General features: G+C 41.9%; 36 protein-coding genes and 1 tRNA gene. 14 read left to right on the forward strand and 23 right to left on the reverse strand.

The features are described 5' to 3' along the window. Positions 1-681: 681 nt before the first annotated feature. From AB4298_RS12855 to aroA, 9 genes are all read right to left on the reverse strand, one after another. On the reverse strand, positions 682-1,224 hold the full coding sequence (locus AB4298_RS12855; protein WP_249000798.1) for a DUF2058 domain-containing protein: 543 nt from the start codon (positions 1,222-1,224) through the stop codon (positions 682-684). A 39-nt stretch (positions 1,225-1,263) separates the two neighbouring features. Next, positions 1,264-2,070 carry an SDR family oxidoreductase gene (locus tag AB4298_RS12860; protein WP_371987034.1) on the reverse strand — a complete coding sequence of 269 codons (807 nt, stop codon included), beginning with the start codon at positions 2,068-2,070 and terminating at the stop codon, positions 1,264-1,266. A 74-nt stretch (positions 2,071-2,144) separates the two neighbouring features. Beyond that, the gene (pyrF, locus tag AB4298_RS12865; protein WP_249000796.1) at positions 2,145-2,840 is read right to left on the reverse strand and encodes an orotidine-5'-phosphate decarboxylase; all 696 of its coding nucleotides are present in this window, start codon (positions 2,838-2,840) and stop codon (positions 2,145-2,147) included. 61 nt (positions 2,841-2,901) lie between these two features. Beyond that, positions 2,902-4,062, reverse strand: a complete 1,161-nt coding sequence (lapB, locus tag AB4298_RS12870; RefSeq protein WP_371987035.1) for a lipopolysaccharide assembly protein LapB — start codon at positions 4,060-4,062, stop codon at positions 2,902-2,904. 1 nt (position 4,063) lies between these two features. Then, a complete protein-coding gene (locus AB4298_RS12875; protein ID WP_371987037.1) occupies positions 4,064-4,396 on the reverse strand; it encodes a LapA family protein in 333 nt (110 codons plus the stop codon). A 123-nt stretch (positions 4,397-4,519) separates the two neighbouring features. Beyond that, positions 4,520-4,807 carry an integration host factor subunit beta gene (gene ihfB, locus AB4298_RS12880; RefSeq protein ID WP_220782316.1) on the reverse strand — a complete coding sequence of 96 codons (288 nt, stop codon included), beginning with the start codon at positions 4,805-4,807 and terminating at the stop codon, positions 4,520-4,522. A gap of 73 nt (positions 4,808-4,880) precedes the next feature. Further along, positions 4,881-6,548: a 30S ribosomal protein S1 gene (gene rpsA / locus AB4298_RS12885; protein ID WP_249000793.1), complete on the reverse strand. Its 1,668-nt coding sequence runs from the start codon at positions 6,546-6,548 to the stop codon at positions 4,881-4,883. 96 nt (positions 6,549-6,644) lie between these two features. After that, positions 6,645-7,337: a (d)CMP kinase gene (cmk, locus tag AB4298_RS12890; protein ID WP_249000792.1), complete on the reverse strand. Its 693-nt coding sequence runs from the start codon at positions 7,335-7,337 to the stop codon at positions 6,645-6,647. Between the two features lie 179 nt (positions 7,338-7,516). Continuing rightward, a complete protein-coding gene (gene aroA / locus AB4298_RS12895) occupies positions 7,517-8,797 on the reverse strand; it encodes a 3-phosphoshikimate 1-carboxyvinyltransferase (protein ID WP_371987039.1) in 1,281 nt (426 codons plus the stop codon). Positions 8,798-9,230: 433 nt separating this feature from the next. Between aroA and AB4298_RS12900 the strand changes: the two genes are divergently transcribed. Then, positions 9,231-10,424, forward strand: coding sequence for an amino acid aminotransferase (locus tag AB4298_RS12900; protein ID WP_371987041.1), 1,194 nt, complete (start codon positions 9,231-9,233; stop codon positions 10,422-10,424). A gap of 114 nt (positions 10,425-10,538) precedes the next feature. Here the strand turns inward: AB4298_RS12900 and serC are convergent, their stop codons facing one another. Beyond that, positions 10,539-11,630, reverse strand: a complete 1,092-nt coding sequence (gene serC, locus AB4298_RS12905; protein ID WP_371987042.1) for a 3-phosphoserine/phosphohydroxythreonine transaminase — start codon at positions 11,628-11,630, stop codon at positions 10,539-10,541. 384 nt (positions 11,631-12,014) lie between these two features. Here serC and AB4298_RS12910 point away from each other — a divergent pair, with 384 nt between their 5' ends. Continuing rightward, positions 12,015-13,172 carry a serine hydrolase domain-containing protein gene (locus AB4298_RS12910; RefSeq protein ID WP_371987043.1) on the forward strand — a complete coding sequence of 386 codons (1,158 nt, stop codon included), beginning with the start codon at positions 12,015-12,017 and terminating at the stop codon, positions 13,170-13,172. A gap of 306 nt (positions 13,173-13,478) precedes the next feature. Here the strand turns inward: AB4298_RS12910 and gyrA are convergent, their stop codons facing one another. Continuing rightward, positions 13,479-16,196: a DNA gyrase subunit A gene (gene gyrA, locus AB4298_RS12915; protein WP_249000787.1), complete on the reverse strand. Its 2,718-nt coding sequence runs from the start codon at positions 16,194-16,196 to the stop codon at positions 13,479-13,481. Between the two features lie 291 nt (positions 16,197-16,487). Between gyrA and ubiG the strand changes: the two genes are divergently transcribed. The 5 genes from ubiG to yfaE all read left to right on the forward strand — a co-directional run bounded on the left by ubiG (position 16,488) and on the right by yfaE (position 22,247). Next, positions 16,488-17,198, forward strand: coding sequence for a bifunctional 2-polyprenyl-6-hydroxyphenol methylase/3-demethylubiquinol 3-O-methyltransferase UbiG (gene ubiG, locus AB4298_RS12920; RefSeq protein ID WP_371987044.1), 711 nt, complete (start codon positions 16,488-16,490; stop codon positions 17,196-17,198). After that, the gene (locus AB4298_RS12925; protein ID WP_371987059.1) at positions 17,194-17,862 is read left to right on the forward strand and encodes an HAD family hydrolase; all 669 of its coding nucleotides are present in this window, start codon (positions 17,194-17,196) and stop codon (positions 17,860-17,862) included. Before ubiG ends, AB4298_RS12925 begins: the two co-directional genes overlap by 5 nt. A gap of 514 nt (positions 17,863-18,376) precedes the next feature. Further along, positions 18,377-20,665: a class 1a ribonucleoside-diphosphate reductase subunit alpha gene (nrdA, locus tag AB4298_RS12930; protein WP_371987045.1), complete on the forward strand. Its 2,289-nt coding sequence runs from the start codon at positions 18,377-18,379 to the stop codon at positions 20,663-20,665. A 72-nt stretch (positions 20,666-20,737) separates the two neighbouring features. Then, the gene (gene nrdB, locus AB4298_RS12935; protein WP_249000784.1) at positions 20,738-21,868 is read left to right on the forward strand and encodes a class Ia ribonucleoside-diphosphate reductase subunit beta; all 1,131 of its coding nucleotides are present in this window, start codon (positions 20,738-20,740) and stop codon (positions 21,866-21,868) included. Beyond that, complete coding sequence (yfaE, locus tag AB4298_RS12940; protein WP_371987046.1) at positions 21,837-22,247, forward strand: class I ribonucleotide reductase maintenance protein YfaE; 411 nt, start codon at positions 21,837-21,839, stop codon at positions 22,245-22,247. Before nrdB ends, yfaE begins: the two co-directional genes overlap by 32 nt. Before the next feature lie 427 nt (positions 22,248-22,674). Here the strand turns inward: yfaE and AB4298_RS12945 are convergent, their stop codons facing one another. After that, complete coding sequence (locus AB4298_RS12945) at positions 22,675-23,037, reverse strand: YgiW/YdeI family stress tolerance OB fold protein (protein ID WP_371987047.1); 363 nt, start codon at positions 23,035-23,037, stop codon at positions 22,675-22,677. Between the two features lie 198 nt (positions 23,038-23,235). Further along, positions 23,236-25,251 carry an oxidoreductase gene (locus AB4298_RS12950; RefSeq protein WP_371987048.1) on the reverse strand — a complete coding sequence of 672 codons (2,016 nt, stop codon included), beginning with the start codon at positions 25,249-25,251 and terminating at the stop codon, positions 23,236-23,238. A 155-nt stretch (positions 25,252-25,406) separates the two neighbouring features. Here AB4298_RS12950 and sppA point away from each other — a divergent pair, with 155 nt between their 5' ends. Both sppA and ansA read left to right on the forward strand, forming a co-directional pair. Further along, on the forward strand, positions 25,407-27,248 hold the full coding sequence (sppA, locus tag AB4298_RS12955; RefSeq protein ID WP_371987049.1) for a signal peptide peptidase SppA: 1,842 nt from the start codon (positions 25,407-25,409) through the stop codon (positions 27,246-27,248). Positions 27,249-27,544: 296 nt separating this feature from the next. Then, positions 27,545-28,561: an asparaginase gene (gene ansA / locus AB4298_RS12960; protein WP_249000779.1), complete on the forward strand. Its 1,017-nt coding sequence runs from the start codon at positions 27,545-27,547 to the stop codon at positions 28,559-28,561. Positions 28,562-28,648: 87 nt separating this feature from the next. On the opposite strand, the gene AB4298_RS12965 is transcribed toward ansA, so the two are convergent. The 3 genes from AB4298_RS12965 to AB4298_RS12975 are packed head-to-tail and all read right to left on the reverse strand — an operon-like array spanning position 28,649 to position 30,400. After that, positions 28,649-28,930: a YeaC family protein gene (locus AB4298_RS12965; protein ID WP_249000778.1), complete on the reverse strand. Its 282-nt coding sequence runs from the start codon at positions 28,928-28,930 to the stop codon at positions 28,649-28,651. Further along, positions 28,927-29,244 carry a zinc ribbon domain-containing protein gene (locus AB4298_RS12970; protein ID WP_371987051.1) on the reverse strand — a complete coding sequence of 106 codons (318 nt, stop codon included), beginning with the start codon at positions 29,242-29,244 and terminating at the stop codon, positions 28,927-28,929. Before AB4298_RS12970 ends, AB4298_RS12965 begins: the two co-directional genes overlap by 4 nt. A 28-nt stretch (positions 29,245-29,272) precedes the next feature. Continuing rightward, positions 29,273-30,400 (reverse strand): M14 family metallopeptidase, encoded by a 1,128-nt coding sequence (locus tag AB4298_RS12975; RefSeq protein WP_371987053.1) that lies wholly within the window; start codon positions 30,398-30,400, stop codon positions 29,273-29,275. Between the two features lie 290 nt (positions 30,401-30,690). On the opposite strand from AB4298_RS12975, the gene trxB reads away from it, so the two are divergent. Then, positions 30,691-31,641 (forward strand): thioredoxin-disulfide reductase, encoded by a 951-nt coding sequence (gene trxB, locus AB4298_RS12980; RefSeq protein WP_249000775.1) that lies wholly within the window; start codon positions 30,691-30,693, stop codon positions 31,639-31,641. A 322-nt stretch (positions 31,642-31,963) separates the two neighbouring features. Here the strand turns inward: trxB and rplT are convergent, their stop codons facing one another. From rplT to thrS, 4 genes are all read right to left on the reverse strand, one after another. Beyond that, positions 31,964-32,323 carry a 50S ribosomal protein L20 gene (gene rplT, locus AB4298_RS12985; RefSeq protein WP_012155496.1) on the reverse strand — a complete coding sequence of 120 codons (360 nt, stop codon included), beginning with the start codon at positions 32,321-32,323 and terminating at the stop codon, positions 31,964-31,966. An 18-nt stretch (positions 32,324-32,341) separates the two neighbouring features. After that, positions 32,342-32,536, reverse strand: a complete 195-nt coding sequence (gene rpmI / locus AB4298_RS12990; protein ID WP_012155497.1) for a 50S ribosomal protein L35 — start codon at positions 32,534-32,536, stop codon at positions 32,342-32,344. Positions 32,537-32,623: 87 nt separating this feature from the next. After that, positions 32,624-33,166, reverse strand: a complete 543-nt coding sequence (gene infC / locus AB4298_RS12995) for a translation initiation factor IF-3 (protein WP_220764059.1) — start codon at positions 33,164-33,166, stop codon at positions 32,624-32,626. Positions 33,167-33,169: 3 nt separating this feature from the next. Beyond that, positions 33,170-35,098, reverse strand: a complete 1,929-nt coding sequence (thrS, locus tag AB4298_RS13000; RefSeq protein ID WP_371987055.1) for a threonine--tRNA ligase — start codon at positions 35,096-35,098, stop codon at positions 33,170-33,172. Positions 35,099-35,563: 465 nt separating this feature from the next. Here thrS and AB4298_RS13005 point away from each other — a divergent pair, with 465 nt between their 5' ends. After that, on the forward strand, positions 35,564-36,301 hold the full coding sequence (locus AB4298_RS13005; protein ID WP_371987056.1) for a pteridine reductase: 738 nt from the start codon (positions 35,564-35,566) through the stop codon (positions 36,299-36,301). A gap of 2 nt (positions 36,302-36,303) precedes the next feature. Continuing rightward, positions 36,304-36,504: a CPXCG motif-containing cysteine-rich protein gene (locus AB4298_RS13010; protein ID WP_012277111.1), complete on the forward strand. Its 201-nt coding sequence runs from the start codon at positions 36,304-36,306 to the stop codon at positions 36,502-36,504. 74 nt (positions 36,505-36,578) lie between these two features. On the opposite strand, the gene AB4298_RS13015 is transcribed toward AB4298_RS13010, so the two are convergent. Continuing rightward, complete coding sequence (locus AB4298_RS13015; RefSeq protein WP_249000772.1) at positions 36,579-37,193, reverse strand: riboflavin synthase subunit alpha; 615 nt, start codon at positions 37,191-37,193, stop codon at positions 36,579-36,581. 87 nt (positions 37,194-37,280) lie between these two features. Between AB4298_RS13015 and AB4298_RS13020 the strand changes: the two genes are divergently transcribed. Then, a complete protein-coding gene (locus AB4298_RS13020) occupies positions 37,281-38,588 on the forward strand; it encodes an MATE family efflux transporter (RefSeq protein WP_371987060.1) in 1,308 nt (435 codons plus the stop codon). Between the two features lie 100 nt (positions 38,589-38,688). On the opposite strand, the gene AB4298_RS13025 is transcribed toward AB4298_RS13020, so the two are convergent. Further along, on the reverse strand, positions 38,689-39,222 hold the full coding sequence (locus AB4298_RS13025; protein ID WP_371987057.1) for a MarR family winged helix-turn-helix transcriptional regulator: 534 nt from the start codon (positions 39,220-39,222) through the stop codon (positions 38,689-38,691). Positions 39,223-39,401: 179 nt separating this feature from the next. On the opposite strand from AB4298_RS13025, the gene AB4298_RS13030 reads away from it, so the two are divergent. Beyond that, positions 39,402-40,955, forward strand: coding sequence for an Ig-like domain-containing protein (locus tag AB4298_RS13030; RefSeq protein WP_371987058.1), 1,554 nt, complete (start codon positions 39,402-39,404; stop codon positions 40,953-40,955). A 568-nt stretch (positions 40,956-41,523) separates the two neighbouring features. Here AB4298_RS13030 and AB4298_RS13035 read toward each other — a convergent pair. Next, positions 41,524-41,600 (reverse strand) — tRNA-Met (locus AB4298_RS13035). Positions 41,601-41,645: the final 45 nt, after the last annotated feature.

The raw sequence follows: 41,645 nt of genomic DNA on the forward strand, positions 1-41,645 counted from the left end.
ACCTTCGACGAAGAGCCTTAAATATACAGTTAAAGTTTCTGTATCACCTATAATATATAGGCTCCGTGTTTTTTATGACACGATAACAGTATATTAGGCAGAATTCCGAATAAGAACGGTCTTAATAAGACCGTTTGCAAATACTTTAATCGCTCAAGATTAACAGTAAACTAGAGTATCAACAATGGGTTATAACATAGAAAGAATAGATTCCCAGTTTCTTTGCCTGAGTGAAACAAAGAACCTCCGAGATTGCATAAAGTGCAATGTTCACGCAGGAATAAAAATCACTAAGCTCTGGCCTATATGATAATTCTGGGGCAGGTCTTGTACCTTGTGTCCCACATTAGCTTTTATAAGCTCAAAGCTTTAATTGTGCTATTTACCAGTTATATCAGTGAAAATGATTTTGGGGCATTCCGCGTTAGACACCAAGCAACACTAACCTAAATGAGTACGCCAATTATCCCGTGTAGATACGGCTTCGTGCTTCGATAACATGAATTTCATCACAAAGCGTATAGGGATATTTTCTGCTATAAAGAAGTGCAGCGTCTCGCAGCAGTGTCTGACATCCCCCGCAGGAAGCGATTGATAGCTACACGTTCAAACGGTCTATAAAACAAAAGCCACAATGAATGAATCATTATGGCTTTGTTCAATGCTGGTAAGTTGTGTTGGTTACCACATTAGATCATCTGGAATAACATAATCTGCATATGGGTCGTCTTCTTCAACAACTTCAGTGCTCTCTTCTTGAGTCCATAGGTAACCTACCCAAGCTGGCACTAATAAGTTAACCCGCTCAGCCAGTTTATGTGGTACCAAGTAACTCACTTCCTCGTGACGAAGGATCCCTAAGTGACCATTTAACAGTTCACTTTGCATCTTTTCAGAGACGTATAATGAGTAGATCTTGTTCTCGAAGGTAAAGTTAAACTTAATTTCTGCGTCTTTTGGTGCTGTAATCGCAAACTTTTTAAACTCGGTAACAAGACCACGTACCAAGCCTTTTTCAGATGCTTCTGCAAAACGCTGTTCATTTAGCTGTTTGTCTTTTTCAATCTGCGCTTGTTTCTTAGCAGCAATTTCTTGCTTTAAGGCTTCTGAGCCATCGTCAACTTTCGCTTTTCTATCACGACGCTTTTGCGTTTTAGTGTCTTTTACTTTCTGTTTACTGACTAAGCCTGCTTTTAACAGCTGCTCTTGAAATGGGTTTGCCATAGCTTTACTTCTCTATTTAACTTTACTTTATTTTTGTACTTAACCGCGTTGGGCCAATTGTCCAATCTCGGCAATAGCCGCTCCAGCACCACCTAATGACCAACCACCATCAACAGGTAATACAGTACCCGTTATGTAAGAGGCCATATCTGACGCTAAGAATAACGCCGCATTAGCAATATCATCACATTGTCCATTACGTCTTAACGGGACGCCTTTAGCGACATGTGCTTGTAATTCTGCAGTAGGTGCCAGTCTATCAAAACCTTCGGTGCCAGCGATAGGACCTGGAACAATAGAATTGATGCGGATCCCTTTACAGCCCCACTCTATTGCCAAGGTTTTAGTTAACATATCAACACCTGCTTTGGCGGCGCAAACGTGAACTTGCATTGGCATAGGTACATAGGCTTGTGGCGCTGAGATCTGAATAATGGCACCGCCCTGCTGTTTAATCAGTGGATAAGCTTGTTTTAGTACCTGAAAACTGCCTAACAGGTCGATATCCATGACGGATTTAAAACCATTTTCAGATAGATTTTCTGCAGTAGATGGGAAGTTACCTGCAGCGCCGCTGATTAGCACATCAATATGACCGAAGTGTTTTTCAATCTCTGCAAAACCTTGTTTTAAGGCTTGTAGATCTCTGACATCAAAACAAACACCCAGATGATTGCCGCTACTGTTTGCTTGCTGCAATTGTACAACTGCCGCAGTGACTTTGTCTTCACTGCGGCTTGCGACTGCAACGTTTGCACCCGCTTGAGAGAAGCGAATGGCAATACCTAGATTAATTCCACTGGTACCACCGACAACGACAACATTCTTTCCTTGATAGCTAAACATTGTGACTTCTCTCCTATAGGTTAATTTAAACCATTACATATGATTTATTTCCTAACCTACTAGGCATCAACGCATTACGCAATTGTTTGATAGATAGCTTGTAATGCTTTTAGTGGATCAGCCGCTTTGGTAATAGGACGGCCAATCACTAAATAATCAGATCCTGCAGTTAACGCTTGCGAAGGCGTCATGACTCGATGCTGATCGCCCTTGTCACTGCCCTCTGGGCGAATACCTGGCGTTATAAGCTTAAAGTCTTGGCCGAATTTTGCTTTTAACAAGCTAGATTCTTGAGCCGAGCAAACTACGCCATCTAGGCCTGCTTGTTTCGTTAGTGCCGCTAAACGCAATACGTGTTCAGATGCAGGCACATTGATACCTAGTAACTTAAGCTCTTCATCGCTCATTGAGGTTAAAACAGTTACAGCAATTAGCAGTGGCGCTTTGTCGCCGTATGGCTCAAGTGCACGTTTAGCCGCTTCCATCATTGCTAAGCCGCCAGTCGCGTGGATATTAGTCATCCATACGCCCAGCTCTGCTGCTGCGGTAACCGCTTTAGCGACTGTATTTGGGATATCGTGAAACTTGAGGTCTAAAAATAACTCGAATCCACGGCTGTGAATATCAGTCACTAATTGCGGACCAAACAGGGTAAACATTTCTTTGCCGACTTTAAGGCGGCACATCTCTGGATCTAATTGATCAATTAGCTGCAAAGCATCATTCTTATTATCATAGTCTAGGGCAACTAAAATAGGCTTGTCAGTCATTATCTCTCCAATCGCTTTGCGGGGTATTATCGGTTTTATGATTTAAATTAGCGACTAGTGGTTATTCACCATCTAGACCTCTAATTCTTTTAATGCTGCCCCACTGTTTACATGAGGGGCAATGCCAATATAATCTGTGCGACGGGAAACCACACTCTCTACAGCGGTAGCCCGGACGGTATTTAATCTGTTGCTCTACGAGTTGCTCAAGCATCGACAAACTCTTTTTAGCTTGCCCTTCTTCTGCTTGGATCAAATGCATTTTCATCAAATGCTGGAAACTTTTCATGGTTGGATGTCTTATTAACCCTTCCATAATCAACTTTTCAGCATCTTTAGGATGCCCTTGTTCAATCATGTGCTGCGCAAGCGTAATCGTCACGCTAGCGCCCGCGCCTTTTGCGATAGCTTCTCGCAATAACTCTTGATAGCCAATACTATCCTCTGTTAATAAGTACGTTTGCTTTGCGGTTGCAAGGACATCTGTAAACAGATCAACATCTGTATTAAGTAGTTTCTCAATTGCTTGTTTTGACGCTTTATAATCTTCTTGTTTTAAATATAGCTCTGCTAATGTTAATAATGCGCGCCCACAGTGAGCATCTTGTTTTATCGCTGATTGCAACTGCTTAAGTTTCTGATTTACGTCGTCTGATTCATTAGCTAACTCACAATAAAAATGAGCCGTTTCATGTTTGAGTTCAGTTTGGCGTTTACGCTTAAGCTTCTTAATGATATCTATCGCTTTTTGCCAATCTTTAGTGACTTGATAGATGGCTATAAGTTGAGTTTCAGCCTCTTCACTATGGTCTTCTTGGCTAACAAGATTAATAAAAATCTCTTCCGCGCGATCGTAGAAACCTGCTGCTAAGTAATCTTTACCAAGTTCCATCATCGCAATATCTCGCTGCTCTGTCGTTAAGCTTGGTCTTGCGATTAGATTTTGGTGAATGCGGATAGAGCGGTCAACTTCACCGCGTTTCCGAAATAGGGAACCTAAAGAAAGGTGAGTATCAATGGTGTCATCATCGACATCTAACATTGATATAAAAAGATCGACTGCTTTATCGGATTCATTCGACAATAGAAAATTAAGACCCGTAAAATAGTCACGGCTCAATTGTTTACGTTGGTTTGTCTGTTTTTGCCTGACACTTCTGCGGCCCATATACCAGCCATAACCAGCTGCGATAGGAAGAAGCAGAAAGAGGATCTCTAACATATTAAGCGTCTACTTCTTTGTCGTTACTTTGTTTAGCAATCATTGTTTTGGCTTGTGATTCGTCAATCGACGAATCGAGCAATTTGTCTTCAGCTAAAGCCAATTGTTTTTTAGTACGGCGCAATGCAAATTTAAGGCCTGCTATATGGTACATCGCGAATATCCAACTCACGATAAAACCTGCAAGGAAAACGGTGGCGAGAACCACTGGCAACCTAAATTCTCCTTGAGCAACAAAGTAGCTAATCGTTACGACTTGTTCGTTACGTGCCCCGAAGATAAGCGCTAGGAAAAAAAATGCAGCGACTAAAAAGGCAATAATAAATGACTTCACGTTAAGCTCCATTGAACGCGTAGGTAAACTTTGATTATCTAAGAAAATGAGAGAACTAGCTAGCTATACCTAAGTTTTAGATATAAAAAAGCCTCCTAATGGAGGCTTTTAATACAATGTAAATTACGAGTTAACAGCGTCAACACGTTCGCGCAGTTCTTTGCCTGGCTTAAAGTGCGGTACGTACTTGCCTTCCAATTCAACTGATGTTCCAGTCTTTGGGTTACGGCCAGTGCGTGGTGCACGATAATGAAGTGAGAAACTACCAAATCCACGGATCTCAATACGATCACCGGTTTCTAATGTATCGGCCATTTGCTCCAACATTTCTTTGATAGCTGCTTCCACTTCTTTCGCAGACAGCTGCGACTGCCTAGTGGCAAGTTTTTCGATTAGTTCGGATTTAGTCATCCTATACCCTCTATTTATCAAGCCAAACACAGTCACCTTTTAGGGGTGCAAGCACCCCTGAACTTCAAGGCGATTATTTACGAGCTGCTTTGAAAGCTTCAGCCATTGCGCTGCTCATTGCAACGTCATCTTGCTTGTTCAAGCTAGCCATTGCTTCTTTCTCTTCAGCTTCATCTTTCGCACGGATAGATAGGCTGATAGTGCGGTTCTTACGATCCACACCCATGAACTTAGATTCTACTTTATCACCTACAGCGTAAACTGTAGATGCATCTTCGATACGCTCACGAGAGATATCTGAAACGCGAAGGTAACCTTCAACAGTCTCAGCTAGTTCAATTGTAACACCTTTTGCGTCAACTGCTGTAACAACACCATGAACAACTACACCTTTCTTCTTATCAGCAAGGTATGCGTTGAATGGATCGTCTTCAGTTTGCTTAACGCCTAAGCTGATACGCTCACGCTCTGGGTCTACTGAAAGAACTACAGCGTGGATTTCGTCGCCTTTCTTGTATTCAGCAACTGCGTCTTCGCCAGTACCGTTCCAAGAAATATCAGAAAGGTGAACTAGACCGTCGATGCCGCCGTCAAGACCGATGAAGATACCGAAGTCAGTGATTGACTTGATCTTACCAGAAACTTTGTCGCCTTTGTTGAAACGCTCAGCGAAATCATCCCATGGGTTAGTCTTACATTGCTTAAGACCTAGAGAGATACGACGACGCTCTTCATCGATGTCAAGAACTAGAACTTCAACTTCGTCACCTAGGTTAACAACCTTAGATGGGTGGATGTTCTTGTTAGTCCAATCCATTTCAGAAACGTGAACAAGACCTTCAACGCCTTCTTCAATTTCAACGAAACAACCGTAGTCAGTTAGGTTAGTTACGCGACCAGTCAAACGTGTGTTTTCTGGGTAGCGCTTGCTGATTTCTAACCATGGATCTTCGCCAAGTTGCTTAAGACCTAGTGATACGCGTGTACGCTCACGGTCATACTTAAGAACTTTAACGTTGATTTCGTCACCAACATTAACGATTTCAGATGGGTGCTTAACACGCTTCCAAGCCATATCAGTGATATGTAGAAGACCGTCAACACCACCAAGATCAACGAATGCACCGTAGTCAGTAAGGTTCTTAACGATACCTTTAACTGATTGACCTTCTTGAAGGTTCTCAAGAAGAGCATCACGCTCTGCGCTGCTTTCAGATTCGATAACTGCACGACGAGAAACAACAACGTTGTTGCGCTTCTGGTCAAGCTTGATAACTTTGAATTCTAATTCTTTGTTTTCTAGGTGAGCTGTATCGCGAACTGGGCGAACATCTACTAGAGAACCAGGTAGGAATGCACGGATACCGTTTAATTCAACAGTGAAACCGCCTTTAACCTTACCATTGATGATACCGATTACAGTTTCAGCATCTTCGTACGCTTTTTCTAGAACGATCCAAGCTTCGTGACGCTTAGCTTTCTCACGAGAAAGTTGAGTTTCACCAAAACCATCTTCAACAGAGTCAAGAGCTACGTCAACTTCGTCGCCAACTGCGATTTCTAGAGCGCCTTGAGCGTTCTTGAACTGTTCAGCTGGGATTGGGCTTTCAGACTTAAGACCTGCGTCAACTAGTACCATACCGTTTTCGATGGCTACAACTACACCACGTACGATAGAACCAGGACGGAATTCAAGTTCATTAAGGGATTGTTCAAATAGATCAGCAAAAGATTCAGTCATGTTTAAGTTACTTTCTTTATAAACCACGGACCATCCTGGACGTGGAGTCAGATTAATAATTCGTTCCATCCATGTAACGAATAGTTAAGTACCTACTTATGCAGGTACTTGAAGTTTTTTATGAATATGCGTTAGTGCTAAGTCCAACACATCTTCAATGTTTATATTAGTCGTATCGATAACTAGTGCGTCTTCGGCAGGCACCAAAGGAGCGACACTACGATTCATATCGCGGTCGTCACGCTCTTTAATCTCAGACAAAAGTTGATCGATATTAACATCGAAGCCCTTGTCCTGCAACTGATTATAGCGTCTTTGCGCCCTTTCTTCCGCTGATGCAGTTAAATACAATTTAGCGGGTGTCGCAGGGAATACGATTGTTCCCATGTCACGTCCGTCAGCAATAAGACCAGGGGCTTCAGCAAAAGCACGCTGGCGACGTAATAACGCTTCCCTAACACGAGGGAACGCGGCGACCTTAGAAGCGGCATTAGAGCATTCTTGACTACGTATCGTAAGTGACACGTCTTCGCCCTCTAATACAACTTTAATTCCTTTATTTTCGTTACCCGTAATGAACTGCACATCTAAATGCGCTGCAAGTAGGGTCAACGACTCCTCGTTATCCAGTTCTACGTTGTGATGAATAGCGGCTAAGGCTAATACACGGTAGATCGCACCACTGTCGAGTAACTTGTAGCCTAAACGCTCAGCAAGTAACTGACTAATAGTACCTTTTCCCGCACCGCTTGGGCCGTCAACAGTGACAACAGGCGCCCTTTCTGACATAAAATCCTCCACAAGAAATTCCATCTTCCTTGATATAACTGAAAAATGAGCGCGCGCAGTATAAACCAAGTAACTTGAGAAAGCGGTAAAAACTTCAAATATTCGGGAACTTGATTCAGCAAACTGTCAGGTTGCGAGTGCGCAACCTGACTTATATCATAGCCTACAGAATTATATTGTTATTGTGCGAGAGCTTTGAATTGATTGAAATAGTCCGGAAATGTTTTTGACGTACATTCGGGCTCATTAATCGTTATGCCACAATCAGCAAAAGCCATCATAGAAAAACACATTGCCATACGGTGATCATTATAGGTATCGATTGCCGCAGTATTGAGCACCTCTGGAGGTGTCACGCTAATATAATCGTGCCCTTCATCAACTATCGCACCGACCTTTCGCAGTTCAGTCGCCATAGCCGCAAGACGGTCAGTCTCTTTTATACGCCAGTTATAGATATTACGAATATGGGTGGTACCCGTTGCGAACAAGGCCGCCGTTGCGATAGTCATTGCAGCATCAGGGATATGATTCATGTCCAAATCAACAGCTGTTAACTTTGCTTGGCGAGCAATAATATAATCGTCGCCCCACTCTATTTCTGCGCCCATTTGTTCAAGCACATCAGCAAACTTAACATCGCCTTGGATAGATAGCTTACCAACGCCTGTAACTTTTACTTCACCGCCTTTAATCGCACCAGCAGCTAAAAAGTATGAAGCAGATGATGCGTCGCCTTCAACTAACACTTTGCCAGGTGAAACATAACGTTGGCCCGCTTTGATGACGAAAGATACGTAATCATTATTTTCAACCGTTACGCCGAACTGAGCCATTAATGCTAAGGTAATATCAATATAAGGCTTAGATACGAGCTCCCCCTTAATTTTGATATTTACATCACCTTGAGCCAGCGGTGCAACCATTAAAAGCGCAGTTAAGAATTGGCTAGACAAGTCGCCAGCTATTTCAACATCACCGCCGTTAAGACCAGTTGAGTTAATCGTGAGTGGCGGGAAGCCTTCCACTTTAAGGTAATCGACTTCAGCACCTAATTGACGAAGCGCATCAACGAGATCACCAATAGGCCGTTCTTCCATACGCGGTTCACCTGTTAATGTGAACTGACCTTGGCCTAAGGTCAGTGCAGCGCACAAAGGACGCATAGCCGTACCTGCATTGCCTAAAAATAGCGTTTGTGGTTCAAGGGAATTAAGTGGACCAGCGAGGCCGTCTAACTCACAAACTGTATTATTTTCGGAAAGTCGATAGTTCACGCCCAACTGCTTTAACGATGCCAACATATAACGAATATCGTCAGAATCTAATAAGTTGGTGAGTGTCGTAGTTCCCTCTGCAAGGGTGGCCAATAATAAAGCGCGATTTGAAATACTTTTTGAACCAGGGATATTAATCGTACCTGACACTTTTTCAATCGGCTCTAAACGTAATTGATTCATTGCGTACTTCTTATTATTGCTGCAGGAGTCAAACTCGCCTGCGGGTTAACAGTAGATGTTCATGCTAATTGGCTGTGATTAAACAGAGCGGTCTGTTTTTAAAATGGCATCACGACAAAATGCCAGCCACTTTGCGTTTGTTTGAACTTCGTAGGTATAAAGTTACTCATTGACGCGTAGGATTCAACACTTTTTTACTAAAATAGGCCTTTAATAGGTAAATTATGTTCAAGTAAGAAAAATGACAACTTATTTCAGCCTGTAAATACCATCATCATGACTAAAAATAAGTAAGTGGAATATTTAATTGCCAAAATAATTCACCATGAAAAATACCTTTAAAGCTGTTCAATTTAAGGATGAATACGTTACTCTAATCCTATAATGATAAGCGGCTTAACAATAGCCGAACACAAAAAAGGTAATTACAGCCATGTTCAACAAATTGACCGCTATGCCAGCTGATCCAATCTTAGGCTTGCTTACAAAATACCGCGAAGATACACATTATCAAAAAGTGGATTTAGGAGTTGGGGTCTATAAAGATGAATCGGGCCATACACCTATTCTTGACTGTGTAAAAAGAGCTGAAAAGTTTCGTTTAGATACGGAGTCAACCAAAGTTTACATCGGACCAACAGGATCACCAGACTTTAATCGCTTAATGTCAGAGCTTGCTTTTGGTATCGATAACCCTGCCTTATTGGCCAACCGAGTACGCACAGTCTCAACCCCTGGCGGTACCGGCGCCCTTCGTGTTGCAGCAGACTTTATTAAGCGCTGCAATCCAAATGCGACGCTGTGGGTAAGCGACCCAACCTGGGCAAACCATACTGGTTTATTTGAAGCAGCAGGGATCACGGTAAAAACCTATCCTTATTATGATTATGACAGTAAATCGCTCAAATTTACTGAAATGAAAGCGGCACTGTCAAACGTTAGTGCTGATGATGTGGTGCTGCTGCACGCTTGCTGTCACAACCCAAGCGGCATGGACTTAACCACAGTACAATGGGATGAGATTATTGCGCTTACTGTTGAGCAAGGCTTTACCCCGCTTATCGATATGGCATACCAAGGTTTTGGAGACGGTGTTGATGAAGACGCCTATGGCGTGCGTAAGATGGCAGCTGCAGTCAATAACATGATTTTATGTAGCTCATGCTCGAAGAACTTTGGCTTATACCGTGAGCGGATTGGGGCTTGTACCATCATAGGTAGTGATGCGTCTCGTGCAGATATTGCATTCTCGGTACTGTTATATGTCGTTCGTTGTATTTATTCTATGCCGCCAGCCCACGGCGCAGCCATTGTTGAAACGATTTTAGGTTCAGAAGAATTAAAACAACAATGGTTAGATGAACTAACCGTAATGCGTGAGCGTATAAACGGTAATCGAGCAATGCTAGTCAATAAGCTCAAGCAAAAAGGAGTACAGCGTAACTTTGACTTTATTGCAGCGCAAAAAGGCATGTTCTCGTTCTTAGGCATAACCGAAGATCAAGTCGCAGAACTACAGCAGCACTATAGCGTTTATATGGTCGACTCTAGCCGTATTAGTATTGCTGGCATTGGCACTGGCAATGTGGATTATTTAGCTGAATCTATCGCTAAAGTGATTTCGTAACGTCACCATCAGTACTGATATCAACGACTTGCGCACAAGCATTACCAGCTAAAGCAAGTAGCAATAAAAAGCCGATAATATTGTCATTATCGGCTTTTTTAATATCAGCATATATTAACTATTTTCTGTAGCAAATTGCTTCATAAAGCTCACTAACGCATCAACACCTTCTATAGGCATTGCGTTGTAAAGACTTGCGCGCATCCCGCCAACACTGCGATGGCCTTTAAGTGCAACTAACCCAGCCGCTTTAGCTTGCTCTAAAAACAATCCATCCAATACCTCATTGGCTAATTGGAATGTCACGTTCATTCGACTGCGGTTTTGCTTGGCTACGCCACTCACATAGAATTCAAGCTCATCGATGCATTGGTAAAGGCGCTGCGCCTTTTCAATGTTAGCCTGTTCCATTTGTGCGACACCACCGCTTGCTTTAAGCCAGCTAAAGACTTCTGCCGCTAGGTACCAAGCAAATGTTGGCGGCGTGTTATACATCGAATCATTTTTTACTGCTAAGCGATAATCCATAATCGATGATTGTGGCAAGCTTGGAAGTGCCAGCAGATCATCACGGACAATTACAATACTTAGACCTGATGGACCAATGTTCTTTTGAGCGCCCGCATAAATCAAACCAAACTGACTGACATCGATATTGCGCGATAGAATATTTGAAGACATATCGGCGACTACTGGCCAAGGACTATTTAACTGTTCAAAGATCTCGATGCCATCAACAGTCTCATTCGGACAATAATGAACATAACGGTAATCTTTATCGATTACACTTAAATCAGGCAAACAAACCTGCTTTACACCGTCAACTAAATCTACAATGTTGAGCGTATCAACATTGTTTTCGCCAGCAAGCGTTATCGCTTCTTCTACTGCCGCTTGAGACCAGCTGCCATCAACAAGGTATAGCGCCTTACCGTCATTACCTAAAAAGTTATTTACTACGGCAGAAAACTGCCCTCGCCCACCACCATGCATAAATAAAACATGGTAATTAGCAGGGATCTGCATCAACTCTCGTAAATCAGACTCGGCTTGTTCGGTTAACGCGATAAATTCCTTACTGCGATGACTGACTTCCATTACGGAAACACCTTGGTCATTCCAATTCAATAATTCTTTCTGAGCCTTTTGCATTACAGCTTGAGGCAACATCGCAGGGCCTGCACAGAAATTAAAAATCGCGCTCACAGTATGATCCTTCTATCGTTATTAGTAGATACATTAGGTTATTTGCATTCTGATTAGCAGTATATCCTAACTGCAGTATTGCTAACATGAAAAATTCCATCGAATGTTCTTCGCCATCATTTTGGTTAATAAGGTGTTTTTATTTTCATATTAGTGACTGTTTTTGTTAAAATTAGCTTCAATAAGTTTATAAAGGCTCGCAAAAATGACTAAATTGCCAAATAACGACACTAAGGCATAGCTTTAGCTATTTTTCCTGTCTAAAAAACGAACCATTAAATTTAACATCTAACGCAAAACTTAAAGTAACTACATTAATTAGTTGCTATGTATAAAAGTAAAATATACTAACCAGACCGTTTAAACGGCACATTGGATCTGTACATGTTTTTAAAACCTATGTTTGTTTTCGGCGCACTATCTATTAGCGCTACTCTACCTTTGCAACAGGCCTTTGCTGCACAATCTCCATATTCACCGCTTGCAGATAGCTTTAAAAAACAATTCCATAAAGAGTTAAAAAGTAACAAAGTGCCTGGCGGCGCCTTTGTTATTGTTGATACTGATAAAGTGATAAAATTAAGCAGCTATGGTAAACGTAGCAAAGGTGGCAGCAAAAATATTAACGCAGATACCGTATTTAGACTTGCCTCGGTTTCAAAAACATTTGCGGGCACACTAGCTTCTATGCTCGTTAATGAAGGGAAACTTGACTGGCAACAGCCTATTACTCGTTATGTTCCTGAATTTAGTTTAGCCAATGGGCAACTAACAAAAGATATCAACCTTGGGCATATTGTTGGTCATAGTACGGGATTAATGCCTAATAGTTATGACAACCTGATAAATAGCAATGTAAAGATGACTAAGATCATCGATATGTTTGATGAGCTTACGCCTATATGTAAACCGGGGATTTGCTATGGATATCAAAATGTGGCGTTTTCATTTATTCAAAGTGCTATTGAAAAAGAGTCTAAACATAGTTATCAAGACTTATTACAACAACGAATCTTTTCACCGTTAAAAATGAACTCAGCTTCAGTCGGTTACAATGCTTTTCAACAAACAAAGAATCGCGCAGAACCTCATGTCAAAACCAAGCATGGATTTAAACAAGTCAAAGTAAAGCCTAACTACTATCAACTTGCACCTGCTGCTGGCGTCAATGCCAGCATTAATGATATGTCGAAGTGGCTAATAGCTAACTTAGGCCAAAATCCTGATATTCTGCCCGTTAGCATTATTAGAGATGTCACCAGCCCAGGCGTTAAAACGACAAGAGAGCTGCGACGCCGTGACTGGCGACAATACCTAGATAGCGCACACTACGGTAAAGGCTGGCGCGTATATGAATTTAATGGCCGTCCACTAATCTATCATGCGGGATGGGTTGCAGGTTATGTGGCAGAGATCTCTTACTCACCTGAGTTAAATATTGGTATGGCAATGTTACTCAATGGCGAATCACGAGTCATTGCACAGTTAAGTTCAACGTTCTGGCGAGACGCATTTAAACAAGCAGATAAGCTCGGGATGTAAATCCAAGTCACTGAATCAAATCTATCGTTTAAAGCTTAAAATAGCCACCAATCAAAGGGTGGCTTTTTTATTTTAGGCCTTTAAAGATGGCTTCAACCTCAACGGAGAGCTAACTAAAAAGCAATGACTTTTAACGCAAGACCTAGAGTTGCTTGGATAATAGTTACTTTCTAAAAATCAGACGATTGTAGTAAAGCTTATTAAAAACTTTGATCGTTGTTTTTGATAAGCTTTATTCATAAAGTAAAAAAGGATGCCAATGGCATCCTTTTTTCATAAGACTAACTAATCACCATTCAGATGCAATTAATCTTCTGTCTTTGGAGTGTCAGTACTTTCCGCTTGCGCATCTTCCGAACTAGTCACTTCTTGACCTTCAGTTTCAGAGGTCGCTTCAGTGACGATAGGATTACCCTCTTCATCAAGCTCTACTTCTGGTACCTGAATTTCATCGATACGCTGTAGACCAACAACTTTCTCTTCTTCAGCAGTACGAATAATTGTCACACCTTGAGTGTTACGACCAATAGTCGACACACCTTCAGCTGGAGTTCTAACCAACGTGCCCTTATTACTAATTAGCATGATTTCGTCATTACCGCCAACTTGTACAGCACCGACTACGGCACCATTACGTTCGCTAACTTTAATAGACACCACGCCCTTAGTACCACGACTCTTAGCTGGGTATTCAGAAAGTTCTGTACGCTTACCGTAACCGTTTTCAGTCACAGTTAAGATAGCGCCGTCACCTTTTGGTACGATTAACGAAACGACAGTTTGACCATCTTCGAGCTTAATACCACGAACACCTGTAGCAGTACGGCCCATAGCACGAAGAGCAACAATTTCTTCGCCTGTTTCAGGGTCAATCTTCACTTCACCCGTTTCAGAGCTACGCGCTTTTTCATTAAAGCGAACGACTTTACCTTCGTTAGAGAACAGCATGATGTCGTCGTTACCGTCGGTAATATCAACACCAATCAACTGATCGCCATCTTTCAGGTTAACCGCGATAATACCGTTTGCGCGTGGATTGCTGTATGCCGTTAATGCTGTCTTCTTCACCGTACCGTGTGATGTTGCCATGATAATGTACTTATCTTCAGCATATTCACGTACAGGTAGAATTGCAGTAATGCGCTCACCTTCAGCCAATGGCAATAAGTTAACAATTGGGCGACCACGAGCTGTGCGGCTAGCTAGTGGTAACTGGTAAACCTTCAGCCAGTACATCTTGCCAAAGTCAGAGAAACACAAAATGGTATCGTGAGTGTTAGCAACCAATAGTTTCTCTACGAAATCTTCGTCTTTCACTTTAGTCGCTGCTTTACCCTTACCACCACGGCGTTGTGCTTGGTAATCAGTCAATGCTTGGTACTTAGCGTAACCCAGATGTGACAATGTCACGACAACGTCTTCTTCATTGATCAAGTCTTCTAGACTCATATCAACTTCGTTAGCGTTGATCACTGTTCGACGCTCATCACCAAAGTTCGTTAGCACCTCTTCTAACTCTTCTTTGATCACTTCCATCAAGCGCTGTGGGCTAGCTAGAATATGCAGTAATTCAGCAATAATTTGAAGAAGCTCTTCATACTCAGCAATAATCTTATCGTGTTCTAAACCGGTTAAGCGGTGAAGGCGCAATTCAAGAATCGCTTGTGCTTGCTGTTCCGTTAAGAAGTATTGGCCATCACGAATTCCGTACTCTGGCTCTAACCATTCAGGACGTGCTGCATCATCACCTGCTTTTTCAAGCATACCTTTAACATGACCAAGCTCCCAACCTTGCGCAACAAGCTTAACTTTCGCTTCTGCTGGCGTTGGAGATGCTTTAATTAAAGCAATAATTGGATCGATGTTAGCTAATGCTACCGCTAATGCTTCTAGAATATGTGCACGCTCACGCGCTTTACGCAATTCAAATACAGTACGACGAGTTACTACTTCACGACGGTGAAGAATAAAGCACTCTAGCATCTCTTTTAGGTTAAACAGTTTAGGCTGACCATTAGTCAGCGCTACCATGTTAATACCAAAAGAACATTGCATTTGTGTTTGTGCATAAAGGTTATTTAGTACAACCTCACCCACTTCACCGCGCTTGATCTCGATAACAATACGCATACCGTCTTTGTCAGACTCGTCGCGCAGGCCGCTAATGCCTTCAATCTTTTTATCTTTAACTAGCTCGGCAATCTTTTCAATCAGACGCGCTTTGTTAACTTGATATGGAATTTCATGAACGATAATACGTTCACGACCATTCTCTTCCTCGATTTCAGCGCGAGCACGCATTACAGCACGACCACGGCCTGTTTTGTATGCGTCGATAATGCCCTTACGGCCATTAATGATTGCTGCTGTTGGGAAATCAGGACCTGGAATGTATTCCATTAACTGTTCAATAGATAACGCTGGTTCTTCAATCAGCGCTAAACAACCCGCAATCACTTCACTTAAGTTATGTGGAGGAATGTTAGTTGCCATACCAACAGCAATACCTGACGAGCCATTCACTAGTAATGTAGGAATACGTGTCGGTAATACTGCTGGAATAAATTCAGTACCATCGTAGTTAGGTACAAAATCTACGGTTTCTTTTTCTAAGTCAGCGAGTAATTGATGCGCCACCTTGTCCATACGGATTTCGGTATAACGCATTGCCGCTGCCGCATCACCGTCAACAGAACCGAAGTTACCTTGACCGTCAATAAGTGGGTAACGCATTGAGAATGGCTGAGCCAAACGAACAATTGTGTCATATACGGCTGTATCACCATGTGGGTGATATTTACCAATTACGTCACCAACAACACGAGCAGACTTTTTATAAGGCTTGTTCCAGTCGTTTTTCAGTTCGCTCATGGCGAACAGTACGCGACGGTGCACAGGCTTTAAACCGTCACGAACGTCCGGTAGTGCACGGCCAACAATTACACTCATGGCGTAATCTAAGTATGAATTTTTTAATTCGTCTTCAATATTAATTGGTGTTATAGATGAAGCCAGATCAGTCATAAACTGCTCGATCCCCTGAAATTTAGCGTGCTATTCCTTTTTCCTAGAATAGCTATGCTTGAAAACGTGATTTGGCATTCTAACACAGTTATTTGATGGCGCTAGACCCAAATTTGGATTCATTTTAAATAAGCGACAAAAGCTAATTCACTTGATTAAAATCAAGGCATAAGCGCATTAATTGCCCACTTTGTACAATAAGTATCAAACAGCTCTATAACTGCTTTGTTTCTTAGCGCTAATCATTATAATGTGGCCAAAAGACGGATTTGTCGCTCTGAGGTAATTTAAGTGCAAACACATAATAATGTCGATCCACAAGAGATTGCGAAATTTGAGAAAATGGCCGCCACATGGTGGGATCCAAATGGCGAATTTAAGCCGTTGCATAATTTAAACCCATTACGCCTTAACTATATCGACCAGACTGCAGGCGGAATATTTGGCAAACAAGTTTTAGATGTCGGTTGCGGCGGCGGTATTTTGTCTGAAAGTATGGCTAAAATAGGTGCCAACGTAACAGGTCTAGACATGGGTGACGAACCGCTTGATGTTGCAAGACTACATGCACTCGAATCCGGCGTTAGCATTAACTACGTTAAAAACACTGCCGAAGCGCACAGGGATGAACACCGTGGCCAATACGACGTTGTAACCTGTATGGAAATGCTTGAGCATGTTCCAGACCCAAGTTCTGTCATTCAGGCCTGTGCCGATATGGTTAAACCAGGTGGATATGTATTCTTCTCAACCATTAATCGTAATATTCGTGCTTATATAGAGACTATCCTCGGCGCTGAGTATCTATTAAAGATGTTGCCTGTGGGTACCCACGATCATAATAAATTTATTAAACCTTCGGAATTAATCGGACTTGCAGATCAAGCTGAGTTGTTTTGTAAGGACGCTGTTGGGATAACTTATAACCCAATCACTGATATTTTTAGATACACCAAAAGTTTAGAAGTTAATTACATGATTGCTACAGTCAAACATGATTAAGGCTAAGCAGATTAAAGGCGTGCTATTTGATTTAGATGGCACGCTTGCTGATACCGCCCCGGACATGGTCACAGCGTTAAATATGACCCTTCAAGTAAATGGATACGAACCAGTGCCATTTGCTCAGTTAAGAGCTAGCGCTTCTCATGGCAGTATTGCCATGATTAAAACAGCGATACCGAAAGTAAAAGATGATGAAATCCCAGCGCTACAACAATCGCTGTTTGATCATTATCAACAGGTAAATGGCGATAATTGCAAACTATTTTCGGGGCTGGAAAACTTTTTACAACGGCTAACTGAACTTGCAATTCCTTATGGCGTCATAACGAATAAACCAGCACGTTTTACTCGACCACTGCTAAACCGACTCGGTTTAACCCCTCAAATGCCAGCCATAGTCAGTGGCGATACGACTTTGCACTCCAAGCCCCATACAGCGCCAATGTTCTTAGGCGCCCAGCAACTCAAAGTGTCTCCTAAGCATATTTTATATTTAGGTGATGCAGAGCGAGATTTAATCGCAGCAAAAGCTGCTGGTATGATATCAGGGCTTGCAGCATGGGGTTATATAAGCGATCAGGATAACCCAAACGCCTGGCCAGCAGATTTAAGCTTTGTATCTGGTGAGCAATTAGTCGAATTTTTCAGTAAATTAGGTTAAAAACCAGACTAGATAATAAACATGTTCCACTTTGATTTGCGTCATTTTAGAATAGTTTTAAATCAACAGCGCTTCCGGCAACGGTTGATTGTTTTCACAAAGTATAACTTAGCACTTTGCGCCACTTAAAATGATCGCTAACGATCGCTCAAGTAAACTGCGATCTTAACGATCATTTTTATTTGCTTAAATCTTCTCCATTCACAAGGAAGTCAAATCAAAACAAGCTTTAACGGTTAGCCTTTACTAACACTTAAGATTATCCTCAAGATATCCACAACTTGTCCCATAAATTCCCACTTGCAAAAATCCCATAACCTCACTATCTTGTAGCTATTGAATCTAAAAACACCATATATTGTGTGTGAGAGACTTAAGCAGGCACTATTTAGTCGTTTGTGTCAACAAAAAGGAACTCTCCGTTTTTACGGTTAAAACTGTTTGTTTACAGGGAAACGTACGGTGAACCTGAACAGGTCACTTTCATAAATATAAAAACCAAGGTCTATCTTTAATGAATAGCAATATGACAGTCACAAAGCGTAGTGGCGAACGTGAGACGATCGATCTCGACAAAATCCATCGCGTTATTGAATGGGCAGCAAAGGGACTAAACAATGTCTCTGTATCGGAAGTTGAGCTACGTTCTCACCTACAATTTTTCGACGGTATTGCAACTGAAGCTATCCATGAGACTATCATTAAAGCCGCTGCAGACTTAATTTCTCCTGAATCACCTGATTACCAGTTTTTATCAGCGCGCTTAGCTGTATTCCATCTACGTAAAAAAGCGTTCGGTCAATTTGAGCCGCCTAAGCTTTACGAGCACGTAGTAAACCTTGTTGAGCTTGGTAAGTACGACCAGCATATTTTAGAAGACTACACAAAAGAAGAGATTGATATCTTAGATAGTTATATCGATCACTGGCGTGATATGAACTTCTCTTACGCTGCGGTAAAGCAGTTAGAGGGTAAATATTTAGTACAAAACCGTGTTAGTCACGAAATTTATGAAAGTGCGCAGTTCTTATATATCTTGGTTGCTGCTTGCTTATTTGCGAAGTACCCAAAGGATACGCGCCTTCAATACGTTAAAGACTTTTATGATGCTACTTCAACATTTAAGATCTCGCTACCAACGCCAATCATGGCTGGCGTGCGTACGCCTACTCGTCAATTCAGCTCGTGTGTATTGATTGAATGTGGTGATAGTTTAGACTCTATCAACGCGACGTCTTCTTCAATCGTTAAATACGTCTCTCAGCGTGCTGGTATTGGTGTCAATGCCGGTCGTATTCGCGCACTAGGTAGCCCTATTCGTGGCGGTGAAGCATTCCATACGGGTTGTTTGCCATTTTATAAGTATTTCCAAACGGCGGTTAAGTCTTGTTCACAAGGCGGCGTTCGTGGTGGTGCTGCGACTCTTTTCTACCCAATGTGGCATTTAGAAGTTGAGTCATTATTGGTACTAAAGAACAACCGTGGTGTCGATGACAACCGTATCCGTCACTTGGATTACGGTGTACAAATTAACAAAGTCATGTACCAGCGTTTGGTTCAAGGTGGCATGATCAGCTTGTTCAGCCCATCAGACGTACCAGGTATGTACGATGCATTCTTCGAAGATCAGGAAGAATTTGAGCGTCTATACCTTAAGTATGAAGCTGACCCGAGCATCCGCAAAAAGCAGATCAAAGCGGTTGAGTTATTCTCACTTATGATGCAAGAGCGCGCCTCTACAGGTCGTATCTACATACAGAACGTGGATCACTGTAATACTCACAGCCCATTTGATTCTAAGGTTGCACCGGTCCGTCAGTCTAACTTATGTCTTGAGATTGCGTTGCCAACTAAGCCGTTAAATAACATTAACGACCCAGATGGTGAAATTGCACTTTGTACGCTGTCAGCACTTAACTTAGGTGCGATTAAGAAACTTGAAGAGCTTGAACCATTAGCCGATCTAGCTGTGCGTGCGCTTGATAACTTACTTGATTATCAAGACTACCCAATCATCTCTGCTGAGAAAGCATCGATGAACCGTCGTACTTTAGGTATCGGCGTGATTAACTTTGCTAACTACTTAGCAAAAGAAGGTGTGCGTTACTCTGATGGTTCAGCTAACGGCATTACCCATAAAACATTTGAAGCCATTCAATACTATCTATTGAAAGCGTCAATGAAGCTGGCTCAAGAGCAAGGCGCTTGCCCTGCTTTCCATGAGACAACTTACGCTAAGGGTATTTTACCAATTGACACCTATAAGCGTGACTTAGACAAGATTTGTGATGAGCCATTACATCTTGACTGGGAAACACTACGTGAAGAGATCAAAACTCATGGTCTACGTAACTCAACGCTTTCAGCACTAATGCCATCAGAGACCTCTTCACAGATCTCTAACGCAACAAACGGCATTGAGCCACCACGTGGTTTGATCAGCGTAAAAGCGAGTAAAGATGGTCAGCTAAAGCAAGTGGTACCTGACTTTGAAAAGTACCAGTACAGCTATGAGTTACTATGGCAAATGCCGAATAACGATGGTTATCTACAACTAGTTGGTTTAATGCAGAAGTTCGTCGATCAGTCGATTTCAGCAAACACCAACTATGACCCGACTCGCTTTGAGGGTGGTCGCGTACCAATGAAGGTACTGTTAAAAGACTTATTAACCGCTTATAAATATGGTGTGAAGACACTTTACTATCACAATACTCGTGATGGGGCTTCAGATAGTCATGACGATATCACTGCCATTGAGAAAGAAGATGACAGTTGCGCTGGCGGCGCATGTAAGATCTAACCCAAGATTTTAATCATTAGTATTAAACGTTAATTTAAGGGGGCGCAGCCCCCATTATCGGAAGATAGAAAAATGGCCTATTCAACATTTTGTCAAACTCCAAACAACGCAATGCTAGAGCCTATGTTTCTTGGGCAGTCAGTTAACGTAGCGCGTTATGATCAACAAAAATATGAAGTTTTTGAAAAGCTAATTGAAAAGCAACTTTCATTCTTCTGGCGCCCAGAAGAAGTCGACGTTAGCCGCGATAAAATCGATTACGCTGCACTGCCAGAGCATGAAAAACATATCTTCATCTCAAACCTAAAATATCAAACGCTACTTGATTCAATTCAAGGCCGTTCACCAAACGTTGCATTCTTGCCGTTGGTATCTCTACCAGAGCTAGAAACTTGGATTGAAACTTGGTCTTTCTCTGAAACCATTCACTCCCGCTCTTACACGCATATTATTCGTAATATCGTTAATGACCCTTCAATCGTATTTGACGATATCGTAGAGAACGAAGAGATCTTAAAGCGCGCCAGTGATATTGCGAACTATTACGACCACCTGATCAAACTTAGCCAGGCTTACCACCTTTTAGGTGAAGGTAACCATGAAATCGACGGCGAAGTCATTGAAGTCACTAAGCGTGAAATTAAAAAAGCGCTTTACCTATGTATGGTGTCAGTAAACGTATTAGAAGCGATTCGCTTCTATGTCAGTTTTGCTTGTTCATTCGCCTTTGCTGAACGAAAGGTGATGGAAGGTAACGCAAAAATTATTCGCCTTATCGCCCGTGACGAAGCACTGCACCTTAATAGTACTCAGCATATCTTGAAGATAATGCACGGCGGCAAAGATGATCCAGAAATGGCTGAAATTGCTAAAGAGTGTGAGCAAACAGCGATCGATATTTTCGTAAAAGCTGCTGAACAAGAAAAAGAGTGGGCTAAATACCTATTCAAAGACGGATCAATGATTGGTCTAAACGAGCACATTCTTTGTCAATACGTTGAGTACATCACTACTGAGCGAATGAAAGCGGTAAACCTTGCCTCTCCTTATGAAGAGAAAAGTAACCCACTTCCTTGGATGAAGAACTGGCTAGAAAGTGATTCAGTACAAGTTGCGCCTCAAGAAGTAGAAGTCTCTTCTTACCTTGTTGGGCAAATCGATTCATCAATAGATGAAGATGAGTTCGCAGACTTTGACCTTTAAGCCTATCAACTTTAGCCAAGCTAGCTTTAAGAAGGCTCCAATTGTGAGCCTTCAAGGCATGCCTGTGTTGTTGTTTAATCAGCAGCACCAGACATTGCTAGAAGCACTTGAACAGAAGAAAGTGAAGATATTCTCTGAATGCCGCAGTGGTTTCTGCGGTCAATGCAAAACTAAAGTCATTAGTGGTCAGGTCACTTATCTTAAAGAACCTTTAGTCGAATTAGAAGCTGACGAGTGCCTGCCCTGCTGTTGCATGCCTGATGGAGATATTGACTTAGCCCTTTCTGCAGAAGGCGCTGAAGTAGTGGTACGAGTAACCAGTCCAAAATCAACTAAAAAGAGCGAAGTGACGTCTGTTAACCCATCAATACAAGGCTAAGCAAACATTCCCCTCAAACTCTTAGTTCATTAGTTTACAACTTCGGTAAGCAATCAATTAAGTATACTCGTTATTTTATAGCTACTGTTTTAGCTAAGTAACGCCACAACGAGTACATCGTTTTATAAGCGTTTTAAGTTTATGAGAAAACAAGCCGTTCGCAAAACACAAACATTATTGTCGAAAATGGGATGAGTTGCTTAGCTGGCGTTATGAGCAAAAGGCTTTGATTTATTTTAAAGACAAGTTGCTTTGATACAGCGAGATCCTTTCATTCTAAAACTAACAAGTTAGAGCAGACAGTATTAACTAAGTACAATTGGTAAAAAGCCCATTAATCTTTAATAGGCTTTAAGTTCAAGTGTCAAAACTGAGATGCTAAACTTCTGCCAGCGAGTGCTCTTATGCCATCATGCTTCGCGGCCACTTATTTAGCGAGTTTAATCGTATCGACATCGATTACCGTATAAGACCAGCCACTATCGACCTCCCCCTGTAGAACAACTTTGGTCTCAGGCGTTGCTTCTACGCCATTCCAATCTTGATCGTCAATTTCAATGATGATTTCACCAGTATTGTCTTTAAATTTGTACTCTTCGTCCCCTAAGCCCGCAACAATATAGCCAGTAAGTACGACTTGAGTATCGTCCTTTGCTTCTAAAGCGACAGCAACAGTCTTAACACTAACATTGCTTGGTCCAATAAACCCGCCACTTTTCTCTGAACTCGGTGCAGCCAAAACGTTAGATGATGCAAATAACAGTGCACTGATTAATATTGCTTTTCTCATAGAATTCTTCCTTTCATAAATGAATGCTTACGTCAATATTAGCTATTAATATTGTAGTCCATACTAAGTAATACCAATGACAAGATAACGAAGTAGCTGTGAAGCAAGTGTGAGTTTATGAATAAAAAAGCCAATAAAAAACCTGCTAATGCAAGAGCGTTAGCAGGTTTCATTAAGCGAATTTTTAAACTTTAAATTTTAAAGTGTTATAGCGAGCTCTGCTCCTTGACGAATTGCACGCTTGGCATCAAGTTCTGCTGCTACGTCAACACCGCCAATTAAGTGCACAGGCAAACCGGTTGATTTCATTTCATCAACAAGTTCAGTATTGGATACCTGGCCTGCACATAAAATCACATTATCAACATCGAGTACTTCTGCTTTCCCATCAACGCTAATATGTAAGCCTTGTTCGTCAAACCTATCGTAACTTACACCTACTTTTGTCATAACTTGGTGTTGCTTTAGCACTGTACGATGGATCCATCCTGTCGTTTTGCCTAAACCTTTACCTATTTTTGTCGTTTTACGCTGCAACAAATAAACTTCACGGTGCTTTTCTTCGGGGACAGGAGCAGTCAAACCACCGGCTTCTTTATAGTCTTTGTCGATGCCCCATTGTTTTAGCCAGCGATTTAAATCGAGTGTAGAAGATTCTGACTCACAAAGGTAATGTGCAATATCGAAACCAATACCACCGGCACCAATTAAGGCCACTTTTTTACCAATTGAGACTTCACCATTAAGCACCTTTTGGTAATCAACTACTTTTGGATTATCAAAACCTGGTAAATCGATAGCACGCGGTTTAACACCAGATGACATAACGATTTCATCAAACTTTTCATCCCGCACGACACTGGCGTCTAAAGGAGTATTTAATCTAAGTTCAACCTTGTGTAATTTGATCTGGTTGAGGAAGTAACGAATGGTTTCATCGAACTCTTCTTTGCCCGGTATTTTACGCGCAAGGTTAAATTGGCCGCCGACCTCTGATTTAGCTTCAAACAGAACCACTTCATGACCACGAGTGGCTGCATAAATAGAAAATGCCATACCAGCAGGGCCTGCGCCCATTACAGCGATACGTTTCTTCGTTTGCGCAGGGGTAAAATTAAGCTCTGTCTCATAACATGCTCGAGGATTCACTAAACATGTTGCACGCTTTAATGCAAAGGTATGATCAAGACAAGCCTGATTGCAACCTATACAAGTATTGATAAGCTCAGGTGTGTTGGCTGCAGCTTTATTCACAAAATCTGCGTCAGCAAGAAACGGTCTAGCCATAGACACCATATCTGCCTGACCCGATGAAATAATATGCTCAGCAATTTCTGGAGTATTAATCCGGTTAGTCGCAACAAGAGGAATTGACATTTCTTGCTTTAAGCGCTCAGTTACCCATGCGAAAGCGCCACGTGGAACACTGGTTGAAATTGTCGGTACTCTGGCCTCGTGCCAACCTATGCCAGTATTGATAATAGTTACGCCAGCCTGTTCTAACCATTTAGCTAACTGAACAACTTCTTCCCAAGTCGAGCCATTATCGACCAGATCGAGCATGGACAGCCTGAATATAATAATAAAGTCTTTGCCGACTTTCTCACGAATACTCTTAACGATCTCAATTGGGAATTGGGCGCGATTTTTAAACTCTCCGCCCCATTTGTCATCACGTTTATTGGTGCGTGAGCTAATAAATTGGTTAATCAAATAACCTTCACTTCCCATTACCTCTACACCGTCATAACCAGCTTTCTTTGCAAGCGCTGCGCTACTCGCATAATCTTTAATTGTTCCGTTAACTTGCCTTGCTGACATGGCTGAAGGTGTAAACGGGGTAATAGGTGATTTGATTTTACTCGGTGCACTAGAAAACGGATGATAACCATAACGGCCAGCGTGGAGCAGCTGCATACATATTTTACCACCGGCCTCGTGCACCGCTTGGGTAACCTTGGTATGCTTTTTAACTTGCCAAGGAAAACTCAACTGGCAAGCATTAGGTGCCAAACGGCCCCTGAGGTTTGGGGAGATCCCACCAGTTACAATTAATCCTACACCACCAAGCGCACGCTCTTTATAAAACGCTGCCAGTTTCTCAAAACCGCCCTTTTCTTCTTCCAAACCTGTATGCATCGATCCCATCAATACTCGGTTTTTTAACTGGGTAAATCCCAGATCTAAGGGTTCTAATAAATGCGGAAACGACATTCAAACATCCTTTTTAAACAAGTGATTTAATTCAGCATACCCTGAGTAAACAATAAGCTCAATAAGCGCGTTAATAGATTCCTTTACAATTGAGTTTTCCTTTCCTTAAGGATTTCAGTTAGCATTATGCCAACTAAGTGATAAAGGAGTGGCAGATGTCCACTAAACCCTCAATTTTTAAAAGGATGTTCCTACTTACGTGGAATACCATTAATGGATTAAGAAAGCTATTTCTTAATCTAGTGTTCTTTGGTTTGATTGCTATCATCATCGTCACTTTAGCCGCTGATGACACGATTGAAGTTGAAAATGGCTCTGCACTGGTACTCAATCTGTCTGGGATTATTGTTGATCAAAAGCGTCAAGTCGATCCAATAGAAGCTGCAATGAAAAGTGGTAATGAAACAGATGGTAGCGGTGAAATTTTACTCGCCGATGTATTAACTGTTATCAATAATGCTGCAGCCGATGATCGGATTAGCCAAATGGTGTTAGATCTTGGCATGCTTAATGGCACAGGGATAAGCAAGTTACAATCCATCGGTAATGCGCTAGAGTCATTTAAAGCAAGTGGCAAGACAGTTGTCGCAAACGGCAACTGGTATGGTCAAAACCAATATTTCCTAGCCAGCTTCGCTGATAAGGTTTACCTCAACCCTCAAGGTAGTGTTGAAATTGAAGGTCTAGGCCGCTACCGTTTGTATTTTAAGTCAGCATTAGAAAAGTTAAAGATCAACGCACACGTATTTAGAGTGGGTACCTTTAAGTCGGCCGTAGAACCCTTTATACGCGACGACATGTCTGATGCAGCAAAAGAAGCAAACTTAATGCTACTAAATGACCTATGGAAAAGCTATGCAGACACCGTAGCAGCAAATCGTGGCATTAATAGCGTCGATTTGTCTTTAAGCGCCGATGAATATTTGAAGCAATTAGACAAAGCGGACGGCCAGTCAGCTGAAATGGCTTTAAACATGAACTGGGTTGACGGACTTAAATCAGCAGAAGAGTTTAGACTTTCTATGGTTGACGCTGTCGGTAAGTCAGCTGATGGCGAATCTTATAAGCATGTAAGCTTTTATGACTACTTATCAGTAACCCATAGCCATCCTACTTTAAGCTTAAATGACAAGGTCGGAATCGTAGTCGCTAAAGGAAATATCTTAAATGGCTCACAGCCTGCTGGCCAAATAGGCGGTGAAAGCACATCACAACTACTCAGAAAAGCACGCTTTGACGACTCAATAAAAGCCGTTGTACTACGCGTTGACAGCCCTGGTGGTAGTGCCTTTGCTTCCGAGCAAATAAGACAAGAAGTGTTAGCTTTAAAAGAAGCCAACAAGCCAGTAATTGTGAGTATGGGCAGTTATGCTGCATCTGGTGGATATTGGATTTCTGCAAGCGCTGATTATATCTATGCAACACCAACTACCTTAACCGGTTCTATTGGCATATTTGGTATGATCACAACCTTTGAAGATTCACTTGCGAGTATAGGCGTGCATACTGATGGTGTAGGAACTTCTGAATGGGCAGGCTTTTCTGTCACTAAAGGTTTATCGCCTCAAATTGAAGCGGTTATACAACGCCATATTGAGCGTGGCTACCATGACTTTATTTCACTAGTCGCAACTGAACGTGATATGACCTTAGAAAAGGTAGATAGCATAGCTCAAGGCCGCGTTTGGACGGGTCGTAAAGCTCTAGAACTCGGACTTGTTGACGATCTTGGAGAACTCCAAGATGCAGTGACAAAAGCAGCCCAGATGGCATCGATGGAGCAATATGACACTGAAGTCATAGAAAAGGAGCTCAGCCCACAGGAACAATTTGTTCAAGAGATGTTTGCTTCAGCAGCGAGTTACATACCCGCTAGTGTGACAGAATCTAGCACGCTTGAAACAATACTCAGTCAGTGGTCTACCGTAATTGAAGAGTTTAAATCTTTTGATGATCCAAATGGGGTCTACCTTTACTGCGATACCTGCAATTATTAAATTCTATTTAGTGCCCAACTAAAAAAATGACTAAGCCCTGCAATCGCAGGGCTTTTTATTACTCAGAACCATTACAACTAAACATCCGTTTAATTACAGCTATTTATAGCAAATTTGCTACATCTAAATTTAAACCCATAACGTAAGCGCTAGAGATTTTAACGCTGCTGTTTATCAAAATAGAATTTTAGTGCGCCTCATGTAGGATTATTACGTGTTATCCCCTGCATCTATCATGGCTTTAGGTATATAATCCCTGCACCGTGATTTAATCTAAAACTAAAAAACAAAATCAAATGACTAAACGATCAATCTATGTAGCCTACACGGGCGGCACCATTGGAATGCAAAAAACCGAACACGGTTTTGCACCTGTTGCCGATTTTCTAACTGGCTGCGTAAAAGCAATGCCTGAGTTTTACCATGATGAAATGCCTGATTTTGTAATTAGTGAATATGCTCCACTGATTGATTCATCGAATATGAAGCCAACTGATTGGCAAATGATCGCGGATGATATTAAAGCAAACTATGATAAATATGATGGTTTCGTTATTCTACACGGCACTGACACTATGGCATTTACAGCCTCAGCACTGTCTTTTATGCTTCAAGGCCTACAAAAGCCAGTCATAGTAACCGGTTCACAAATTCCGCTCGCGCAGCTTAGATCTGACGGTCAAACCAATCTTTTAAACGCGTTATATATTGCAGCTAATTATCCTGTGGCTGAAGTATGTTTGTTTTTCAATAACAAGCTATTTAGAGGTAACCGCACAACAAAAGCACACGCAGATGGCTTTAACGCCTTTGCGTCACCGAACTTTCCGCTTTTGTTAGAAGCCGGGATTAAGATCCGTTGGCATGCGGGAAAGCGCGCTGTAATAGATAATAATATTTCGCTGAGTGTTGCTAAGATCAGTCCACAGCCAATTGGTGTCGTGACTCTTTATCCAGGGATCAATACTGAGATTTTTGCCAATATACTACAGCAACCGGTGAAAGCACTTATTCTCCTGACTTTTGGCGTTGGTAATGCGCCGCAAACGCCCGCATTGCTTAAAACGCTAAAAGATGCACATGAACGTGGCATAGTATTAGTTAACTTAACCCAATGTATGCAGGGGCGCGTGAATATGGATGGTTACGCAACAGGTAATGCATTAGCTGAAGCTGGTGTTATAAGCGGCTATGATATGACGACCGAAGCCGCGCTGACAAAGCTGCATTATCTATTATCAACCGATATGTCCCCTGAAGAAATCCGTACAGCAATGAAAACTTCAATTGCTGGTGAACTCACCTCTGATTAAACCTGATTATCAGTGCATGAAGAACAATAAAAAAGCCCTTTATATTTCTAGGGCTTTTTTATTAGAAGGCTCAATTAAACGACTAAATTACAGTTCGTCTTGGCTGAACTCTGCGATTGACTCGCCTTTAAACTGTTTTTTAAGCTCAGACTTCGACAACTCGTTCACTTTACCATCGCTATTAATTGTGAAGTGGTCGGTTTGTTGTAATCGTCTAGCTTGATAGAGCATAACAACCTGTTGAGTCGATGCGCGCTGCTCAGGTGTTAGCAAGGTGCCATCTTCCCACTTTCCAAGCTCTACGCCACTCAATAGACGCTGATAGACTTCATCAGGCATTTCATCGATAACTTTATTTATATCGGTCATACTTTTTTCCGTTTATGCAGCACAATTTGTACACGAGTGATCAAGTAGCCCACAAAACCTAGAGAAAATGCGCCTACAGCAACATAAGAACGAGCTCCTTCTGCAGGCTCTCCGCCCCAAAACCAAGTCACTACGCCACCAATAAAAAGGGTCAACGCTAAAAAACTCTGATTCATTAACTGATTAGAACGCTTAATATGACTGATCACTTTTAGGCTTTCATTGTCAGCAGAGATGCTTGCCTTACAGTGGTTACACTCTTTGGCCATACTTGAGATACGTTTATTACAGCTAGGACAATTAACTAATGCCATTGGCTACCTCTTAGCTTATCCCAAATACTTATTTAAGTTTATCAACGACAGCATTCATTGCAATCAATGAAGCTTCACCTAGATAAATACAACGCTCAGGTGACCAACCCGCCATTAGATCTGGCATATTGGCATTGTCTTTAAATGGCATTTCAAGGGTATTTGAAAGGCATCCAAATGTATGAGCAACCCAGTTAGAAGCGACTGTTAGGTTTGCCTGATCAGGCTCGTCTTTATCGTAACCAAACTTATCTTGGAAATCTGGGCTCGCCATCAGTAGAGCATCAACAAACGCTTGTTGGCGCGCAGCATCTTCTTTAGTAAAGGCTGGTACGCCTTCACAGCCTGCAAGGAACACATATGGCAGGCCTTCATCACCGTGTACATCGTAAAACAAATCGACGCCCGTTTCTTTCATCTTATTAACTACGTACAGAACTTCGGGGCTCTTCTCTAAAGAAGGCGTTTTCCATTCGCGGTTAAGGTTTGTACCCACAGCGTTTGTACGCAAATGCCCCCGGGCACTGCCGTCTGGGTTCATGTTTGGAACGATATAGAAGTTAGCTTTATCCAACAATGCTTTCGCCGTTGGGCAGTCACTGTCTAATAGGTTATTCATCAAACCTTCGACTAACCATTCAGCCATTGTCTCACCCGGATGTTGACGCGCAGTGATCCAGATGTTGGCTTTATCTTCATCGCCATCACCGATTTTAACCAAGGTCATATCACGACCGTCTAAAGTTAAACCTAAATGTTCTAGGCTAACTTGTGGGTGTACTTGCACGGCAGCGAGCAAATCTTGGTGACGTTCGTAGCTATAAGGCGCGAAATAGGCAATTTGAATCGCATCACAATCTAGCTCAACTTGGATTGAAAGCTTGCCGTCAACATATTCTGTCGGTAAGCGGAACCAGTTTTGTCTATCGTAAGTGGCAACCGCTTGATAATCTTCCCAGCCTTTAGTGTACGAAGCTTTATCCGCGTTTACGATGTTAAGCGTATATTGGTTACCCACAACCCCTTCTAATTTGAAGTTAAACCATTGAAAAAACTCACCACCTTCATCAGGACGGATCGCTAACTGAACATCATCTTTGTTATCTAGATTGATAACTTCAATATTGCCACTATCAAAATTCGCGGTAATGCGCATAACACTTCCTTTTTCTTTTAGCTTTAGGTTATGACTCTGTAAGTTTGACACTGCAAACAAGCCAACTGTCTTTCTTTGCGGTATAGAATAAACCAAAATGTGATAAGGAGCAGCTTAAACCCAACAAAAACCGTCAAATATCACTACATAAGCTAACTTCCTGCAAGGTTAAACACTAAGACAGAGCTTTACCAGCCTCCGGAAATTCCATACAATCGCAGCAATTCGTAAAAACAAGAGGGAAGCAATTCCCCTTGCTGTACCGCATTCGTTAAGGAACGGAGAAACTAATGACCCAAGCTAGACATTGTGAACTACTTATTCTGGGCTCTGGCCCGGCAGGCTACACAGCAGCAGTTTACGCTGCTCGCGCAAATTTAAAGCCAGTTTTGATCACAGGTATGCAGCAAGGTGGCCAGCTAACAACAACCACTGAAGTTGAAAACTGGCCTGGTGATGCTGAAGACCTGACAGGTCCTGCACTAATGGAACGCATGCAAAAGCACGCTGAAAAGTTTGAAACTGAAATCATTTTTGATCACATCAACGAAGTGAACCTTAATGTGCGCCCTTTCCAGCTTAAAGGCGACAATGGCGAATTCACTTGTGATTCGCTAATCATCTCTACAGGTGCTTCAGCTATGTACCTTGGCCTTGAATCAGAAGAGGCATTTAAAGGTCGCGGTGTATCCGCATGTGCAACCTGTGACGGTTTCTTCTATCGTAACCAGAAAGTTGCCGTGATCGGTGGTGGAAACACTGCTGTTGAAGAAGCTCTTTACCTAAGTAACATCGCATCTGAAGTTCACCTTATTCACCGTCGTGATAGCTTCCGCAGTGAAAAGATCTTAACTAAGCGCCTAATGGATAAAGTTGAGAACGGTAATATCGTGCTTCACTTAGACAACACGCTTGATGAAGTTGTTGGCGACCAAATGGGTGTTACAGGTCTTAAGATGAAGAGCACCAAAGATGGTGCAATTAACGACCTAGAAGTTGCTGGTGTTTTCGTTGCTATTGGTCATAAGCCAAACACTTCTATGTTTGAAGGCCAACTTGAAATGAACAATGGTTACATCAAAGTAGAAAGCGGCCTAAATGGCAATGCGACTCAAACTAGCATTAAAGGCGTATTCGCCGCAGGTGACGTAATGGACCAACATTACCGTCAAGCAATTACTTCTGCTGGCACTGGTTGTATGGCTGCATTAGATGCAGAGCGCTTCTTAGACGCGCAGTAATCCTTAAAGCTATAATTGAAAAAGCCAACTGAAATAGTTGGCTTTTTTATTGGCTAAAATTGCATAAATGAACAATTTTGATAACGAAATCAATTTATCAACCTCCCATTTGTAAGCCCAGTTCGCCACGTACCTTAAGATTGCTAAAGCCCTCTAATTAATCAGTATAAAAGGTTAAAGCGTACAACAAGGTTTGCTCGGCACAGCGACAAAACAGCTGCATTGTGCCCCATCAACCCATACTCTTAAACGACATAACGCCGAATTATAGATATAAAAAAAGGGAGCCCTAAGGCTCCCTTTTCGAAAGATTCTAAACTAATTACTTAGCTAAAGCGTCTTTTGCTTTTTCAACTAAAGTTGCAAATACAACTTTATCGAAAACAGCGATGTCAGCCAGGATCTTACGGTCGATTTCGATTGATGCTTTTTTCAAACCATTAATGAAACGGCTGTAAGACAGACCATTTTGACGAGATGCCGCATTGATACGTGCAATCCATAGTTGACGGAATTGACGTTTCTTCTGACGACGGTCACGGTAAGCATATTGACCAGCTTTAGTTACTGCTTGAACAGCAACACGGTAAGTACGGCTACGAGCGCCATAATAACCTTTAGCTAATTTAAGTACTTTCTTGTGACGAGCACGAGCGGTTACACCACGCTTAACTCTAGGCATTGTTCATTGCTCCTTTAATTAAGCGTATGGTAGTTGACGTGCGATTGCTGGCACATCAGACTTAGCTACTTGACATTTTGCACGTAAGTGACGTTTACGCTTAGTGCTCTTCTTGGTCAAAATATGACGTAAATGGGCTTGCTTGCGCTTAAAACCGTTAGCGGTTTTCTTAAAACGCTTTTGTACACCCTTGTCTGTTTTCATTTTAGGCATTGCTAAAACTCCGCATTGGGACAATTAATAAAACGCAAGGCGAGTAGGAAACCTCAAGAGGCCCCTACTACTTTTAAGGTTGCCTTACTATTTCTTTTTCGGCGCAAGAACCATAACAGCTTGGCGACCTTCCATTTTCGGGAAAGACTCCACTACTGCTATGACTTCCAAATCAGCTTTGATACGGTTCAAAAGATCCATACCTAAACTTTGGTGAGCCATCTCACGACCACGGAAACGCAGCGTTACTTTCGCTTTGTCGCCGTCTTCTAGAAAACGAGTCAGGTTGCGTAGTTTTACCTGGTAGTCGTTTTCGTCTGTACCGGGACGGAATTTAATTTCCTTCACCTGTACAATTTTCTGCTTCTTCTTTTGTTCTTTTTGAGCTTTTGCTTTGTCAAAAAGGAACTTACCGTAGTCCATAACACGACAAACTGGCGGCTCAGCATTAGGGCTAATTTCTACTAAATCCACACCGGCTTCATCAGCAACTTCTTGTGCTTCTTTAATAGTTAAGATGCCTAACTGCTCACCATCTAAACCGTTTAGACGGACTTCAGATACACCAACGATGAGCTCGTTGATTCTGTTCGGGGCCGCCTGGCGCCCTGCTGTTTTTTTGATCTTTATGACCTAATCCTCCAACAAATTGAGACTACGGAGCGAAATCTGGTTCTTGAGCTTAGTAGCAAATTCTTCGATTTGCATTTTACCTAAGTCAACGCCTTCACGGGTACGCACCGCTACTTCCTTATTTTCCATCTCTTGATCACCTACGACCAACAGATAAGGCACACGCCTTAAGGTATGTTCGCGTATTTTAAAGCCTATCTTCTCATTCCTCAAGTCTTTAGTTGCACGAATTCCATGTTCTTTGAATATATTGACGACATTATCGACATAATCCGACTGTTTGTCGGTAATATTCATTACAACAACTTGAACTGGTGACAACCAAGCAGGGAATTTGCCTGCGTACTCCTCAATTAGAATACCCAAGAAGCGCTCTAACGAACCTAAAATCGCTCGGTGGATCATAACAGGTGTTTGACGACTGTTATCTTCAGCAACGTAAGTTGCACCTAAACGACCAGGTAACGCGTAATCGAGCTGCACTGTACCACATTGCCACGCTCTGTCTAGACAATCGTGCAATGTAAATTCAATCTTAGGACCATAAAATGCGCCCTCGCCCGGTAAAATTTCAAATTCAATATCGTTAGCAGTCAATGCTTGCTTAAGAGCTTCCTCTGCGCGATCCCACATATCGTCATCGCCGATACGCTTTTCAGGACGTGTAGAAAGCTTAACAACGATATTGCTAAAGCCGAATGTTTCGTATGTATCGTAAACCATCTTGATACATGCACTTACTTCTTGCTGAACTTGTTCTTCAGTACAGAAGATATGCGCATCATCTTGAGTGAAACCACGTACACGCATTAGGCCGTGTAATGAACCTGATGGTTCGTTACGGTGACAACAACCAAACTCAGCCATACGCAATGGCAAGTCACGGTATGACTTAAGACCTTGGTTGAAGATCTGTACGTGACCAGGACAGTTCATTGGCTTAACTGCATATTCGCGGTTTTCAGAGCTAGTAGTAAACATCGCTTCTGAATACTTGTCCCAGTGACCACTGCGTTCCCAAAGTACACGGTCCATCATTAATGGGCCTTTTACTTCTTGGTAAGTGTACTGACCTAGCTTTTGACGAATAAACTTCTCAAGCTCTAGGAACAGGCTCCAACCATCGTTATGCCAGAACACCATACCCGGTGCTTCTTCTTGCATATGGTAAAGGTCTAACTGCTTACCAATTTTACGGTGGTCACGCTTCGCCGCTTCTTCAAGACGGTTAAGGTGCACTTTAAGGGCTTTCTTATCAGCCCAAGCTGTGCCGTATACACGTTGCAACATCTTGTTATCTGAGTTACCGCGCCAGTATGCACCAGCCACACTCATCAACTTAAAGTTCTGACAGAACTTCATGTTTGGTACGTGCGGGCCACGACACATGTCGATGTATTCTTCATGGTGATACAGTGCTGGCGTAGAGTCTTTTGGAATGTTCTCATCCAAAATCGCCATTTTGTAAACTTCACCGCGAGATTCAAATGTATCACGCGCTTCTTGCCAGCTAACAACGCGCTTATCAACCGCATAGTTAGTTTTAGCAAGTTCAGCCATACGCTTTTCTAGCGCATCGATATCTTCCTGAGTCAACTTATGGTCTAAGTCGATGTCATAGTAGAAACCATTATCGATAACTGGGCCAATAGCCATTTTGGTTTCAGGGAACAATTGCTTGATCGCATGACCTAGCAAATGAGCACAAGAGTGACGAAGAATTTCAACACCCTCTTCATCTTTAGCTGTGATGATTGAAAGATCAGAATCAGTTTCAATCAAATCACATGCGTCTTTTAGTTCACCGTTCACGCGACCAGCGATACACGCTTTAGCAAGACCAGGACCAATGTCGGCAGCAACATCTAAAGTAGAAACAGAGTGAGCAAACTCGCGTTTGCTTCCGTCAGGAAGTGTAATAACAGGCATGATATTTCCTTTTCCAGTGGTGACCCCCACGTAGGGCCACTTGGCTTTAAAATTAAGTGTGGTTTACGCCACTGGGACTAGACCTTACTGTAGCCTGCGGTATCCAGCGCGCAAGCGGCTAATTCTAAGTGATAGCGGCCTTGCGATGCAAGTTTTCAATTTAATAAGTTTCTAGTCTAACTTAAGCTACGCATCAATGCCCACAACTGCATATTAAACAATCGTTTATATATGAGAAGAGCTGAGTAATTATCGTGTTGAATTAGCATGACGACAGAAGAAGTCTGTGAGCTCTACAACATTATGAATGTCTGCCTTGATTTTTGTCGCTAGGTTAACTCTTCTCTGTAAGTGCCTATCTCAGCTATAGGTGGAGCATGAACTGTAATTCGCTTACTATCTGATTTTCTATAAGAACCAATTCTTCGAGCAACAAATAGCAGAACACTATATTAAGGATAAATAATGGGAAATTGGGCATTAGTTACAGGTGCAGCAAAGCGTATTGGTCTAGCTATAGCAACTCAGCTACATGACGATGGTTACAATATCGTTATCCACTATGGTAAATCTTTTGAAGAGGCGCAGGCATTGCGTAGCAAACTAAACACCAAACGCGCTAATTCAGCAATCATGATCCAAGCAGACCTTGCTAATAGTAACGCTATAGAACAATTATCAAAGCAAATAAACGAACATGCTATCAACCTAGAAGTATTAATTAACAATGCCTCAAGTTTTTACCCTACTCCTGTTGGTAGCGCTTCCTTTGCTCAAGCTCAGCAGTTACTTGCAACCAATCTACTTACTCCTTATCTACTCGCAGAAAAACTTAGTGCCCTACTGGGTAAAAATAAGGGATGCATCATTAACCTGTTGGACATACATGGCAAACGCCCACTTAAAGATCATGGACTATACTCTATATCGAAAGCAGCACTCGAAATGGCAACAATGTCATTAGCTCAAGAGCTCGCACCAAATGTACGGGTAAATGGTGTGTCACCTGGGGCTATTCTGTGGCCAGAGCAATCTAATATGAAGTCACAACAAGCCGTTTTAAGTGCGATTCCTTTAGCTAAGCTTGGACAAGCAGACGATATTGCCAAGCTAATATCTCACTTAGTCAGCGCACCTTATATCTCAGGACAAGTTATTGCAGTAGATGGAGGACGAAGCGCTGTTGGTTTTATGGGAGCGTAACCATGCGGTTTATTAACAAGACGATTAGCTGCCCGCATTGTGGGCACCATCAACATATTAATATTGATGCGACCTGTGGTGATCAGGACTATTACGAAGATTGCAGAGTTTGCTGTAACCCTATTCATATGCGCCTACATATGGACGAGGCGCAGCATAAAATTGAGTTTTTTATCGATTCAGATGACGAGCAGATCTATTAAAAAGACTACTGCTCTAACGATTTTTTTAGTGCACGGTAAGCTACAGTCAACATCTAATATTGTGTGGCTCAAACTTAGCTAGCAAAACGCTTTGCTAGAACCCGCTCAACCGTGTCGACAATAGCCTGAGTTTGACTATCGATTTCAATATTGATGTTATCTCCTGCAGCATAGCCATCAAGATTTGTTAGCTTTAAGGTTTCAGGAATTAAGTGCAACATAAAAGTGTCTTCAGTCACCTCTCCTACAGTTAAACTGCAACCATTCACACCAACAAAGCCTTTATACAGAATGTAATTCATCCATTTAGGTTCGACCTTCAAACGAATATCATAATGCTCAGCAGTTTGACTAACAAAATCGACCTCAGCTTGAGTGTGAACATGACCCGATAAAATGTGCCCACCTATCTCACTACCAAAGGTTAATGAGCGCTCTATGTTAACCTGTGATCCAACTCTCAGTTTTGATAGGTTAGTTAGCTTAAGGGTCTCTTCCATTACATCAAAAAACACCCTATCATCATCTATTCTTGTAACTGTTAAACATACACCGTTATTTGCGACACTTGCCCCTAGTGAAAGTCCCTCGCGCAAATCCGGCCCAATTGCGATTTGTAGCGTATTTAAGCCTGATTTCTTATCTATCGCCAACACTTCACACGTTGCTTGAACTATACCTGTAAACATAATTCTCTCTCGTTATAAAAATTAAGGGCTGTACCCATGAACCATTCTGGCTTTCAAGCCAAACGCTTAGTCCAATTAGCATTACCTGTGCTCATTGCCCAAGTAACCCAAACAATGATGGGCTTTATCGATACCGTAATGGCGGGTCGTGTAAGCGCTGTCGATATGGCCGCAGTTGCGATCAGTGCAAGTCTTTGGCTACCTGCACTATTATTTGTTCAAGGCTTATTAATGGCCTTTACTCCAGTGTTTGCACATCATCATGGTGCAGATAACCAAAAAGCGATTCAGCCATTAGCCTTTCAAGCTGGCTATATTGCCATAATTGGTAGCGTTGTAGTGATGCTGATCCTCTCATTTGCTGAGAATATTTTTACCATGATGGATCTTGAGCCTGAAATGGCTCGTCTCGGCGTAGGTTATTTGAATGGATTTATGTGGGGCGTGCCTGCGTTTGTACTTTACCAAGTGCTTAGAGGTTGTAGCGAAGGTATTTCCTATACATTACCTACTATGGTGATTGGTTTTGTTGGCTTGGCAGTCAATATCCCTGCTAACTATATCTTCATTTATGGCCACTTTGGTATGCCAGCTATGGGTGGTGCAGGCTGTGGTGTTGCGACCGCGTTAGTGTTCTGGGCGATGTTTATCGCTATGGTTATTTACATGCAGTTGCATAAAAAGTTTAAAGAACTGGCACCTTTCAAATCTTTTCACTTACCAGATGCAAAAGTTATGTTTGATATGACAAAACATGGCTTCCCTATAGCAATGGCGCTATTTTTTGAAGTGAGTTTATTTGCAATCATTGCACTACTATTGGCTCCTTTAGGCGCTACAGTTGTTGCAGGGCACCAGATCGCACTCAACTTTTCGTCTATTGTATTTATGTTACCGCTATCGCTTGGTATCGCCGTTTCCATTCGTGTCGGCTATTACTTAGGACAAGATAAGCCAGAAATAGCGGCGTTAGTGACTAAACTTGCACTGATCATTTCGTTCTCTTTAGCAGCTTGTACAGCTGTCATTACAATTTTATTTAGAAACGAAATTGCACTGTTATATAACGACAATCCAGACGTAATAACCTTGGCTGGTAGCTTGATGTTCTTTGCTGCTATCTATCAATTATCAGATTCAATACAAGTTGTGACAGCCGGTGCCTTGCGTGGTTACAAAGATACCCGTAGCGCTTTCTACATTACGCTTGTTTCATATTGGGGCGTAGGTATGACATTAGGTTATACCTTGGCGCGTACTGATATTATTGTGCCGCACATGGGTGCACAAGGTTTCTGGATAGGTTTGATTGCAGGCTTAACTGCCGCGGCTATCATGTTTGCAGCACGCTTACGATACATTCAAAAACAAGGTGTAATCCACTCAGCTATTTAAGCTCTGTAATACAACGTAAAAGAAAAAGGCTAACTCAATTATCGAGTTAGCCTTTCAATTTTCTAGTGTTTGTTGCGTTATAACACATAGGGTCGTACAACTAGTCTGTTCCAGAAAATCGAATACAGCGCAGAAAGCTTTGCCCCCCTCTGTCCATGCTTGAACTGATCCGCTGCATTAGTTGATCTAAGAGCTCTAATTCTTCAGGCGTAATAGTCTCAAGCATACGTTTTTCATGTTTATGTAATACTGGCATGATCTCTTCTACTAAAGTTTTACCTTTACTCGATAATTTAACCAGTTTGCTTCTCTTATCTTCGGGGTTATCCAACCTTTCAATTAATTCCATTGTTTGTAATCGATTTAGCACCTTAGTTAAACCACCGGAGCTAAATAACATACTTTGATAAAGCTCGGTAGGTGACAAAACATAAGGTTCTGGATTACGTCGCAAGCAAGACAACAGATTAAAATCAGCACTTTGTAGATCATAAGACTCGACGCAGTCTTTGATAATTTGAATAAAAATATTATTCACCTGCGTGAGACGCAATAAGGCTGGAAATGATGTTGCTGCACATTCAGGCCAATTAGCTTGATTTAGCCTTAAAATGTCTTCCATACCCTTACTCATCTGATCTACCTCTAATTATATAAATTCATTAACCAATATACCTTGCTAGAAAGATTTAATCTATCTAGTATCTTTCTGGAAAGATACTTAAGGTGTAGCAGCCGAATGAGGTTATTCGCAGCGTTTTGGCGCTCAAGATAATCATCGAAGGCATAATTAGTCGCCTCCAAAGAGTTGCGATGGATAAAGAGAGTGATGATATGAAAATCTTCAAACTAGGGAGCTTAGCGTTACTGATAACAGTAGCGTCAACGGGTTGTGGCAGTGACGATACATCGACGCCTCCAATACCAGAGAACAAACCGCCTGTCGCGATGCCAGATTTCGCAACCGTTTATTTGGGGACCCATGAACGTATAGATGTGTTAGCCAATGATTCTGATCCAGAAGGCGAACCGCTAGCTCTTACTGATATGAGCATAATTGAAGGGACTGGTACTGCATCGATCCATGGCAATGCGATTCAATTTACGCCTGTAGAAGTAGGAACCAGCATTATTCAATATACAGCTGCTGATCCACATGGTTCCAAAGCAAGTACAGAACTCACTGTGACCGTAGTTGATCCGCAATTCGCCACTGCAGATTTTGTTGGCTCCCAAACTTGCGTAAGTTGTCATAGTGATAAATCGACGTTTTTTGAAACTGGTCATAACTTTAAATTAAACAAAATTGTTGATGGAAAGGCTCCTGAATATCCATTTAGTAATATCGACAGCGTAGTTCAACTTATGTACGGCGCTACAAATAGCCTTGGTACACCAAATAGCTGGGATGATATTAGCTATGTTATTGGCGGATACGATACTTGGGCGAACTTCTTAGATAAAGACGGTTTTATTTTGTCAGGTAAAGGTGTTGCCGTATCCATCCCACAAAACGGGGATGATATCACCATTAATCATATTCAAGGGTATAAGCCCGATGCAGCGCCAGATTCACAACAGTTTGACTGTGGTCTTTGCCATTCTACGGGTTGGAAAGATTTTACAGCTGACTCAGAGCTAAATCCGCACCGTCAAGATGACTTGAAAGGATTTGCCGGTACGTATAATCAAGCAGGGATTCAATGTGAAGCCTGCCATGGCGCGGGAAGTATCCACATTAAAACACGTTCACCAGATGACATATCTCGGGTGGCTAAAGGCCGACTTCGTTCAGATCTCATAAAAGATGATATGGGTTACGGACTTGCTATAACTTGTTCAGAATGCCATTCAAAGAAAAGCAATCGCCACTATCCAGGTTTTGTTAGTGAACATAACCAAGATTTTGGTGGTGATACAATTGGAGGCCGTTCCATCCCGTATTTTGACGGTGGCCGTCTAGCAGGAGATCAGCTCATTGGCCTTGATGCTAATACTGGTGTTGCTATAGGCAAGAAGCGTGAAATGGCATGTCATACTTGTCATAACCCACATCGTTCTAAAGCAAATGAAGACCAACCTGGCCACGAAGATGCAATGATAAAAACCTGTACTGACTGCCATGGTAATAAAACTTTCGTACCGGATCTGAAGATTCATGAATTGGCAGCAAAATGCGAAACATGCCACATGCCGAAGAGTAACCACTTCTTTAAGATTAATCTTGATTATGCTTCAGATAGCCCAGAGAATTTTTCTGAAGATCGGCAATATGTTCAACCTTGGAACGTAGCAAAAGATAGCTGTGGCAGTTGTCATAAAAACTACGACGAGCTAGCAACAACAATCACAAAAATGCACAACTAATTAGAGTTGAAATAATAGCCAAGGTTAAACCTTGGCTATTTGTAATATCAATTTCGGTTTCAAATTCAAATAGCATTTCATTAACCACAAGAATTAACGTTAGTTAGCCCTTCGATCGAATATCGACTATTTCTACGTTAGGCACTAGAGAGCGTAGAGACGTAACACCGATATTAGACTAGATTAAAGTTGTTGAAAAAATACAACGACCTTCAATGTTGACTCCAACTACCTACCCTATTTTATAAATCGCATTCGATTATTATTGCCATATAGCTAAATCTCATGAAAGAGATATAGACAGCATAAATAGCAGGCACAAAAAAACCAGCTTTCGCTGGCCTATGTATCACGTCATTCTTTAAATAAGAATTGGTTGCGGGAGCTGGATTACTTTTTACAAGAGCTTAGCAACGACCTTCGACTTAGCTTTAATAAAGAGTTGAGCCCGACGAACTAGCAAACTGCTACACCCTAGCCTTGAACCGATGAAAATCAGCACATTTTAGGTACAAAAAAACCAGCTTTCGCTGGCCTACATATCACGCCATTTTTTTAGTAAAAGAATTGGTTGCGGGAGCTGGATTTGAACCAACGACCTTCGGGTTATGAGCCCGACGAGCTACCAAACTGCTCCATCCCGCGTCCATGTTGACGCTAATAACTGTTTTGATTCTGCTATAAAAGAAT

The sequence above is a fragment of the Shewanella sp. 10N.261.52.F9 genome (assembly GCF_041471165.1).
GTDB classification, from domain to species: Bacteria; Pseudomonadota; Gammaproteobacteria; order Enterobacterales; family Shewanellaceae; genus Shewanella; species Shewanella marinintestina.

Bases quoted from the DNA above. Each gene is read 5' to 3' on its own strand.
- AB4298_RS12855 (WP_249000798.1), bottom strand. From the start codon at position 1,224: ATGGCAAACCCATTTCAAGAGCAGCTGTTAAAAGCAGGCTTAGTCAGT.
- AB4298_RS12860 (WP_371987034.1), bottom strand. From the start codon at position 2,070: ATGTTTAGCTATCAAGGAAAGAATGTTGTCGTTGTCGGTGGTACCAGT.
- pyrF (WP_249000796.1), bottom strand. From the start codon at position 2,840: ATGACTGACAAGCCTATTTTAGTTGCCCTAGACTATGATAATAAGAAT.
- lapB (WP_371987035.1), bottom strand. From the start codon at position 4,062: ATGTTAGAGATCCTCTTTCTGCTTCTTCCTATCGCAGCTGGTTATGGC.
- ihfB (WP_220782316.1), bottom strand. From the start codon at position 4,807: ATGACTAAATCCGAACTAATCGAAAAACTTGCCACTAGGCAGTCGCAG.
- rpsA (WP_249000793.1), bottom strand. From the start codon at position 6,548: ATGACTGAATCTTTTGCTGATCTATTTGAACAATCCCTTAATGAACTT.
- cmk (WP_249000792.1), bottom strand. From the start codon at position 7,337: ATGTCAGAAAGGGCGCCTGTTGTCACTGTTGACGGCCCAAGCGGTGCG.
- aroA (WP_371987039.1), bottom strand. From the start codon at position 8,797: ATGAATCAATTACGTTTAGAGCCGATTGAAAAAGTGTCAGGTACGATT.
- AB4298_RS12900 (WP_371987041.1), top strand. From the start codon at position 9,231: ATGTTCAACAAATTGACCGCTATGCCAGCTGATCCAATCTTAGGCTTG.
- AB4298_RS12910 (WP_371987043.1), top strand. From the start codon at position 12,015: ATGTTTTTAAAACCTATGTTTGTTTTCGGCGCACTATCTATTAGCGCT.
- gyrA (WP_249000787.1), bottom strand. From the start codon at position 16,196: ATGACTGATCTGGCTTCATCTATAACACCAATTAATATTGAAGACGAA.
- nrdA (WP_371987045.1), top strand. From the start codon at position 18,377: ATGAATAGCAATATGACAGTCACAAAGCGTAGTGGCGAACGTGAGACG.
- nrdB (WP_249000784.1), top strand. From the start codon at position 20,738: ATGGCCTATTCAACATTTTGTCAAACTCCAAACAACGCAATGCTAGAG.
- yfaE (WP_371987046.1), top strand. From the start codon at position 21,837: ATGAAGATGAGTTCGCAGACTTTGACCTTTAAGCCTATCAACTTTAGC.
- AB4298_RS12945 (WP_371987047.1), bottom strand. From the start codon at position 23,037: ATGAGAAAAGCAATATTAATCAGTGCACTGTTATTTGCATCATCTAAC.
- AB4298_RS12950 (WP_371987048.1), bottom strand. From the start codon at position 25,251: ATGTCGTTTCCGCATTTATTAGAACCCTTAGATCTGGGATTTACCCAG.
- sppA (WP_371987049.1), top strand. From the start codon at position 25,407: ATGTCCACTAAACCCTCAATTTTTAAAAGGATGTTCCTACTTACGTGG.
- ansA (WP_249000779.1), top strand. From the start codon at position 27,545: ATGACTAAACGATCAATCTATGTAGCCTACACGGGCGGCACCATTGGA.
- AB4298_RS12965 (WP_249000778.1), bottom strand. From the start codon at position 28,930: ATGACCGATATAAATAAAGTTATCGATGAAATGCCTGATGAAGTCTAT.
- AB4298_RS12970 (WP_371987051.1), bottom strand. From the start codon at position 29,244: ATGGCATTAGTTAATTGTCCTAGCTGTAATAAACGTATCTCAAGTATG.
- AB4298_RS12975 (WP_371987053.1), bottom strand. From the start codon at position 30,400: ATGCGCATTACCGCGAATTTTGATAGTGGCAATATTGAAGTTATCAAT.
- trxB (WP_249000775.1), top strand. From the start codon at position 30,691: ATGACCCAAGCTAGACATTGTGAACTACTTATTCTGGGCTCTGGCCCG.
- rplT (WP_012155496.1), bottom strand. From the start codon at position 32,323: ATGCCTAGAGTTAAGCGTGGTGTAACCGCTCGTGCTCGTCACAAGAAA.
- rpmI (WP_012155497.1), bottom strand. From the start codon at position 32,536: ATGCCTAAAATGAAAACAGACAAGGGTGTACAAAAGCGTTTTAAGAAA.
- thrS (WP_371987055.1), bottom strand. From the start codon at position 35,098: ATGCCTGTTATTACACTTCCTGACGGAAGCAAACGCGAGTTTGCTCAC.
- AB4298_RS13005 (WP_371987056.1), top strand. From the start codon at position 35,564: ATGGGAAATTGGGCATTAGTTACAGGTGCAGCAAAGCGTATTGGTCTA.
- AB4298_RS13010 (WP_012277111.1), top strand. From the start codon at position 36,304: ATGCGGTTTATTAACAAGACGATTAGCTGCCCGCATTGTGGGCACCAT.
- AB4298_RS13015 (WP_249000772.1), bottom strand. From the start codon at position 37,193: ATGTTTACAGGTATAGTTCAAGCAACGTGTGAAGTGTTGGCGATAGAT.
- AB4298_RS13025 (WP_371987057.1), bottom strand. From the start codon at position 39,222: ATGAGTAAGGGTATGGAAGACATTTTAAGGCTAAATCAAGCTAATTGG.
- AB4298_RS13030 (WP_371987058.1), top strand. From the start codon at position 39,402: ATGGATAAAGAGAGTGATGATATGAAAATCTTCAAACTAGGGAGCTTA.